Raw genomic sequence first — 54,659 nt, 5'->3', positions numbered from 1 at the left:
CCGGGGCTATCGGTGCGGGGATTGGAGTGGCTTCCGCTGGTGTTGGAGCGAGCCTAGCTGCCTTGGCGGCCCGCCACCCGCGCCTGTCGGGTGGGGGAAACGCTGGTATGGCGGGCCTTGCCGCGAAACCGGGGTGGCTCCTCGACCATCCGGACCGGCCGAAATTGCCGTTCCGTCAATAATAGGTATCGCTCAAACTGAGAGCTTCCAGCGTGGGCGCCAAGTTTCCTGCGCTGGACACCGTGTCCGATGGTCGCAATCGGCGGGGCCGTGGCGGTTTCCAGGCCCCGACGCAGCGGTCACTGTGCCGGAAGCACTTTCGCGGTCTGCTGGCCCAGCCCGGCGATGCCCAGGGTGATGGTCTCGCCGCCCGACAGGAAACGCGGCGGCTTGAAGCCCATCCCCACGCCCGGCGGCGTCCCGGTCGAAATCACGTCGCCCGCCTGCAGGCTCATGAAGCGGCTGCAATAGGATACCAGGTGTGGCACGTCGAAGATGAGGGTCGAGGTGCTGCCCGCCTGCATCCGCTCGCCATCCACGTCCAGCCACATGTCCAGCGCGTTCACGTCGCCGACCTCGTCGCGGGTGACCAGCCACGGTCCGATGGGGCCGAAGGTATCGCAACCCTTGCCCTTGTCCCAGCTGCCGCCCAGTTCGAGCTGGTATTCCCGCTCGGACACGTCGTTGATGACGCAAAAGCCCGCCACGTGATCCATGGCGTCCGCCTTGTCGATATAGGCGCCCGGCTTGCCGATCACGACGCCCAGCTCGACCTCCCAGTCGGTCTTGGTCGATCCCCTGGGGATCTGGATGGGGTCGTCCGGCCCCTGGATGGCCGAGGTCCACTTGTTGAAAATGATGGGCTCGGCCGGGATCGGCATGCCGGCTTCCTCGGCGTGGTCGGCGTAGTTCAGGCCGATGCAGATGAACTTGCCGATGCCGCCCACGCAGGGGCCAAGGCGCAGACCTTCCTGCGGCGTGCCGTCGACCAGCGGCAGGTCGGACGGATCCAGTGCGGCCAGCCTGGCCAGGCCTTCGGGGTGCAGGGTTTCGCCCGCGATATCGGGGACCACGCCGCTCAGGTCACGCACGCGGCCGTCGGCGTCGAGTAGGCCCGGTTTCTCGGCGCCGGGCGCGCCATGGCGGAGCAGTTTCATGCTGTCCTCGCAGGTTGCAGGTCAAAGGGGCGGCGCGGGCAGGGCGCCCGCGCACGCGGCTGGGTGTGGGGCAGGGGTTCAGGCGGCCTTGCCGTCACCGCCCAGGCCCGAGATCGCCTGGATCAGGCTGTCCTCGGTCACCTCGTCCGAGGTGAAGGTCCGCATGATGCGGCCGGAATACATGGCCACGATCCGGTCCGAGACGTGCAGCACCTCGGGCATTTCCGAGCTGATGACCATGACGGCATAGCCCTTGGCCGCGAGGCCGCGCAGCAGCTTGTGGATCTCGGACTTGCTTCCGACATCAATGCCGCGCGTGGGCTCGTCCACGATCAGCAGGCTGGGATGCATGGACAGCCACTTGCCGATGACGATCTTCTGCTGGTTGCCGCCCGACAGGTTTCCGACCCGGGCCCGCCAGCCCGGCGTGCGGATGTCCAGCTGGTCGCGATACTGGTCGAAGATGGCGACCTCGGCGCCCTCGGCCACGAAGGGACCGGCGGTCAAATCGTCCACCTGGGGCAGGGTCATGTTGTCCCGGCAGTTCATGCCCAGGACCAGGCCCTGGCCCTTGCGGTCCTCGGGGACCAGGCTGATGCCGCGGGCGATGGCGTCGACGGGCGAGTTCAGCCGGACCTCTTCGCCGTCGAGCAGGATCTGCCCGGCCGAGGGATCGCGCAGACCGAACAGCGTCTCGGCAATCTCGGTCCGGCCCGCGCCGACCAGCCCGTAGAAGCCCACGACCTCGCCACGGCGCACCTCGAAGCTGATATCGGTGTAGAGCTTGCCGCAGCTGAGGCCCCGCACCTCGAGCGCGACGTCGCCCAGTTCGTGGTGCAACGCGTTGCGCGTCAGGTCCAGCTTGCGGCCGATCATCATCTGGGTGACGCGTTCCTCGTCGGTCTCGGGCGTGGCGACCGTGCCCTGGTACTGGCCGTCGCGCAGGACGCTGATCCGGTCGGTGATCTTGAAGATCTCTTCCATCCGGTGGCTGATATAGATGATGCCCACGCCGTCGGCCTTGAGGTCGCTGATGACGTCGAACAGCACCACCTTCTCGGCGTCGGTCAGCGACGCGGTGGGCTCGTCGAAGATCACGGCCTTGGCGTCGACGGTCAGGGCGCGGGCGATCTCGACCATCTGCTGGTTGGCAATCGACAAATCGCCCACCCGGGTCAGGGCGTCGAAGCCCACCCGCAGCTTCTTCAGGATCGCGTTGGTCTTTTCGGCCAGGGTCTTCCAGTCGACCCGGCCGAAGCTTTTTCGCGGCAGCTCGCCCAGGTAGATGTTCTCGGCCACTGTCAGCTCTTCGGCCAGGCTCAGCTCCTGGTGAATGAAGACGATGCCCTTGGCCTTGGCTTCCAGCGGGCCGGACATGACGACCTGCTCGTCGCCCATGTAGATCGCCCCGCCATCGGGCTGGTGGATGCCGCCCAGCACCTTCATCAGGGTGGATTTCCCAGCGCCGTTCTCGCCCATGAGGGCGTGGACCTCGCCGGGCATCACGGCGAAGGAGACGCCGTCGAGCGCCCGAACGCCGGGGAACGTCTTGACGATGCCGTCGAGCCGCAGGATCGGTTTCGTATCGGTCATACCTTCAAGGCCTCCTTGCCCTTCACGTTCAGCTGACGGTCGAGGAACAGCACGGCGATCAGGATCAGGCCGATCACGAGGTTCACCGTGGACGTATCGGCGCCGATATGGCCCAGCCCCTTGCGCAGAAGCTGTATGGCGATGACACCGCCGAAGGTGCCGATGACGCTGCCCGCGCCGCCGGTGATCTTGGTGCCGCCCAGCACGACGGCGGTGATGACCCACAACTCGTAGAGCTGGCCGTCATTGGGGTTCACCGACCCCGATTCCGAGTAGAAGACGACCGCCGACAGGGCCGCCAGGAAGCCGATGATCGCGAAATTGATCATCATGTGCGGCCCGACGCGGATGCCCGCGTTCACCGCCGCTTCGCGGTTGTCGCCGATGGCATAGGCGTTGCGGCCGTGGACGGTCTTGGTCATCAGGAACCACATGGCCCCCGTGGCGGCCAGCAGGAACCACGACGCGGTGGCGATGCCCAGGAACTCGGCCTCGGCGAAGTCCACGAGGGTCCAGTTCAGGTGGCTGGTCGGGTTCTCGCCGTTGAACATGAAGACGATGCCGCGATAGCCCAGCATGGACCCGAGCGTGACGATGAAAGCGTCGACGCCGGTCTTCCAGACCAGCAGACCGTTCAGCGCGCCCAGCAGGGTGCCGACGATCAGCGCGAACAGCCACGCGAAGGGGATGGCCCAGTCGCCCATGGCGGCCATGAACGGCCATGTCATGCTGTCGAGCAGGATGATCGCGGCGATGGCGAAGGTGGCCCCGACGCTCAGGTCGATATTGCCGTTCACCATCACGATGGTCATGCCCATCGCGATGATACCGATTGGAGCCGACTGCTTGAGCAGCAGCAGCATGTTCTCCCAGTCCATGAAGGCCGTGTCGCTGAGCGACATGAACTCTCCCGCGACCGAGAAGAAGATCAGCTCGAGCACGATGAAGCCCCAGATCGCGCCGTTCTTCAGCGCCTTGGACAGTGCACCAGGTTGCATGGTCTTGCTCCTTCCTCAGGCGATGGGCGACCAGAGCCGGCCACGCTTGGCGGCAATGTCGAGCCAGACGGCCAGGATGATGATCACCCAGGTCACGACATATTGGACGTAGAATTGCAGGCCGAGCAGCAGCAGCCCGTTCTGGATGAAGCCCAGGATCAGCACCCCGATCACGGTCTTGAAGATCGTGCCCGAGCCGCCCATCAGGGACGCGCCGCCCAGGATCACGGCGGCCAGCACCTCGAGCTCGAGGCCCTGTCCCACGGTGTTCTGCGATCCCAGGCTGCGGCTGGCCTGGATCAATCCGGCGGTGGCGACGCAGAAGGCCGACAGGATGTAGCACATGAAGACCGTGCGCGCGCGCCGGATGCCCGAGAAGGTCGCGGCCGTGCCATTGCCGCCCACGGCATAGACCTTGCGGCCGAAGGGCGTGCGCGACAGCATCAGCCCCAGCACCGCGGCCAGCAGGGCAAAGATCAGGATCGGCACCGGGATGCCCAGGGCAGTGCCCTGTCCGAAGACGCTGAACCAGGTGCCTTCCTTGTCGGCGATGTCCATGTTCTGGCCGCCCGAATAGGTCAGCGTCAGACCATGGATCGCCGAGAGCATCCCCAACGTGACGATCAGTGAATTCAGCCTGAGATACCCGACAAGTATCCCGATGAAGGCCCCGAGGCACAGCGTCATCGCGAACATCGCCGGGATGGCCAGGAACGGCCCGATCTTGTCGTGCAGATCCAGCACCACGATGGTCGAGAAGCTCATCATCGAGCCGACCGACAGGTCCAGGTTGCCCGAGATCACCACGAAGGTGACGCCGAGCGCCATGACCCCCTGTTTGGCCGAGGCGGGCACCACCGAGAAGACGTTGTCGACGGTGAGGAACTTGTTGTTGGCCAGTGTGAAGGCCACGATGAACACGGCAAAGGCGATCAGGATGCCCTGTTTCGCCAGAACGCTGCCGATCTTCTGCTTGGAAAGTGTCGCCATAGCTCCTCCTCGGGCGCTGGGCCGTCCGGCCCGCGATCCGTCCGCTGAAATCAAACCAGGGTCATGCCACCGTCGATCATGACGATCTGGCCGGTCATGTAGTCGCTGTCCCTCGAGGCCAGGAAGGTCGTGGTGCCGGTGATGTCGTCCGGCTTGGCCACGCGGCCCTTCAGGATCTCGGCCGAGAACTCTTCCATCGCCTGGCCGGGGCGTTGTGATGCGCCGATTTCCAGAAGGTCGCGGTCGACCTCTTCCCACATCTCGGTGGCCACCACGCCGGGGGCGAAGCCGGTGACGGGGATGGCGTGCTCGGCCAGCCCGCGCGCGCCCGACTGGGTCAGCGACACGACGGCCCATTTCGACGCGCAGTAGGGGGCCACGTTGTCGAAGCCCTGCCGCGACGCGATCGAGGCGGTGTTGATGATCTTGCCGGCGATGCCGTCGGGGCCCTTGCCCTGCGCGATCATCTGGCGCGCGGCTTCCTGCATGCCGATCATGCAGCCCAGGCCATTGACGCCCATGATGAAATTCCAGTTGTCGTCGGTCACGTCGAGGAAGTTCATGGGCTTGTTGACGCCCGCGTTGTTGAACTTCACGTCCAGCCGCCCGAATGTTTCGACCGTGTGGGCGATCATGGCGCGCACCGCCTCGCGGTCGGTCACGTCCACCCTGGCGGAGGTCACGGCGTCGGCATGGGCGTTCCGGGCACTGCACTCGGCCACTTCGGCCGCCTGGTCGCCGTTGATGTCTGCGAAACAGACCTTGGCACCCTCGGCCAGCAGCGCTTCGCCGATGGCGCGTCCGATACCGCGTGCGGCACCGGTCACGATGCATACCCGTCCTTCGACGCGTCCCATGTCTCCCCCCGGGTTCGTCTTCTACCGTAATCTGAAAGGTGCGGGGCGCGCGTACCGCAGTCACGCGCGCCCCGCCGTCGGGAGGAGTCTTAGAAGACGGGCTTCGAGAACTCGTCCATGTTGTCCTGGGTGATCTTCGGCGTGTCGAAGTAGTTCAGGAAGGGCACTTCCTCGCCGTTCAGGATGTCGATGGCCGTCTGCAGCGCGGCTTCCGCGTCATCGACCGGCGACTGGTAGATCGAGCCCCAGTAATCGCCCGCCGCCATGGCCTCGTAACCCACGGCGAAGTTGGTGGCGCCGACGAAGATGATCCCGTCGCGGCCCGCGGCCTTGGCGGCGTTCAGGGCGCCCACGCCCATGTTGTCGTCGCCGGCATAGACGCCGTCGATGTCGTCATACTTGACCAGGAAGGCTTCCATGACCTGCTGCGACTTCTCGCGGTTCCAGTCGCCGGGCTGGGTCTCGACCAGCGTGACGTCCGGGCAGACCTCGGGCAGACGATCCTCGAAGCCCTTGGCGCGCTCGATGGCGGTGGTGTAGCCGGGCTGGCCGCTGATCTGGACGACGCGGGCCTCGCCCTCGATGCCCTCTTCCTTGAACTTGTCGCACATGATCTCGGCCGAGCGTGCGCCCTGGGTGATGTTGTCGGGGCCCGAGAAGCTGGCCACGAAGTCGAAGCCCTGCTCGGCGATGTTCGAGTTGGTGACGATCACCGGGATATCGGCCTGCGCGGCCTTGCGCACCGCGGGGATCACGGCTTCGCCGTTGGTGGGCCAGATGATGATCGCGTCGACGTCCTGCTGGATCAGGTCTTCCATCTGGGCGATCTGGCGGGCCACGTCGCCGCCGGCGTCCAGGACGACCGTTTCGACGTTCTCGTTCTCTTCGGCGGCGGCGATGAAGGCCTGCTCGTAGGTGGTCTGGTAGCTGTCGACGCCCACGTTGTTCTGCGTGATGCCGATGCGCATGGTGCCGCCATGCTCGCCCGCGAAGGCGGCGCCGGCCAGCATCGCGGTGGCCGCAGTGGTGGCGGCGAAGGTGCTGCGAAGGTTCATGTTCGTTCCTCCCGAAACGTAAGATATGTTGGTTCAATTCCTCTTAGCGGGCCGGTTCGTCCCACCCGCCATCATTCGAACCACCGAATGATCGTGATCAATATGAGAGATCGGTTCCCACCCGAATGCCGGAAAGATGTCCAATGTGGATAAAATATTATCCGGAATGGATTAATTGCGCGTATGATCGCCCTTCCAGGTTGGACAATTTCAAGAGGTGCGAACGTGAAGCGCGACAAAATGTCCAGATTGAGGGGTGTTTTGCCAGCGGCGTCACGCCGCGGGGAGGAAGGCACGTCTGCAATGAATTCGATGGTTGGGCATAGGCAGGACGAGGTCGCGCCACGCGCGGCGCCCGACGATGCCTTGTCCATTCTGACGTTTCTCGAGGAATTCAGCGACGAGATCGAAGACGGCTTCGACATGGTCACGCCCGAGCCGCATTTTCGCATGGCGCTGCACCTGCTGCGCGGCCATTTCGAAGCGCGGGTGGTCACGCCCACCTCGGTCATCGGCGCCAGCCGCGTGCCCTACGCCACGGCGAACCGGCGGCTGAAGGACATGATCGCGGCGGGCCTGATCGAGCAGCGTCCGCGCACCGCCACCGGCAAGAGCTTTTCCATGCATCCCAGCGACCGGCTCCTGTCGCAATGGATGCAGATGTCGGGCCGCGTGCGCCGGCTGTGTGAACAGCAGTTCGGTCGGGGCGGGCAGGGCGCCGAGTCGAAGGATTACTTCTTCGGCGGCAGCTACAGCGCCGCCCGCTCGATCCCGCCGCTGCCGGTGCGGACCGACCCGCTGAAGCTGGCGTCGGGCCTGCGGGTCCTGGTGCATGGCGATCCGACCTTCATGGTGATGGTCAATCTCAAGCGCCAGTTCGAGCAGGCCATCGGCGTCCCGATAAAACAGCGCGCCTTCTCGATCGACCGGCTGCGGGCCGAGGCGCTGCGCAACGCCGCACGTCCCACCAGCCGCTATGACATCATCGCGGTCGACCTGCCGTGGATGGGTGAATTCGCCGAGGCGGGCGTGCTGATGCCGCTGGAGCGGGCCTTCGACATCGCGCGGCTGGACCCGGCCGATTTCCACACCGCCGGCTGGAGCGCGACGCACTGGGGCGGCACCGCCTACGGCGTGCCCGCGCAGACCACGCCCGAGCTTCTGTTCTATCGGCGGGACCTTTTCGCCGAGGCCGGGCTGCGCCCGCCCGAGACGACGGACGACCTGCTCGACGCCGCGCGGACGCTGCACCAACCCCAGCGAGGGCGGTACGGCATCGCGTGGAACGCGGCGCGGGGCACGGCCCTGGGGCACACGGTGCTGATGACCATGGCCGATTTCGGCCAGCCCGTCGTCTCGATGCCCGAGATCGCGGGCGGCTTCGACACCGCGTCGCTGGCGCGGCACGACTACCGCGCCACCATCGACACGCCGGCCGGCCTGGCCGCGGCCGAGTTCCTGATGCAGCTGCTGGACTACTCGCCGCCCGACATCCTGTCGATGTCCTGGTACGAGCGGATCCGCCCCTACGCGGCGGGGCGTGCGGCGATGGCCTATGGCTATACCCTGCTTGCTCCGTATTTCGAGAACGATCCGAGCTCACCCGCGCACGGCCAGACCGGCTACCTTCCGCATCCGCCGGTGCGGGGCGGGCGGCCCATCGCCCATGTGGGCGGCTACGCCCTGGGCATCCCTGCCAACCTGCCGCGGGAACGGATCGCCGCCGCGGCCGAGGCGCTGTGCGTCTTCACCTCGCCCGAGGCGCAGAAGCTGTACGTCCAGAATGGCAGCCGCACCAACCCCCGCTACACCGTCGCGGCCGACCCCGAGGTGCGCCGCCTTTCCACCATCTTCGAGGCGGTGGACGAGATGTCCTGGCGCGACGAGCTGCAATTCTGGCCGCGCCCGCCGGTCCCCGAGATCTCCGGCATCTTCCAGATCTGCGGCGAGGAATTCCACGACATGCTGCGCGGGGTGCAATCGCCGCGCGCCGCCCTGCGCGCGGCCCAGGCCCGCGCGGACGACTTGCTGAAACGCTGAACAACGACTCATCGAGGAGGAGACACCATGGACCCCAACCGCCTGAAAGGTAAGAACATCCTGATCACCGGCGCTGCCCGCGGCATGGGTGCCGCAAACGCCGAAAGCTTTGCCGCGCAGGGCGCGAACGTCACGCTGGGCGACCTGGACGAGGCCGAAGCGCAAAAGGTTGCCGAGCGGATCAACAGCGCCGGCAATGGAAAGGCGATCGCGGTGAAGATGGACGTCACAAAGCGCGCGGACAACGCCGCCGCCGTTAAGGCCACGGTCGACGCCTTCGGCTCGATCAACGTGGGCCTCTTCAATGCCGGCCTGAACAAGCCGCGCTTCTTCATGGACATCGACGAGGACAATTGGGACCTCATCATGAACGTGAACACCAAGGCCATGTGGCTTGGCATGCAGGAAACCGCCAAGCAGATGATCGCGCAGGGGCCCATGGAGGATCACCCCTACAAGCTGATCAACGTGGGCAGCATCGCGTCGCGCAAGCCGCTGGTGGACGTGACCGTGTACTGCACGTCGAAATACGGCTGTCTCGCGCTGACCGAATGCGGCGCGCTGGGACTGGCCGAGCACAACATCACCGTAAATGGTTATGCCCCCGGCGTCGTCGTTACGCCGCTGTGGGAGCAGCTGGACAAGGACCTGGTCGAGATCGGCTTCAAGGAGCGCGCGGGCCAGGCCTATGACGACATCGTCGAGAACAACCTGGTCATCAAGCGCGTGTCCTATCCCAAGGATATCGTCGGAATGGCCTCGTTCCTGGCCAGCGACGACAGCGACTACATGACCGGGCAGATGATCTCGGTCGATGGCGGCTGGGTCACGAAGTAACGCCGCACCCCCGCCGATCCCCCACCACAAATCATGGGCGCCGCTGCCATGCGCGCCCGGAAGGAGAACACCATGTCACGCGCCCTGATGCCCAACTTGCTGACGCCGCAGGATCTCGAGCCGAACTGGCGCTGGGAGGGCAAGCTGCCCGCCTCGGGTCACATGTCGGTGGATTTCGAACGCCGAATCGACCACGACCGCCTGCGCCGCTATCGCCTGGCCCGCACGCGCCAGTCGCTCAAGAACTCGAACGCGGGCTCGCTGCTGCTGTTCGACGTGAACAACATCCGCTACGTCAGCGCCACCAAGATCGGCGAATGGGAACGGGACAAGATGTGCCGCTTCTGCCTGCTGACCGGCGACGACTCGCCCTATGTCTGGGACTTCGGCTCGGCCGCGGTGCACCACCAGAAATACTCGGACTGGCTGGAACCCGACCACTGCCTTGCGGGCGTCGTCGGCATGCGCGGCACCATCCCGCCCGAGTTCGGGCTCATGCGCAAATACGCCAAGATGATCGCCCAGCTCATCAAGGACGCGGGCATGGCGAACATGCCGGTGGGCGTCGACTATGCCGAAACGGCGATGTTCCACGCTTTGAAGGAAGAGGGGATCAACGTGGTCGACGGCCAGCAGATCATGCTTGCCGCGCGCGAGATCAAGAACTGGGACGAGATCCAGCTGTTGACGCAGGCCGCCTCGATGGTCGATGGCGTGTACCACATGATCTACGAAGAACTGAAACCCGGCGTGCGCGAGAACGACATCGTCGCATTGTCGAACAAGATGCTCTACGAGATGGGCTCCGACGATGTCGAGGCCATCAATGCCATCTCGGGCGAGCGGTGCAATCCGCACCCCCACAACTTCACCGACCGGTATTTCCGCCCCGGTGACCAGGCGTTCTTCGACATCCTGCAATCCTACCAGGGCTATCGGACCTGCTATTACCGGACCTTCAACATCGGCCGCGCCACCCCGGCGCAGAACGATGCCTACGTGAAGGCGCGGGAATGGATCGATGCCTCGATCGCGATGATCAAGCCGGGCGTGTCCACCGACAAGGTGGCCGAGGTCTGGCCCACGGCCGAGTCGCTGGGTTTCCCCAACGAGGACGCGGCCTTCGGCCTGCAATTCGGGCACGGCCTGGGGCTGGCGCTGCACGAGCGGCCGATCATCAGCCGGGCGGTGTCCATGGATCACCCCATGGAGATCCAGACCGGCATGGTCTTCGCGCTTGAAACCTATTGCCCGGCCGCCGACGGATATTCCGCCGCGCGCATCGAGGAAGAGGTCGTGGTGACCGAGGATGGATGCGAAGTGATCAGCCTGTTCCCGGCCGAGGAACTGCCCATTGCAAACAGGTACTGACCTATGACCAACCCCTTCGATCTGACCGGGCGAAAAGCACTTGTGACCGGCGGGGCGACCGGCATCGGCGAGGGCATTGCCCTCGGCCTTGCCGCCGCCGGCGCCGACGTGGCGCTGACCTATCGCAGCCACGAACCGGACGAGACGCTCGACAGGATCCGGGCGCACGGGGTGAAGGCCGCCGCCGTGCGCGCCGATTTCGCCGGCATGGACCAGGCGCAGGCGGACGAGGTCGTATCCTTCGCCGCCGACGCGCTGGGCGGGCTGGATATCCTGGTGAACAACGCGGGCATCATCCACCGCGAGGCATCGACCGACATGCCGTTCGAAGACTGGCGGCGGGTGCTGTCGGTGAACCTCGATTCCGTCTGGCTGCTGTGCCAGGCGGCGGGGCGTCACATGGTGGCGCAGGGATCTGGCAAGATCGTCAACGTGGCCTCGGTGCTCAGCTCGCAGGGCGGGCTGTTCGTGCCGGGCTACGCGTCCAGCAAACACGCGGTGGTCGGGCTGACCCGGGCGCTGTGCAACGAATGGGCGGGGAAGGGCGTGAACGTGAACGCCATCGCGCCCGGTTATACCGCCACCGACAACACCCAGGCCCTGCGCGACGACCCGGACCGCTCGAAGGCGCTGCTCGACCGGATCCCGGCGGGCCGCTTCGCCGAGCCGTCCGAGATCGCCGGGGCCGCCGTCTTCCTGGCCTCGGACGCCGCCGCCTACTGCCATGGCAGCGTCGTGACGGTGGATGGCGGCTGGCTGGCCCGCTGAAGGAGCTATTCGATGGATCAGACACTGACAGGCAAGACCGCTCTGGTCACGGCGGCGGGGGCGGGCATCGGCCGCGCCTCGGCCGAAGCGCTGGCCGCGCGCGGGGCGAGCGTCATCGCCACCGATATCGACGGTGCCGCGGTCGAGGACCTGGCCGCCACCTCGGACCGGATCACCGCCCGCAAGCTGGACGTGATGGATGCCGACGCGGTCGCCGCGCTGGTGGCCGAGATCGCGCCGGTGCACGTGCTGGTGAACTGCGCGGGCTGGGTGCATACCGGCAGCATCCTCGACTGTGACGAGGACGCTTGGGACCGGTCCTTCGCACTGAACGCCAAGGCCACCTATCGCATCACCCGCGCCGTTCTGCCGGGAATGCTCGAGGCGGGGCAGGGCTCGATCGTCAACATCGCCTCGGTGGTGTCGTCGCTGAAGGGCGCGCCGACGCGCTTCGCCTACGGGTCGTCCAAGGCCGCGATCATCGGCATGACCAAGTCCATCGCCGCCGATTTCGTCAAGCAGGGCATCCGCTGCAACGCGATCTGCCCCGGCACGGTCGAAAGCCCGTCGCTGCAACAGCGGCTGGCCGATACCGGCGATTACGAGAAGGCGCACCGGGATTTCACCGCGCGCCAGCCCATGGGCCGGCTGGGCCAGCCCGACGAGATCGCCGAGATGGTGTGCTATCTCGCCGGCGACATGTCGGCCTTCACCACCGGGCAGGCCTTCGCCATCGACGGCGGGTGGTCCATCTGATGCGACTGGACCGGGCCGCCTCGATCGACGACCTGCGTGCCATGGCCAAGCGCCGGATCCCGCGTTTCGCCTTCGACCTCGTGGATGGCGGGGCCGAGTCCGAGCGGAACATGCGGCGCAACGCGGAAGCCTTCGAAGAGATCGAGCTGACGCCGCGCTACATGACCGACGTGGGCCGGATCGACACGCGCGCCAGGGTGCTGGGGCAGGATTTCGACCTGCCGTTCGGGATGGCGCCCATCGGGATGTTGAACGCCTTCTGGCCCGAGGCCGACGTGACGCTCGCGCGGCTGTGCAAGCGGGCGAACATGCCCTACGTCGCCAGTTCCGCCGCCTCGACCACGCTGGAGCGTCTGGCCGAGGCCGCGGACGGCAACGGCTGGTTCCAGCTTTACGTCTCGGCCGACCAGGGCGTGACCGACGGTCTGGTCGATCGGGCCGAGGCGGCCGGCTACCCGGTGATGATGGTCACGGCAGACGTGCCCGCCGCGGGCAAGCGCGACCGGGATATTCGCAACCAGCTGGCCGTGCCGTTCAAGTTCACGCCCGAAGTCATGGTGCAGCTGGCCATGAACCCGCGCTGGTCGCTGGAAAGCGCGGCGCATGGCAAGCCCAACATCGCCAATTACGCGGACCTGCTGAAGGCGGCCACATCCTATGCCGACGTTCAGAAAACGCTGATCACCCCCAGTTTCGACTGGGAGGACCTGAAGCGTCTGCGCGCGCGGTGGAAGGGCAAGCTGCTGGTGAAGGGCATCCTGCACGCCGAAGACGCCGCGAAATGCGCTGAGCTGGGCTGCGACGGCGTCGTGGTGTCGAACCACGGCGGGCGGCAGGTGGCCTTTGGTCCGCCCACGATCGAGGCGCTTCCGGCCATCGCGGACCGGGTGGCCGGTCGCATGGCAGTGCTGGTCGACAGCGGGATACGCCGCGGCGCCGACCTGCTGCGCGCCAAGGCGCTGGGCGCCGACTTCTGCCTCACGGGACGGGCGCTGGCCTTCGGCGTGGGCGCAGGCGGGGCCAAGGGCGCCGAGCGGGCGCTGGATATCCTGCGGCTGGAGCTTGAACGCGCGCTGGGACAGCTGGGTGCCGGGTCCTTCGACGCGGTTGGCCCCGAGGCGCTGTCGCGCCCGCGCTGAGACCGTTTCTCCGCTGAAAAAGAAAAGGGCCGGTGGCGTGGTGCCACCGGCCCTTGTTCCTGTCTGTCCGACGCCTCAGGCAGCCGAGGCCGTGTCGGCCAGGCGGCGCAGCACGTAGTGCAGCACGCCGCCGTTCTTGACGTAGTCGATCTCGATCGCGGTATCGATGCGCGACTTCAGCGTGATCTCCTTCGTCGACCCGTCGGCATAGGTGATGGTGCAGGGCACCTCGGCCTGCGGCTTGAAGTCGTCCTCGAGACCGTGGATCGCGAAGGTCTCGTCGCCGGTCAGCTCCAGGCTCTTGCGGTCGTCGCCGCCCGTGAACTCGAAGGGCAGGACACCCATGCCAACCAGGTTCGAACGGTGGATCCGCTCGTAGCTGGACGCGATCACGGCCTTCACGCCCAGAAGCGCGGTGCCCTTGGCGGCCCAGTCGCGGCTGGAGCCGGCGCCGTATTGCTCACCCGCGACCACGACCAGCGGCGTGCCTTGCTCCTGATACTTCATCGCGGCGTCGTAGATCGACATCTGCTCGCCATCGGGGCCCTTGGTGAAGCCGCCTTCCACGCCGTCCAGCATCTCGTTGCGGATGCGGATGTTGGCGAAGGTGCCGCGCATCATCACCTCGTGGTTGCCGCGGCGCGACCCGTACGAGTTGAACTCGCGCGGCTGCACCTGGCGTTCGGTCAGGTACTCACCCGCGGGCGAGGTTTCCTTGAACGACCCGGCGGGGCTGATGTGGTCGGTGGTGACCATGTCGCCGAGCAGCGCCAGCATCCGCGCGCCGTCGATGTTGCTGATCGTGCCGGCCTCGGTGTCCATGCCCTGGAAATAGGGCGGGTTCTGGACATAGGTCGACGCGGCCGGCCAGTTGTAGGTCTCGCTGTCGGTGGTCTCGACTTCGCGCCACTTCTCGTCGCCCTTGAAGACGTCGGCGTATTTCTCCTGGAACATCTCGCGCGTGACGGTCTTCTCGACCAGCTCGGCGATCTCCTGCTGCGAGGGCCACAGGTCCTTGAGGTAGACGTCGTTGCCGTCCTTGTCCTGGCCCAGCGGCTCGCGCGTGATGTCCACGTTCATGTCACCGACCAGGGCGTAGGCCACGACCAGCGGCGGCGACGCCAGGTAGTTGGCGCGCACGTCGGGGCTGATCCGGCCCTCGAAGTTGCGGTTGCCCGACAGGACCGAGCAGGCGATCAGGTCGTTCTCGGCGATGGCCTTCGACAGCTCGTCGGCGATGGGGCCCGAGTTGCCGATGCAGGTGGTGCAGCCATAGCCCACAAGGTTGAACCCGATGGCGTCCAGGTCTTCCTGCAGGCCCGTCTGCTCGAGGTAGGACGACACGACCTGGCTGCCCGGCGCGAGCGAGGTCTTGACCCAGGGCTGACGGTCCAGCCCCAGTTCGCGCGCCTTGCGGGCGACGAGACCGGCGCCGATCATCACGTAGGGGTTCGACGTGTTGGTGCAGGACGTGATCGAGGCGATCACGATCGAGCCGTCGTGCAGCTCGAACGTCTTCTCCTCGCCGTCGATGTCCTTCATCGTGACGTGCGCGCGCTTGTGCTTGCCGGTGTTGCCGGGGATCTCTTTCGGCGCCGGCTGGCCGCCCTCGGCTTCCCACCGGACCTCGGCGCGCTTCTGGCCTTCGCCGTTCTTGCGTTGGCCGTCGATATAGGCGTGGAAATCCGTCGCGGCCTTGTCGAGATCGATATGCTGCTGCGGGTGCTTCGGCCCCGAGATGGCGGGCTTCACCGTGGACATGTCCAGCTCGAGCGTGTCGGTGAAGACCGGCTCGGCGCCCGGGGTGCGCCACAGTCCCTGCTCCTTGGCGTAGGCTTCGACCAGCTTGATGGTCTCGGCATCGCGGCCCGTCTGGGTCAGGTAGCGCAGGGTTTCGTCGTCGATGGGGAAGAAGGCGCAGGTGCCGCCGAACTCGGGTGACATGTTGCCGATGGTCGCGCGGTCGGCCAGCGGAACGTTGTCCAGACCGTCACCGTAGAATTCGACGAATTTCTGCACCACGCCCTTTTCGCGCAGCATCTCGCAGACCTTCAGCACGAGATCGGTGGCGGTGGTGCCCTCGGGCATGGCGCCGGTCAGCTTGAAGCCCACGACCTCGGGGATCAGCATCGAAACGGGCTGGCCCAGCATGGCGGCCTCGGCCTCGATGCCGCCCACGCCCCAGCCCAGGACGGCCGCGCCGTTGACCATGGTGGTGTGGCTGTCGGTGCCCACCAGCGTGTCGGGATAGGCCACCATTTCACCGTTCTGATCCTTGTCGGACCACACGGTCTTGGCCAGGTACTCCAGGTTCACCTGGTGACAGATGCCGGTGCCGGGCGGCACGACGCGGAAGTTCTCGAACGCCTTCTGGCCCCATTTCAGGAACTGGTAGCGCTCGATATTGCGCTCGTACTCGCGGTCCACGTTCATCTGGAAGGCGCGCGGGTTGCCGAACTCGTCGATCATGACCGAGTGGTCGATGACCAGGTCCACGGGGTTCAGCGGGTTGATCTTCTGCGCGTCGCCGCCGAGGCTGACGATGCCGTCGCGCATGGCGGCCAGGTCGACCACGGCAGGCACGCCGGTGAAGTCCTGCATCAGGACGCGGGCGGGGCGGTACGCGATTTCGCGGTTGGTCTTGCCGCCGTTCTCGGCCCAGTCGGCGAAGGCCTTGATGTCGTCGGTGGTGACGGTGTTGCCGTCCTCGAAGCGCAGCAGGTTCTCAAGCAGCACCTTCAGCGACACCGGCAGGCGAGAGAAATCGCCAAGCCCCGCCTGCGAGGCCGCGTCGATGGAATAATAGGCATAGGAACTGCCGCCGACTTCGAGCGTCTTGCGGGTTTTATTGGTGTCCTGTCCAACCTCGATGGGCATGGCGGTCTCCTTGAAAAGGGAAAGGGATCAACTGACATTTGTGTCGCGATTGATCCAACGTAATAGGGCTGGTGGGGGCGGCTGTCAATGTCGGTATGCATATGTATGCAAACCGCATGTTTCGGCCTGTCGCAATTCCTTGATTGGCTTTGGGACCTTCGTCTCTATAGGAGGATCAGGGCAACGACGAGAGGACGACGCATGCTTCGATGGATCCGTGGACTGGCGCTGGCGGCCTGTTTTGCGCCCATGGTCGCGGAGGCGGAGGAACAGCCCGTCGTCATCGAACTCTACACCTCGCAGGGCTGCTCGGCCTGCCCCCCTGCGGACGAGCTGATGGGCCGGCTGGCCCGGATGGAGGGCGTGCTGCCTCTGGCGCTGCACGTGGACTACTGGGACTACATCGGCTGGAAGGACAGGTTCGCGCAGCCGGGCTTCACCAAGCGGCAGAAGGGGTACGCCCGCGCCGCCGCACAGCGCACGATCTATACGCCGCAGATGATCGTGGGCGGCGTCGATCACGTGGTGGGCAACCGCCCCGTCCAAGTGATGGAGTTGATCGACAAGCATCGTGACCGCGCCGATCCGGTCGCGCTGACCGTCCTGCGCGATGGCGACAGCCTGACCATCCAGGCGCCCGCTGCCGGGGCGTTCGAGCGGCCCGCGCTTGTGCAGGTGGTCGAGTACACGCCAGCCGAAACGGTCGCGATCGAGCGTGGCGAGAATGCCGGCCACACCTTCGAATACCATAACATCGTCAAGACCTGGCGCACGGTGGGCGAATGGACGGGCGAGGCGCCGCTGGACCTGACCACCACCGCCACGCCGCCCGCCGCCATCATCCTGCAACGGCAGGGCCCGGGCGAGATCGTCGCCGCCGCCCGCGTGGACTGAGAGCGGCGCCCGCGCGCAACGTCAGCTTTCGGTCGGGACGGCGCGCTTGCGCTCGGGCTTCCAGCGGCGATGGATCCAGAACCACTGGTCCATGTGCCGCCGCACCCAGCCTTCCAGGTTGTCGTTGATCGCCTGCGTCATCTCGACCGGGTCGCCCGGCGGGATCGGCGCCTCGAGATGGATATCGAAGTTCAGCCCGTCGGGCCGCCGGATCCCGTAGCAGGGGATCACCAGGGCGTCGAACTTCACCGCCCAGTCACAGGCCGACACGGCGGTGGGCGCGGGCTGGCCGAAGAAGGTCACGTCGGCGCCCCTCATGGAATAGACGTCGGTCAGGATGCCGATGATGCCGCCGTCGGCCAGGTGACGCACGAAGCCGGTGATGCCCTTGCGATCCGCCGGAAACAGCGGCGCGCCGATCTGAGTCAGGGCGCGGACGTAGTGGTCGTTGAAGGCCGCGTTCTTCATCGGGCGATACAGGGCGCCCAGGCCGTGGCCTTCGTGGAACAGGGTCGCGCGCAGGCTGTCGAAATTGCCCAGGTGCGCCGTGACCAGCACCACCGGGCGGCCCCCGGCGCGGGCGGCCAGGAACGGCTCCAGCCCCGGGCCGGCCAGGGGCGTGCCGCGCACGTGATCCTTGAACTCGGCGCCCGAGTAGATCTCGATCAATGTGCGGCCCACGTTGTTCGCCACCGCCCGTTCCAGCCGTTTCACCTCGGCGGCGGGCATGTCGGGGCAGACCAGCGCCAGGTTCTTGCGGATGCGCTTGCGCCAGCCCACGGCGGGGCCGATCACGTGGGCGCAGATCCAGCCCATGGTGCGCACCCGCGTGCGATAGGGCAACGCCAGGACGACCCCCAGCAGCCCACGGATCACAAGGTTCTGGATCTTGTGGACGGGGCTGGGCGGTTTCGTGGCAGACACCTTCGGGCGCTTTCGCAAGGAACGGATCGCCTTCGACATACGCGGCGCGCAGCCCGATCACAACGGGGCGCGCTACTCCTCGTCCTCGGCGATCAGCTTGATCTCGCCGGCATCGACCGCCTCGCGGATGGCCGAGACGACGGCGGTTTCGGCGCGCTCGACCTCGGCGGGGGCGATCTTGCCCAACTCGCCCGCCTCGTCGCGCATGGTGTCGGCCAGGCGCTGGGACATGTTGGCCAGCAGGTAGTCCACCGTCGCCTGCGTCTTCTCGGTCGCGCCGGCGATGGCCAGGATCAGGATGTCCTGGTCCACGCCCTTGACCACCACCGGCACATCGCGCGCGGCCACGCGATCGGGGATGTTCTCGAAGGTGAAGATCGCCTTGCGCACCTGGCTGCCCAGTTCGGCATCCTCGGCGTCGAGTCCTTCCAGGACCTCTTCGCGGGTGACCGAGGTCGACACGTTCAGGATCGCCCCCAGCCGTTCCACCGCCGCGGCGGGGAAGGCGCGGGGCGGTTCGGCCTTCAGCTCGGCGGCCAGCGCCACGCCGATGCGGCGCACGGTCGAGGGCGCGATATCGGCGGTCTCCGAGACCGCCAGGGTCAGCCGCCGGGCCAGGGCGCCGGGCAGTTTCGACAGAAGGTCGGCCGCCTTGGCGACCTTCAGCTTCGACAGGATCACCGCCCCGATCTCGGGGCTTTCGCGTTGCAGCAGCGGCATGATCTTCTCGGGCGGGAACTCGGCGATGGTCTCCCACGGGTCGTCGGTCCAGATGGCGCCGGACTGCTTGCGCAGCCGTGCGGCGATCTCGGGGCTGATCGCGCCTTCGAGGATGCCCAGGGCGCCTTCCAGCCCGCCGGGAAAGCTGAGCCCGATCGAATCGAGCTCGGAGGCGAATTCCTCAACCACGTCGCGCAGGGTGGCGCGGTCGACGAAACGCATCTGCGTCATCTGGGTGGTCAGCTCGGCCTGCAACGGCTCGGGCAGCTCGCTCAGCGGCAGGGTCGCGCCCTCGGCCAGCAGCAGGCGCACAACGATGGCCGCCTTCTGGCGGCGGGTCAGGGTGCGCGGGTCGATCATGCCGGGGATCCGGCGGGGCAGGCCGGGGTCTGGAGGTTCGGGCCTGAGCGCGATCTGTCCGTCCATGGCGGGCTCCGGTGGCTGGGCTGTCACGACGGGCACCCTAGGCCACCGGGATAAACGGAACGGTAACGACGGGCCGGTCAGTATCCTGCGCGGGGTCCGTTGCCCAAGGCGCTGCGCAGCAGGAACTCGGGCCAGCTGGCGCGGCCGCCCCGGCGCCGGATCTCGGTCAGTTGGGCGCGGGCCGCCTCGATGTCCCCGAGCGCGATGAACGCGCGGCCCAGGTGGGCGCGTGCCAGCAAGTCATCGGGCGACGCGGACACGGTGTCGGACAGGATCGCCTGCGCTGCCTCGGCGTCGCCTTCCTCGATCAGGGCAACCGCCTTCGCAAGATGTGCGGGCGTGTCCCGCGCCGCGGCGCCTGGCGTGGCGGCGCACAGCAAAAAGCCCGCCACGAGAACCGCGGCGGGCCATTTCAATGCCATCCCGTGCGCAACGCGCGGACGGGTTGTCAGCTCGAAACCGGGACGCAGCTTTGCGATTCGCTGTCGTAGACCGTGCCGGCGGCGCAGGTCATCGAGACCTGTTTCGACCAGTTGCATTCGGCCGCCGCCAGTCCGGGGGCGATGGCCAGAACGGCCGTGGTCAGGGCAATCTTGAGGGTCATGATCAAGCTCCGATCCTGTCTGTTGCGATAGGAACCAAGGTATCATGACCCGACGTAAAGTCACCGCCGGAAGCCGCCTTTGCCTGCGACAGATCGGAACAGGTCAGGTTTCGCCGAAAACGCGGGCAAAAATCGTGTCCACATGCTTGGTATGATAGTCCATGTCGAACTTCTCGTTGATGCCGTCCTCGCCCAGGGCGGCGACGACGTCGTCATCGGCCAGCAGCAGCTCGCGGAAGTCGAGCCGGTCTTCCCAGACCTTCAGCGCGTTGCGTTGCACCATGGAATAGGCGTCCTCGCGGCTGACGCCCGCCTGGGTCAGGGCCAGGAGCACCCGTTGCGACATCACGAGGCCGGGAAACTTGTTCATGTTTTCCAGCATGTTGTCGGGGAAGATCAGCATCTTGTCGACGACGCCCGCCAGGCGGTTCAGCGCGAAATCCAGCGTCACGGTGGCGTCGGGCCCGATGCCCCGCTCGACCGAGGAGTGCGAGATGTCGCGCTCGTGCCAGAGCGTCACGTTCTCCATCGCGGGAATCACGGTCATGCGGACCAGCCGGGCGAGGCCCGTGAGGTTTTCCGTCAGGACGGGGTTCTTCTTGTGCGGCATGGCCGAGCTGCCCTTCTGCCCCAGCGAGAAGAACTCGGCCCCTTCCAGCACCTCGGTCCGTTGCATGTGCCGGATCTCGACCGCGATGTTCTCGATGGACGAGGCGATGACGCCCAGCGTGGCGAAGAACATGGCGTGCCGGTCGCGCGGGATGACCTGCGTGCTGATCGGCTCGGGCGTCAGGCCCAGCTTGGCGCAGACATGCTCTTCCACGCGGGGGTCGATATTGGCAAAGGTGCCGACCGCGCCGCTGATGGCGCCGGTGGCGACCTCGGCCCGCGCGGCCTGAAGGCGCGCGCGGTTGCGGTCCATCTCGGCGTAGAAACGGGCGAAGGTCAGGCCCATGGTCGTGGGTTCGGCGTGGATGCCGTGGCTGCGGCCCACGCGCACGGTCATCTTGTGCTCCATCGCGCGTTTTTTCAGCGCGGCCAGCAGCTTGTCCAGGTCCGCCAGCAGCAGGTCGGCGGCGCGCACGAGCTGGACGTTGAAGCAGGTATCCAGAACGTCCGAGCTGGTCATGCCCTGGTGGACGAAGCGGGCCTCCTCGCTGCCCACGTGCTCGGCCAGGTGGGTCAGGAAGGCGATGACGTCGTGCTTGGTGACGGCCTCGATCTCGTCGATGCGGGCCACGTCGAATTCCACGTCGTTGGCCTTCCAGACGGCCTCGGCGTTCTCGCGCGGGATGACGCCCAGGTCGGCCATGGCGTCGCAGGCATGCGCCTCGATCTCGTACCAGATGCGGAACTTGGTGGCGGGCTCCCAGATGTCGGTCATCTCGGGGCGGGCGTAACGGGGGATCATGGGCGGCACCTGCGGGTCAGCGACAATTGCCGGGCTGATACGCCGCCGGGCGGGGCCGGGCAAGGTGTGGGTGCCTCGCGGGATGCTGCAAATGCGAAAGGCGCAACCGGTGGCTGCGCCTTTCAGAGGGTCGAGGCTGTCGAGGGATCAGTGTCCATAGACGGCCCGGTGCGCGATGGCGTCGGTGTCGCGTGCGTTCAGGTCGAGGTCGATCTGGGTCTGCAGGGGCAGGGCGCGCAGGGCGTCGCGGGTGCGGGCGTATTGGGCGCGCTGTTCGATGGTTTTGCGGATCTGTTCGATCAGGGTCATGTGTCTGTCCTTCGTCGGTGCGTTTCGGGTCGTGGCCTCATCGGCTACACCCCGGATATGGGGAACTGTTAGCGCACCACAATCGCCGTTGCGGCAAGTCCGCTATGCGATGGGTGCAAGGCAATAATTGTTCCGAAACAATTAACTACGGTGTGTCCCTTGGATCAGTGTTGCGCGCCGGTCGGACCATAGACGGCCTGGCGGGCGATGGTCTTGGCGTCGCCGTGGTAGATGTCGAGATCCAGGGCGGTGTCGATGGGCAGGGCGCGCAAGGCGCGCAGGGTGCGGCGGTATTCGGCCCGGCGTCGGGCGCGCAGCCGCAGGTCGTTGAAGATCGTCATGGCGGGGTCTCGTTGGTTGCCGTGGAACCGCCACGCATCCCGCGCGGCGGACACCCCCAAGGTGCAACCGGATAAGCCTGCTGCCTAGCGGTCGTTCCTGCAATGCTGCGTTGCAGAAAACGCAACGCGAGGCTGGCTATTTCCCGCCGCGGTCGCGGTCGCTCAGACGCTCCTCGATGGCCGCCAGCCGGGCCAGCACCTCGTCACGATAAGTGCCCGTGGCCTCGTTCGTCTCCTCGTGGTGGGCGTCCTGCATCGAGTTCACGATCAGGCCCACCAAGAGGTTCACCACGGCGAAGGTGGTGACCATGATGAACGTGACGAAGAACAGCCAGGCGTAAGGATAGACCTCCATCACCGGGCGCACGATGCCCATGGACCACGATTCCAGCGTCATGATCTGGAACAGCGTGTAGCCCGACCGCCCCAGCGTGCCGAACCAGTCGGGGAAGGCGTCGCCGAAGAGCTTGGTCGCCATGACCGCGCCGATATAGAAAATCATGCCCATCAGCACGAAGACCGACCCCATGCCGGGCAGGGCGTTCACCAATCCTTCGACCACGCGCCTCAGCGACGGGGCCACCGAGACCACGCGCAGCAGCCGCAGGATCCGCAGCGCGCGCAGCACGGTCAGCCCCTGCGCGGCCGGCACCATCGAGATGCCGACGATGACGAAGTCGAAGATGTTCCAGCCGCGCCGGAAGAAGTCGAGCCCGCGGGCATAAAGCTTCAGCCCGATCTCGATCACGAAGACGGTCAGGCACGCGGTGTCGAGCGCGACGATCAGCGGCCCGGCCTCGGCCATGACCGCGTCCGAGGTTTCCAGCCCGAGCACGATGGCGTTGAACAGGATCACGCCCAGCACGGTGTTCTGAACCGCGGTGCGGTCGAGGAACCGGCCCACGCGGGCGCGCATCGGGGACGGGGCGGTGGTGTTGTTCCGGTCTGTCATGGGCAGGGATATCGGCTGCCCGCGCGACAAGGGCAAGACGTCGCGGACCGGCGATTTGCACGACGCGGGCCGCGCGCGGTGTCTACTCGGCGACCAGCTCGAAGGCCGCGTCGCCGCTCGCCCGCATCTCGCGCGTCAGGAAGGCGCGGAAGGCCGCGATCATCGGTTCGTCCGCGCGGTGGCTCTGGCAGATGAACGAATAGATGACGAAGGGCATGGTCACGGTGTCGAACAGGCGCACCAATCGCCCCGCCTTGATCGTGTCGCGCACCATCATGTCGTAGCCGAGACTGACGCCCAGCCCCTGCTCGACGCCCGAGGTGGCCAGCTCGCAATTCGGAAAGGCGGGACCGCGGGGCAGGCGCGGCGCGGCGACACCGGCGGCCGCGAACCATTCGTCCCACTGGTCCATCGTCTCGTCGTGCATCAACGTGACGTTGCACAGATCCTCGGGGCGGTTCAGCGGATTGGCGGCCAGGAACGAGGGCGAGGCCACCGGGTACCGCCCGGATCGCATGAGCGGGACCACGTCGGCGTCCGGGACCGTCGGTTCGGTCCATCCGATCACCACGTCGGCGTCATTGCTGGCGAAGTCGGTCGAGGGCGCGCCGGTCGACACGCGCAGCCGAACGGCCTCCGGGTGCTCGAACCGGTCGAGACGGGGCACCAGCCAACGTGCCGCGAAACCGGGCGTGCACAGGACGCGCAGCGTGCGGTCCGCGCGGGTCAGGATCGACGCCGTGTCGGCCTCGAGCCGGTCGAGCAGCGTGGTCATCCGGCGCGCGTAACCGCGCCCCGTGAGGGTCAGGTGCGTTTGGTTGGCGCGCCGTTCGAACAGCTTCGTGTCCAGGAAGTCTTCCAGCGCGCGGATCTGGTGGCTGATCGCCGAGGGCGAGAGGCACAGCTCGTCCGCGGCCTTGGCGAAGGACAGGTGTCGCGCCGCGGCCTCGAACGCGCGGATCGCGGCGAAGGGGGGCAGCCTACGTCCCATGGCAGGCGCGTCCTGGGGGGATGAATTTTCCGCATGCCGGCATGAGAAACCGTCTTTTGCAGCTTCAATGGCACGCAGCCTAGCATCGATCGCAGGAAATTTAAAATCGAGACGCCCAGGAGGTTGCCATGCCGGCCCTTGACCGCACCCGTTGTCGTGCCCTGATCCTTGTCCTTTCGCTGATGCTGCCGCTGGCCTCGGCCGGCGCCGCGCCGAACCTGCGCTTCGATCCCGACCCGGCATGGCGGCACGCCGAGGACCTTTCGGCCCTGCGCGAAACGCTGGAAGCCTGGCTCGATACCCATAGCGACCTGCCGCGCAACCCCGATCCGTTGTCGATTTCGCTCGTCGCATCGGGCGCGGCGCAGGCCCTGCACGGTCCGGCCGTCCGGGGCCACGGCAAGCTTCGCGGTCTTTACGACGAGGATCGCGGCCGTGTGCTTCTGGTCGCGCCCTGGCGGCAGGACAGGACGCTGGATGCCAGCGTTCTGCTGCACGAACTGGTGCACCACCGTCAGGCCGGGGCGCATTTCTATTGTCCCGAGGCCGCAGAGCTTGCCGCCTACAGGCTCCAGGACCAGTGGTTGCGGGGAAGGGGGCTGGAAGCGCCGGTCAACTGGATCGCGGTGGTGATCCAGGCGGGCTGCACACCGCGTGACATCCATCCGGACTGACGCGATCGCCCCGAAGGGACAACGCGCGCCGTCCATGGGATCGGCGCGCGTCGGTTGTTGGTCTCAGAGCTTGCCCATGGCCACGGCGGTGTCGGCCATGCGGTTCGAGAAGCCCCACTCGTTGTCGTACCAGGTCAGGATGCGGCACATGGTGCCCTCCATCACCTTGGTCTGGTCCATGTGGAAGACCGACGAATGCGGGTCGTGGTTGAAGTCGCCCGAGACAAGCATCTCGTCCGTGTAGCCCAGGATGCCCTTCATCGGGCCGTCGGCGGCCTTGCGGATCGCGTCGTTGATCTCTTCGACCGTCGTGTCGCGGTCGGCCTCGAAGACCAGGTCGACGACCGACACGTTGGGCGTCGGCACCCGGATCGCCACACCGTCGAGCTTGCCGTTCAGCTCGGGCAGCACAAGGCCCACGGCCTTCGCGGCACCGGTCGAGGTGGGGATCATGTTCAGCGCCGCGGCCCGCGCGCGGTACAGGTCCTTGTGCATGGTATCCAGCGTCGGCTGGTCGCCTGTATAGCTGTGGATCGTGGTCATGAAGCCGCGCTTGATGCCGATGGTGTCGTTCAGCACCTTGGCCACGGGCGACAGGCAGTTGGTGGTGCAGCTCGCGTTCGAGATCACCTTGTCCTCGGACGTCAGCGTGCCCTCGTTCACGCCGTAGACGATGGTCTTGTTCGCGTTCGAGCACGGGGCCGAGACCAGCACGCGGTCCGAGCCGTTCTCGAGGTGCCAAGCGGCCTTCTCGGCGCTGGTGAAGATGCCGGTGCATTCCAGCGCGATGTCGACGCCGTCCCAGGGCAGGGCCTTGGGGTCGCGCTCGGCCGTGACGGTCATCTTGCCGCGGCCCACGTCGATCCAGTCGTCGCCGGTGGTCACCTCGGCCGGGAAGCGGCCGTGCACGCTGTCATAGCGCAGCAGATGGGCGTTGGTCTCGACGGGCCCGAGGTCGTTGATATGGGTGACCTCGATATCGGTGCGGCCCGATTCGATGATGCCGCGCAGCACGTTGCGCCCGATGCGGCCGAAGCCGTTGATGCCGACCTTGACTGTCATGTCGTCTCTCCATCTGGTTGCGACCCGCGTGGGCGGGGCCGATTGCCATGTTTTGAAAGCCATCCGCGCCCCGAGGTCAACCGCCGCCTTAGCGCCAGAAGGCCAGCCAACCGATAAGACCGGCCAGCTCGCGCGCCACGAAGAGCGTGCCGGCGCCGTCGCCAAGGACCCGGTCCAGCACGAAAAGCGTGACGATCAGGCTGGCCAGCAGGATGGCGATGGTGTTGGTCATGGGCGTGGGTCCCGGCGGCGTGTTCGGCGCCAGAATGCACGGGGCGGGACCGGAGGACCAGAGATGTTGCAGCGCGTTCTGATGACCGTGGGCCGGGCTCTGCTGGCGGTGCTGTTCGCGGCGGGCGCGGCGCAGAAGCTGGCGGCGCCCGAGCTGGTGCAGGACCTGCTGGCGGGGCGCGGCTGGCCCGTGTGGCTGGTCTGGCCCGCGGCCGCGTTCAACGCGGCGGGTGCGCTGGCACTGGTCGCGGGCTGGTGGCTGGGGCCGGTGGCGCTGTCGCTGGCGGGGTATTGCATGGTGACGAGCCTGTTTCACTTCGTGCCCGGGGATGGCTGGCAGATGAGCATCTTCGTCAAGAACTGGGCCGTGGCGGGCGGGCTCCTGGTGCTGGCGGGCGCGGCGTGGGGGCCGCGCGGGTAGGGGCCCATCCCAGGTCATCCCGGATGATCCGCCCGAGATTATCTTGGGATAATCTCCTGCGAATTATCCTGGATAATTCGGGCGCGGGAGGCGGCGCGGCTTGCTCAATGCGCCCGCGCCAGGGGGCGGTCCGTCCGCAGCGGGGCATGGCCCAGCAGCGTCGCGGCGCCCAGCCGGTCGCTGCGGGGGGGCGCGGTCCGCGCCCGCTGCCGGTCCAGCCGCCAGCCCGCGCCGTCCCCGTCGAAATCGGGGGTCATCTGCCAGCGCGTCTCGACCCCCGGCGCGCCGCCATCGGGTGTCATCAGCAGGCCCAGGGGCGCAGCGGCGCCGTCCTTGCTGCCGGTCTCGGCCGCCAGGTGCAGCCGGCGCACCGCCGTCAGGCCGGGCGGCCCCGGCAGGTCGGCGACCACCGTGGGGGCGGCGCCGCTGCGCAGGGATTCCTCCATCACCCACAGCAGGTCGCGGTCGTGATCGGCCCGCACGTGCAGCAGCCGCGCGGGGTCGAGCCAGGGGGCGAAGCCGCAGGGATTGGGCTGCACCGTCACGTGGCCCGGCGCGATCCACAGCACCGGCCCCGTGGCCCGCGCCGCGATGGCCAGCGCCAGCATGCGCCGCGAGATCCCGCAAAGCTCGTGCACCCGGCCGGCCGCCAGCCGCAGATCGCCCGCGATCGCCAGCCCCGGCGCCGCGTCGGGGCGATGGGGGCCACGGGTCAGCAGGGTCGCGGGCAGGGCGGTCATGGCGGGGCTCCGGTTTGCTCCCTTTATGTTCTATTCCGCGCGTGCCTCTTGTCAATCGCCGTGGGGCGGGTAGGTCTGTGCGAAACGCCGCAACGGGAAGGGACGGGACATGGATCGCACGACGCTGGGCCGCACGGGGATCGAGGTATCGGGCTGGTGCCTGGGCAGCATGACCTGGGGGCGGCAGACCGATGCGGCCGGCGGTCACGCCCAGATCGATCGCGCCCTCGACGCCGGAATCGACTTCATCGACACCGCCGAGATGTACCCGGTGAACCCCGTCCTGGCCGAAACCGTCGGCGACACCGAGACGATCATCGGCGACTGGATCGCCAAAACCGGCCGCCGCGACGATATCGTGCTGGCCACGAAATGCGCCGGGCCGTCGCAGATGGTGCGCGACGGCGCCTTGATCACCGCCGAGACCCTGCGCGGCGCGCTGGAGGACTCGCTGAGGCGGCTGCGGACGGACCATGTCGATCTCTACCAGCTGCACTGGCCCAACCGCGGGTCGTTCCATTTCCGCCAGATCTGGGGTTTCGACCCGACCGGGCAGGACACCGCCCGGATGCAGGACCACGTGGACGAGGTCATGGGCACGCTGGCCGCGCTGGTGGCCGAGGGCAAGATCCGGTCCTTCGGCCTGTCGAACGACAGCACCTGGGGCACGATGAAATGGCTCGACGCCGCCGCGCGGCTGGACGGGCCGCGCGTGGCGACCATGCAGAACGAGTACTCGCTCATGTGCCGCCAGTACGACAGCGACCTGGCCGAGATGAGCCACCACGAGGACGTGACGCTGCTGGCCTTCTCGCCGCTGGCCGCGGGCCTGCTGACCGGCAAGTACCAGGGCGGGCAGGTGCCCGAGGGCTCGCGCATGGCGTTGAACGGCGACCTCGGCGGGCGCAAGACCGACCGCGCTTTCGAGGCGGTCGCGGCCTACGAGGCCCTGGCCGCCCGCCACGGCGTCGACCCGGTGCACATGGCCATGGCCTGGACCCGGGCGCGCCCGTGGAACACGATCCCGATCTTCGGGGCCACCGACATGGCGCAGCTCGACCATATCATCGCCGGGCAGGACGTGACGCTGTCGGACGAGCTGATGGACGAGATCGACGCCACCCACCGGGCCCACCCGATGCCCTACTGACTTGAAGCGGCGGCGCAAATCGGGCCATCTGCGCGCAGAACCGAAAGGCGCGCGATGCCCCATCTTCTGATCTACGGTGACAGCAACAGCTTCGGCACCCAGCCGCGCGAGGCGTGGGGCGAGCTGCCCCGTCTGGGCGACGACGAACGATGGCCGGGCGTTCTGGCCGCCGCGCTGGGACCGGACTGGAAGGTGACGCCCGAGGCGCTGCCCGGCCGCACGATCTGCAGCGATGATCCCACCGCCGGGCCATGGCGCAACGGGCTGGGCGTGCTGCCCGCCGTGCTGGGCTCGCACCTTCCCGTCGACATCGTGGCGGTGATGCTGGGCACCAACGACCTGAAGGCCATGTTCGGCTTCACCGGGTTCGAGGTGTCCGAATGCGCCCGCCGCCTGCTGGCCGAGATCCCGCGCCACGTGCCGGGTGCGCGCCGGCTCTGGATCGCGCCGCCGGTGCCTTACGCGGCGGGACTTTACGGTGAGCTCTACCGCGGCGCCGAAACCCGCGGGGCGAGCTTGCCCGAGCACCTTGCCCGCGTGGCGGGCGAGGAGGGCGCGGCCTTCTTCGACGCGGGCGGCGTCATCGCCTGCGACCCCGCCGACGGCGTCCATTTCCGCGCGCCCGCCCACGCCGCGCTGGGCCGTGCGCTGGTCCCGGTGATCCGGGGGCTGGCATGAGGGCGCTGGTCCTCGCCCTCGCGGCGCTGCTCGCCCTGTCGGGATGCCTCGAAACACTCGACCCCGGCGTGGACACCGATACCCCGACGCTGACGGTGCGGCCCGCGCCCGAGGATCTGGAATTGCCCGACCCGCCTCCGGCGGTAGCCGAACCGGCGGGGCCGTCGGCCGAAACCGCCGCCGAAGCGGACGCCGCCCCGACCGAACCGCTGGCGGCGCCCCGCACCGTGCGCGTGCAGTCCCTGGATGGCGCGGCGGAAGAAGGGGCGGCGACGCCCGAAAGAACGCCCGCGCGCACCCCGTCGCCCGCCGAGCGGGCCTGCAACGACGATGGCGGGCGCTGGGCCCGCGCCGGCGAGTCGGGCTTCATCTGCTACCGCACCCCGCGCGACGCCAACAAGAGCTGCACCCGCGAGAGCGATTGCCTGGGCGCCTGCCTCGCCCGGTCGCGGACCTGCGCGCCGATCACGCCGCTTTTGGGTTGCCACGAGATCCTCACCGACAGCGGCACAAGGGCCACCGAATGCAAAGACGTCTGGTCGCCGCGCTGGCGCTGGTCCTCGCCGCCTGCTCGACCGAGGCGCCGCTGTTTCCCGCCGAGGTGTACCGCGACACCACTGTTTCCATGGGGTCGATCGCGTCGTTCAAGCCCGACCGCTACGCCGGGCGCTGGTACGAGATCGCGTCCTACCCGGTGCCGTTCCAGGACGGCTGCCGCCAGACGCAGGCGGTCTACACGCCCCGCAACGACAACGGCTTCAACGTGCGCAATTCCTGCCTCGACGCGGACGGTGACCTGCGCAGCATCGAGGGGACGGCCAGGCCCGCCGGTCCCGGACGGCTGGAAGTGCGGTTCGACAGCGTTCCGTTCCTGAGTGCGCCCTACTGGGTGCTGTGGGTCGACGAAGGCTATCGCACGGCTGTGGTTGGCGTGCCGTCGGGGCGCGCCGGCTGGATCCTGAACCGCGAGCCCACGATCCCGCCGGACCGGCTCGAGGCCGCGCGCCGGATCCTGTCGTTCAACGGCTATGACCTCTCGCGCCTGCGGATGACGCCCCAGGCCGCACCGTGAGCCCGCGGGCCGCCATTCTAGGCACCTGTCCGCGCTCGGCGGGCTGGGCGGCGCGGCTGCTGATCCGGGGATGGGACGTGGCGGTGCCCGAAGACTTGCACGGACCCGATTTCGACGCGGTGCTGGTACGCGCGCGGCTGGCCTTGCCCGGGCTCTACGACCGGGCTTTGCCGCCCGAGGGGCGGCTGACGGGGCTCGATGCCATGGACGCTGCCACCGGTGCGGTCGTGATCGTGGGCAGCTTCGATCCTGCGGCGCTGAATTCGGTCGAAGGGCCGGGAACGCCGCCAGTCCTGCACGACGCGAACGGCGCGCCGCGGCGCCTGGGCACCGTCGGGATCGAAGCCCATGACCCCGTCTACCTGTGGCCCTCGGTCACGATCACGCCGACCGATGCGGCCGCCCGCGACATTGCCGCGACCGTGCTGACCGAAATGGGCATGGTCCCGGACGGCCCGCCGCCACAGCCCGGCGGCGATGCGGCGCTGGTCGGCATCCTCCGCGCGTTGCGCCACGCGGATTGCGGGCTGGGGGCACATCTGAAGACGGACGAGATGCGCTGGCCCATACTCGCACCGGACTGGAGCCGCCCGGTCGAGACGGCGCGGCGGGCGGTGCCGCTCGACTGGACGGATTTCAACGGCCACATGACCGAGTCGCGCTACCTGCTGGCCTTCGCCGACGCGACCGAGCGGCTGATGGACGACCTGGGCTGCACGCCGGACTACATCGCGTCCGGCGGCTCGTTCTTCACCGCCGAGACTCATATCCGCCACCTGTCCGAGATCCTGGCGGGCGAGGTTTTCCACATAACCACCCACGCCCTGCAGAGCGCGGGGGCCAAACTGCACCTGTTCCACCAGATGTGGCGCGGCGAGACATTGCTGGCCACGGGCGAGCATTTCCTGCTGCACGTCGACCTGGAAACCCGCAGGCCCGGCCCGCCGAAGGACACGGTGGCCGAGCGCATGGCGCTGCTGGGGGCCGGCCACGCGGCGCTTGCGGTGCCGACGGGCGCCGGGCGCTTCGTGGGGCAACGCCCGTGACCCGGATCTGACGGCATACGAATGGAGCCCTGGATCATCGCGACGCTGGTGGCCGCCGCGGCGCAGACCGCGCGCTTCGCGCTGCAACGGCACCTGAAGCGCACGGGCCTGTCGGTCGCCGGTGCCACCTTCTCGCGCTTCGTCTTCTCGGCCCCGCTGGTGGCGCTGGGCGTCGTGACCGGCGCATGGCTGGCCCGGGTGCCCCTCCCGGTTCCGCCGCCCAACTTCTGGGCCTTCGCGCTGCCCGGCGGGATCGCGCAGATCCTGGCGACCGCCTGTGTCATCGCCATGTTCTCGCTCCGGAATTTCGCGGTCGGCATCGCCTTCAAGAAATCCGAGGCGGTCCTGACCGGCGTGGTGGGCATCGTCGTGCTGGGCGAGACCCTGAGCCTCGGCGCCTGGATCGCCATCGGCATCGGCGTTCTGGCCTTGCTGCTGCTCAGCCAGGAGCACGCGCGAGGCTGGTCGTGGCGCGCGCTTCTCAGCCGCGCCACCGCGCTGGGTCTCGGGTCCGGCCTGCTCTTCAGCTTCTCGGCCGTGCTCTATCGCGGTGCCACGCTGCAGATCCCCGAGCTTCCGGTCCTGCTGCGCGCGGGGCTGACACTGGCCTGCGTCACCGCGTGGCAGACCTGCGTGCTGGGGGCCTGGCTGGCCTTTCGCGAGCGGGGCGAGCTGACACGCGTGGCCCGGCACTGGCGGGTGGCGGCGCTGGTGGGCGTCACGTCGCTGGTGGGCTCCTACGGCTGGTTCACGGCCTTCGCGCTGCAATCGGCCGCGCTGGTCAAGGCGCTGGGCCAGGTCGAGGTCATCCTGAGCATCCTGGTCACCACGCTGGTGCTGGGCGAACGGATGCGCGCGCGCGAGGGATGGGCCATCGCCGGTCTGACGGCGTCGATCCTGCTGCTGATCTGGGTGGGCTAGTCGCGACGCGCGTCGGCGATGGCGATGTCTTCCATGTGCCCGTGGAAAAACGGCAACCTGGGCGGCGGCGAAAGGTCGGGTAGGCGTCCCGCGACCTCGGCCAGCGCGACCTGGGTGATGAAGGGAAGGTCCGCCTGCCGGGCCTGCGACAGCGGGATCCAGCGCAGGTGGCTCAGCTCGTCGGTGGCGTGGCTGAAATCGTCGGGATCGCCCGCCAGCCTGTCGGCATTCACGGTGAAGAACCGCGCGTCGAAGCGGCGCGGTCGGCCCGGTGGCGTGATGGCGCGGAAAACATAGGTCAGGCCCGCCGCGTCGGGCCGGTGCCCGGTGGCCGCAAAACGCCGCCAATCGGCGGGGGCGTCGTCCCAGACGGCACGATGCCCCAGGACCTGACCGGTCTCTTCCCACAGTTCCCGGATGGCCGCTGCGACAAGCGTTCCGGGCGGTGGCAGGTCAGGCCCGCTGAGACGCGCCTTGCAGCGGTCGTCCAGGCGCCCCCCGATGGCAATCCGCCCGTCGCCCGGATCGACCCGGCCGCCGGGAAAGACCACCTTGCCCGGCAGGAACACGGCCGATTTGCCGCGCTGGCCCATCAGGACGCTCGGGGTGTCGTCCGGGTCCCGCACCACGATCACCGTCGCCGCGTCGCGGATCGGGACCGATGGGCTCAAAACCCGTGCATCCGCCTGGCCCACTGAAAGCCCACCACCATGCCCTTGATCCGCGGCAGCAGGTAGAGCGACAGCGCCACGCAGCCCACGCAGAACACGGCTGCCAGCACGATGGGGTCGGGACGGAAGCGCACGAATCCCCAGTGCAGCAGCGGCGCCATCAGGTGACCGACCACCAGGATGGTGACGTAGGCGGGGGCGTCGTCGGCGCGGGCGTAGCTCAGGTCCTCGCCGCAGACCGAGCATTGGCTGTTGAGCTTGAGGTAGCCCTTCAGGATCGGGCCCGATCCGCAATTGGGGCATCGACGTCGGAATCCGCGCAGCAGCGCAGGCTTCAGGCTGCGTTCGGTCTGGGTGCTGGCGATGGTGTCGTCGAACATGGCATACCTCGGGCTCGTGCCGAGCGGTGTAACCTGATGAGGCGCCCGGCGGTAGGGGCCGCGTCGATCTTGCGGCGCCATGTCACGCCCGCCGGAGGGGCCTCAGCCCACCCTGTTGCGCGGCGTGATAAGTGGCACCACGCGGCCGGTCATGCCGCCCGCCGCGGGCCAGGTCGCATCGGCAAGCGCGACCCGGTTTCGCCCCGCGGCCTTGGCCGCGTAGAGCGCCCGGTCTGCCCGCTCCAGCAAAGCGTCCGGGGCCTCGCGGCCGCAGGCGACGCCGATGGACAAGGTGACCTGGATCCGCGATCCCCCCGGCAGCGTCATGGGGGCGCCGCAGATGGCGACGCGCAGCCGCTCGGCGGCGATCCGCGCCTCCTCGATCGAGCAGTCGGGCAGCGCCACGAGGAATTCCTCGCCCCCGTAGCGGGCCAGCAGGTCGCCCTCGCGCACGTTGTCCTGAAGCCGCCGCGCGATCTGGCGCAGAACTTGGTCGCCAGCCGCGTGGCCGTGGGTGTCGTTGACGGTCTTGAACAGGTCTACGTCCATGAGAATCTGGCCATAGCCGCGATCCTGGGAATGGGGCTGCTTGGCGAGATTCGACAGATAGCGCATCCCGTAGCGGCGGTTGAACAGCCCGGTCAGCGGGTCGTGGGCGGCCATCATCAGGTTGGCGTCCACGCTGTCGCGCAGCGCGTCGGTCTGCCGCTTGATCCGGATGTGGCGCAGAATCCGCAAGTTCAGTTCCTCGGGGGACGCGTCGGAGCGGATGACGCCGTTCACCCCCTGGTCGAGCGCCCGGGCCGCGAAGGCACGGTCGCCGGGTTCGTACTGCGCCGCGATGGACGCGCGGCGCGCCCCCCGCCGTGAGCGCAGCTCGGCGATCAGGGTCAGGGTCGACTCGCTGTCGATGGCGGGACAGAGCAGGAAGACCTCGGGCGCGCGCTCGGCCTCTTCCGAGGCGCTGATCGCGTCCGTCGGCGTCATCAGCGTGACCTCGTCCACGCTGCGCCGACGCAGGGCGCGGGCCATGGCGGTGCGGTGCTGGCTGTCGCCGCCGACGATGGCCAGCCGCGCGGGACGGGTGAACGCGCCAGGATCCTCGGAGAAGCCGAACTGCGCCGCGGTATCGATCCGGCGACGCAGTTCCGCCCGGGTTTCGTGGCACCGCAGGAGCGATCGCAGGTGGGTCAGCAACCATCCCCGGTCGATCGGGCGGAGCAGCACCGTGCTGGCACCGCCCCCCAGCACCGCGAGCCGCGCGGCCGTGGTATCCTCGTCGATGATCGCCAGGACCGGCGGCGCCACATCCTTGCCCAGCGCGGCGGTCGCGACGCAGAAATTGTCGATCGTGAGATCCGGCAGGCATCCGTTGATGATGACCGCGTCGGGCATGTCGCCGCGCAGGTTCCGGATGCCCTCCTGCCCGGTGGCCACCGCGCGCACCTCGTAATGGGCGGCGACAAGCGCCGCCTTGAGGGCGATCCTGTGGGTTGCCGTCGGTTCGACGATCAAAATGCGGCGCGGCACTCGGCGCCCTCCTTGCTAGACAAACCCGATCATCGGGTCCAAGCATCGTTAGGAGAGGTTAACAAAGCCTTTCGATTTTTAAGAGTCCGTGAATTGCAGCAAAACTTCGCCGATGCCGAAAATGCAGCACAGGTCCTCGCGCTCGACGCGCTGGGCTGGATCGCCGGCGAGGGCGAGCTGCTGGATGTCTTCACCGGATCGACCGGGATCGGGCGCGACGCGCTGACCGAGGCCATCGAGGACCCCGAGATGCTGGGCGCGGTGCTTGATTTCCTGATGATGGACGACGCGTGGATCGTGGCGTTCTGCGACGCGCGCGGGCTGCCCTACGACGCGCCGGCCCGCGCCCGCGCGGCGCTGCCCGGGGGCGCGCAGGTCCACTGGACCTGACCGGACTGGCGGGTGCGGCGAAACACCCTACCGGGCCGCCCCTGCGAACACAGCCTTAACGATTTGGCGCTACACCCGGTCCGGGGGACTGGGGACGTATGTGCACGGGTTGATTGTCAGATCGGTTCAGAGCTTCGTGACCGATGTCTACGGGGCGGCGCAGTGGCAGCGCGTGGCGGTGCGTGCCGATCTGCCCACCTCGGATGTCGAGGCCATGATGCGTTATGCCGACGACGTGTTCGCGCGGACGGTCTCGGCCGCGGCCAGCGTTTTGGACAAGCCCGTGGACGGCCTGCTCGAGGATCTGGGGACATACCTCGTCTCCCATCGGTCCATGGGACGGATCCGGCGCCTGTTGCGGTTCGGGGGCGCGGATTTCGTCGAATTCATCGAGTCGCTGGACGACCTTGTGGGCCGCGCGCATCTGGCGATGCCGGACCTCGGACTGCCCGCGATCCAGGTCAGGGCGGTCGGGCCGGGGCTTTACACCGTGTCCTGCGCGTGGGCGGCGATGGACTTGACTGCACTGCTCATCGGCGCGCTGCGGGCCATGGCCGACGATTACGGCGCGCTGGCCATGGTCGATGCCGCGCCCGCCTCCGACGGGGCGGGCGTGCGGGTCACGCTTCTCTCCAGCGCCTTCACCCCGGGGCGTTCTTTCGAATTGCGGCGGGCAAGACCATGACGGGGCAGGCCGCGATCCTGGCCGAGCGCGCAGCCTTCGACGCCCTTCTGCCGATGCACGCACGCCTGGCCGAGGACGGGACCATACTGCATGTCGGCCCCGGCCTCGCACGGCTCGCGGGCGCGCGGCAATTGCTGGGCCAGCGCGTCACCCGCGCGTTCCGGGTCACGCGGCCCGATGGCGTGGCCTCCATGGCCGATATGATGACCCTGCGCGGACGGGCCATGCGGTTGGAGTTCGCCCGGGGCCGGCCGGTTCGGCTGAAGGGGATGCTGGTGCCGTTCGACCGGCTTCGCGGCAGCATGCTGAGCCTGTCGCTGGCCCTGTCGGATCTGCCCGACCTGGGCGGCGCGCCCCTGACGGCGCGGGACTTCGCGCCGACCGATCCCACCGTGGACATGCTGTACCTGATCGAGGCCAACGCCGCCGCACAGGCCGAATCGCGGCGCCTGATCGCCCGGCTCGACGGGGCCAAGTCGACGGCCGAGCGGCAGGCGTTCACCGATACCCTGACGGGCCCTGGCAACCGCCGTGCGTTGGACCGCGTGCTGGCGCGCTTGCTGGGCGAAGGGGTGGGCTTCAGCGTGATCCAGCTGGATCTCGACCGTTTCAAGCAGGTCAATGACCGGCACGGCCACGCGGCGGGGGATGCGGTACTGTGCCACGTGGCCCACGGGCTGCGCAGAGCCGTGCGCGCGGTCGATACCGTGGTGCGGACCGGCGGCGACGAATTCGTCGTGGTCGCGTCGGGGCTGACCGAACCGCACGCGGTGACCCTGATGGCCGAGCGCATCCTGTCGGAAATCGCCCAACCGCTGCCGGACGGCGACGCAGATCGGGTCGTCTCCGCCAGCGTGGGCTGCGCCATCTCGTCCCGATACGCCCGGCCCGACGCGGCGCGGCTGCTGGCCGCCGCGGACGCAGCCGCCTATGCCGCGAAGCGGGCGGGCGGGGGCCTTTTCCGCCTGCATCCCGGGGATGGGCGTGGTGCCGGCCCGGACCGCCGTGATCGCGCGCGGCGGGGGCGCGACGACGTCGCCTGAGCCCACCGCGCGCGGGGTCGAACGGTTACGACGCGCCGTCGATCTGCGCCGCCATGATCGCGATGGCCTGCTGGTACACCGTCGCCGCGTTCCATTCCTGGATCACGCGGAAATTCGGCTGACCCTGCTGGTAGCCTTGCCCGGGGCGCCAGCCCTTTTGCCGCAGAAAATTCGCGGTCGAGGCCAGGGCGTCCGTGATGTTCGTGAGGTCCACGCGCCCGTCACCGTTGGCGTCCACCCCGTAGCGCAGGGCATTACCGGGCAGGAACTGCGTGTGTCCCAGCTCGCCGTGCTTGGCGCCGCGGGTGTTGGCCGAGATCGCGCCGCGGTCCACCAGCCTGAGCGCGGCCAGCGCGTGCGGCGTGAAGAAATCCGAGCGGCGGCAGTCATAGGCAAGGGTCGAGATCGAGGCGACCACGTTGCTGTCGCCCATGAAGCGGCCGAACCCGGTCTCCATCCCGTGGATGGCGATGATCACGCCGGCCGGCACGCCGTATTGACGCTCAAGCGCGCCGTAGAATCCGGGGTTCTGGGCCAGACGCTGGCGGCCCTGGCGCACGATGGTCGACGCACCGCGGACTTCCATGAACCGGTCCAGTGAGTAGCGGAAGCTTTTCTGGTTGCGGTCGGCATTGATGGTCGACTGCGCGTAGGACGTCGATGCCAGCGCCTGAAGCCCGCGTTGCCCGACACCGGCGGCGGCGGCCTCTTGCGCGAATTGCTGTTTCCAGGCGCCGTAGCCGCCCGCGCTGTTGCCGCATTGCGCGGCCAGTGCGGGCACGGCGCCCGCGGCCAGGACGGCGCAGGCCGCCGCGATCCGTTTGAATGACTGCATCGGAAATCTCCCTGATCTGTTCAGTCAGGCTAGGGCCTTGCAAGCGCCCCGCCAAGGGTTTGTGGGTGAACGCGGATGCGCTAGTTGGGGTCCCATGAAACACATTGCCGTCATCGGTGCGGGCATGGCCGGTCTGGCCGCCGCGCACGACCTTTCCGGGGCGGGGCTGACCGTCACCCTCTTCGACAAGAGCCGGGGCACCGGCGGGCGCCTGGCCACCCGGCGCAGCGAGGTCGGCGCCTTCGACCACGGGGCACCCCTGGCGCAGGGCGATGACTCCGCGTTCCACGAGGCCATGGCCGGCCTTGGCGATGCCGCAATGGCCGTGGATGACGGCTGGCGCGGACGCCCGGGAATGAGCGGTCTTCTGAAGCCCTGGGCCGCGGGTTTGACCCGGCACGCGGGCACCCGGATCGCGCGCCTCGACGACAGGCCCGCGGGCGTGCGGCTGACCGACACCGACGGCGCCGACTGGGGGCCGTTCGACGCGGTGGTGGTGGCCATCCCTGCGCCGCAGGCGGCCGAGCTTCTGCGCAGCGATGCGCTGTCCGAGGTGCGCATGGTGCCGGTCTGGACCGTCATGGCCGCGTGGGACGCCCCGTTGACGGCGGTCCCCGATCCCGCGCCGGCCCCGTTCGATGCCATCCTGCCGCAGGACCGCGCGGGCGCCGTCGTGGCCCACGCGAAATCCGACTGGTCCGCCGAGCGGCTGGAGACGTCCAAACCCGACATGGCGCCGGTCCTGGGCAAGGAACTGGCCGCCGCGCTGGGCCGGGACGCACCGGCGCACGCGGTGGCGCATCTCTGGCGCTACGGCCGGGTGGAGCGGGCGCTGGGCCAGCCGTTCCTGCGCGTCTCGCCGCGGGTGCTGGCGGGCGGGGACTGGGCGCTGGGGCCGCTGGCGGGAGACGCCTGGGCCAGCGGGCGCGCCATGGCCGCCACCCTTGAGGCGGAGGTCCGACCGTGAAGCCTTTCGCGCCAGACGCGCTGTCGGACCTGATCCAGGCGCAATTCGACACGGTGATCGACGTGCGCTCGCCCTTGGAATTCGCCGAGGACCATGTGCCCGGCGCCATCAACCTGCCGGTTCTCGACGATGACGAACGGGCGCGCGTGGGCACCATCTACAAGCAGCAAAGCCCGTTCCTGGCGCGCAAGATCGGCGCCGCGCTGGTCGCCAAGAACGCCGCCGCGCATATCGAGGGGCCATTGGCGGGCCACGATGGCGGCTGGCAGCCGCTGGTCTATTGCTGGCGCGGGGGGCAGCGGTCGAACAGTTTCGCCGCGGTCCTGTCCCAGATCGGCTGGCGCGTCCGCGTTCTGGACGGGGGCTACCGCACGTACCGGAACCTGGTGAAGACGCGGCTTTACGACCAGCCGTTCCCGGCGCGGGTGGTGCTGCTGGACGGGTTCACCGGCACGGCCAAGACCGAGCTTCTGCACCTTGCCGCGCGGCGCGGCGTGCAGATCCTGGATCTCGAGGGGCTGGCCAACCATCGCGGGTCGGTCTTCGGCGCCATGGGTGGGCAGCCCAGCCAGAAAGGGTTCGAAACAGCGCTGGCCGCGCAGGTGCAGGCGCTGGACCCGGCGCGCCCGGTGCTGGTCGAGGCCGAAAGCAGCAAGGTCGGCCGGATCATCGTTCCTCCGGCGCTCTGGGCGGCGATGCAGGACGACGCGCCGCGCATCCGGATCGAGGCGCCGGTCGCCGCGCGGGCGGCTTATCTCGAACGTGCCTACGATGACATTGCGCGTGACGCCGACAGGGTCGAGGACATCCTGGAAAGCCTCGTCGCCCTTCAGGGCCGTGACCGGATCGATGCGTGGCGGGCGCTGGCCGTCGAAGGGCAGACCAATGCGCTGGCGGCCGAGTTGATGGTCCACCACTACGATCCGCGCTACGCCAAGCAGGCCGCCGGGGCGCAGGCGACGCACACGCTGTCGACCGACAGGCTGGACGCGCAGGGGCGGGAGGATCTGGCGGACCGCATCGCCGAAGCCATGGACAGGCTGGCGTCAGGCAACCCGGATTGAGGGCGATCCTTCCGCCAATTCTCCAATGATATTGGCGGTATATCCCGCACCCTTGAGATTCGACATGAAGTCTGGTGCGTCGGCGTCCGCCACGGCGGCGAGCAGGCCGCCCGCGGTTTGGGGATCGTAGAGAAGCTCGCAACGCGGATCGTCCGGGGCCTCGACCCGATCCGCCACCTGACGGTTCGCGGCGTGCAGGGTCGACCGGGTGCCCGACTGCACCAGCTCCAGCGCGCCGGGCAGGATCGGCAGCGCGTCGAGGTCCAGGCGGGCGGCCACGCCGCTGGCCTCCAGCATGCCCAAAAGATGCCCGGCCAGCCCGAAGCCCGTGACGTCGGTCATCGCGTGGGCGCCGCGCAGCAGCCGCGCGGCCTCGATCTGCGGGGCCGCCATGGCGCGCAGCGTGTCGGCCACCACCGGCCCGGGCGCATCACCGGCCATGGCCGCCGCCATGACCGCTCCGGTGCCCAGCGGTTTGGTCAGGATCAGCCTGTCGCCGGGCCGCGCGCCCGCCAGGGTCAAGGGGGCCGCTTCCAGCAGGCCCGTCACCGCGAACCCGATGGCAAGCTCCGCCCCCGTGGCCGAATGCCCGCCGACGATTCTGGCCCCGGCGGCGGCGAAGGCGGCCTGCGCGGGGGCCATGACTTCGCGCAATGTCCGCGCCTCGAGCGTCGGCGTCGCCCGCGGCAGGGTCAGGATCGGCAAGGCGGTCTGCGGCGCCGCGCCCATGGCCAGGCAATCGCCCAGCGCGTGGTGGGCGGCGATATGGGCCATGAGGGCCGGGTCGTCCGTCACGCTGCGCAGCTGGTCCACGGTGATCGCCTGCCGCGTCTCGCCCATGCGCAGGATCGCGGCATCGTCGCCCGCGCCCGTCTCGACATCGTCGCGGGGATGCACCGGAAGCTGGGCCAGCGCGTGCGACAGGGTCGACTGCGCGACCTTCGCCGCGCAACCGCCGCAGGGCGCCTGTTCGGTCAGGACGCGCAGGCCGGTGGCGGCCTCCTTCGGCGGGCGCGGTGGCGTCATTTCGGGCAGGTCCGACAGCTTGTTCATGAACTTGCGGTCGATATGGTCCTTCCAGCGCCAGAGCCAGCGACCGCTCAGCCGCAGCCCCGCCTTGTCCGCCACCGCCGCCTTGCCGCCGGTCGAGATCAGCTTGAGGTAGTCGCGCTGCGGATCGTAGCGGCGCGTCGTCCCGGCCCCGAGCGCCGCGCGCAGGTTCCGCGTCAGCACCGGCGCCTGCCGCACCGCGAAGACACCTGCCTTGGGGCGGGGCGCGTGGGTCATGTGGGCGCAGTCACCTGCGGCGAAGATCGCCGGGTCGGTCACGCTGCGCAGACGGGCGTCGACGGCGATGAACCCGTCCGTCAGCTCCAGCCCGGTGCCGCGCAGCCAGTCATAGGGTCGCGCCCCGGCCGCGCCGGTCACGAACCGCGCCGGGATCTCGCGCCCGTCCTCCAATACCACGCCCTCGGCCGTGACCTGCGCCGCCCCGGCCTGTTCGATCAGGGTCACGTTGCGCGCGGCCATGGCGTCCAGCAGCGCGCGCCGGGCCCCTTCGCCGATCCCGTCCAGCGCCTTGCCCCGGTCGATCACGGTGACGGCCGCGCCGCCGCAGCCGAAGGACATGGCCATGGCCAGCTCAACCCCGCCGACACCGCCGCCGATCACGGCCTTGGGCGCGGCGCGGTCCGGCCCGTCGCGATGGGCCGCCCATCGCGCGGCGAAGCGGCCGAGCGGCTTGGCCGGCACCCCGTGCGTCTCGAAGCCGGGCAGGGCGGGCATGTCGGAATGGATGCCGATATCGACCGAGGCCACGTCGTAGCCGATGCGCCGGGGGCCCAGGATCGCGTCGTCGATGGCAATCTCGCCCAGGCCCCGGTCGATGCCGGTGGCGTGCCCGAGGATCAGCCGCGCGCCCGCGAACCGTGCCAGCCGGACCAGGTCGATCTCGAGCGTGTCGCGGTCGTAATGACCCGCCACGAAGCCCGGCAGCATCCCCGTGTAGGGCGCGGTGGGGCCGGGATTGATCAGCGTGAGCCGTGCGCCCGGCAGCGGGTCCATCCCCCATTTCCGCAAGACCAGCGCATGGGCGTGCCCGCCGCCGATCAGGACGAGGTCGCGGGTGGCGGGCCATTGGGGATGCATCGGGTCGCTCCGTCGGGGTCGCGGTTTCCTAGCAAGGGCCGCGTCAGGGGGCCAGCCACGTTCCGGCGAAGCCGTCGTCGCGGGAATAGAGCGCGCGGCGATGCTCCGGGCCCAGGTAGACGGCGTCGAGCGATTGCAGATGGCCGATGAGCCGCGTGTGCCGGTCGCGCGCCGGGGTCTTGTCGTAGGCGTCCGGCGCGTCGATCCCGGTACCGGTCGCGGGCGTGCCGCCATAGTTCATCCGGGCGCCTTCGCCCAGTTGCTCCCACGCTTCGGCATCGCCGGTGACCATCTCGACCCGGACGCGCGCACGCAGTTGCAGGTTGGATCTCGGGTCCCAGAACAGAAGCGTGGCGCGCGGATCGGCGACCAGTTCCGCCACCTTGGCCGAGGCCGCGTCGGTGTGGACTTCAAGCGTGTGCCGCGACGGGCTGGCCGAGCGCAGGACCACGATCCGCGCTTCGGCGCCGCCGTCACGCCCCGCCGTGGCGAAGGCTGGTCGGTGCAGCGGTGACTTCGCATCCGCCGCGCCCCGATGCAGCTTCTGCCACGCGAAATCCCATAGCTTTTCCAGGTCGTTGGCCCAGTCATCCATATCCGGTCATCTCCAGGTAGCCGATGCCGCCGTGGCTGCCGGTGACGATCACCGGCCCCTCCCAGTAGCCGAAGCCCAGATCCATAAAGGCGTCCGGATTGATCGCCGCCACGGTGATGTCCACCCCGCGACCCGGCAGGCGGACGGCCCAGCGGGTGGGCACCTCGCGGCCCGCGACATCGCTGGTCTCGAGCGGTTCGGCCGCGAAGGCGCCGTCGGGGAAAGGCGTGGTTCGGCCGTCGGCGGTGATCCAGGTGGCGGCGGTGAAATCCTCGGCCCCGCGCAGCCGGAAACCCATCATCTTGTCGCCGCTGTCGAAATGGAGCGAGAACCAGTCCCACCCGCTCTGGTCCTCGGACAGGGGTTGCGAGGACCATTCGCGGTCGAGCCAGGCGCGGCCCGTCACCTCGACCTCGCCACCGGGCAGCATCAGTCGGCCCGACACACGGTAGAAGGGTTGGGAATAGTAATAGCTCGCCTGTCCCGCGGCGGACTTCACCGAGTAGCCTTCGTCGCCCTGGAAGACGAACGGGCCGTCGGCATCGAGTTGCAGGTCGTAGGCGAAATCGGCGCCCGCCGCCCGCATGGTGACGTGGCCCAGGGTGGGGCCCGCAAGCGACCAGTCGTCGATGAAGGCCTCGAACGGTTCGACGCTGACGCCGGCCTGTCCGGTGCCGCCACGGCCCAGCCGCTCGGCCGCGAAATGCGCGTCGGGTGTCGTCAGGCCCGCGTGGCCCATCCAGGCCTGCCGGCTGGCCCAGCCGTCATCGCCGCCAGACGGTGCGAGGGCGGATCGGAACAGCGTCCACTGCACGCCATAGGGGGTGCCGTCGCGGCCTTCGAGGTTGGCGGTGATGTACCACCACTCGATGCGGTAATCGGGGTGGGGTCCGTGGTCCTCGGGAAAGCGGAAGGTCTTGCCGGGCGTGGGCCGCGCGAAGCCGTCGGAGGCCGTGCCGAGGCCGGCGAAGCCCTGGGCCGTGGCCCTCGTAGCAAGGGCCGACAGCGTCGTGCCCAACAGGGCGCGTCGGGTCATCCTAGCGTTCATGGGCGAAGACCTTCAGCAGCTCGTTGGGGGGCGTCCGGGCCAGCTTTATCGCCGGCAGCAGGCTCGCCAGCCCGGCGGCCAGCAGCGACAGCACCCCCAGCCAGACCCAGTCGCGGGGGAACAGCTCCATGGGCAGCCGCCAGCCGAACGCCTCGACATTGATGACCGACAGCAGCACCCAGGCCAGCACAAGCCCCACGGGGACCGCGACCACGAAGGTCAGCGCGGCCAGCAGCAGCGCGCGCAACAGCTCGAGCCGGGCGAGGCGGCGGCGCGTGAGGCCCAGTGCCCAGACCGGGGCCAACTGCGGCTGGCGCATGGTGGCGAGCGTCAGCAAGGACGTCAGGATCGCCAGCGCCGCCACCGACAGGGTCAGCACGTTCAGCGCGGCCGTGACGGTGAAGGTGCGTTCGAAGACGTCGAGCGAGAATTGCTTGATCGACGCCTGGTCGGTGACGTTGGCGCCGGACAGGCCGAATTCATCGATCAGCGCCGTGCGCAGCGCCTCGGGCCGATCCGTGCGCAGGCCGAAACGCAGGCGCGGGGCCTCGGGGAACAGCGCGTCGAACCGGTCGAGGCCAACCATGGCCTGCCCCAGCGGGTTGCCGTAATCGCTGTAGACGCCGGCCACAGGCGCATCGGCCCAGCCCGGCACGTCCAGCGTCGCGCCGGGCCAGAGACCTTCGCGCCGGGCCAGCTGCTCGTTCACCAGCACGGCCTCGCCGGCGGCGACGCGGTCCCAGACGGCGGCGTCCGCCTCGATCAGGGGCCAGTTGTCGCGATAGGTCGCGTGATCGGCCACGCCGAAGACCTCGGCGGGCGCGCCGGCCAGCTGGGCCTCGCTGCTGCGGATCGGCAGCACCGCGTCAGCGCGCGTGGCCAGCCAGGCGCGCAGGTCTTCGGCTTGCGCCTCGCTCTCGGCGGTCAGGTACAGCTCGGACGCCAGGCGCTGATCCAGCCAGCCGGTGAAGGTCGTGCGGAAGCTGCTGACCATTGTGCCCACGCCGATATTCGCCGCCAGCGCCAGCAGCAGCGCCATCAGCGCCAGCGACAGGCCGGGAAGCTGCTGGCGCGTGTCGGCCCAGAACCACTCCGACAGCGGCCCCGTCGCGCCGCGCCCGAACAGGCCCAACACCGAATGCAGGACGATGGGCAGCGCCAGCGCCGCGCCCACCAGAAGCGCGCCCAGCAGTGTGAAGCCCACCACCAGCCCGCCGCCGGTCACGCCGAGCACCAGGGCGAGGATCAGCAGTGCGACCGCGGCCACCGCTTGCAGGCGCATCGCCCGGTCCGACGCGCGCGCCCAGGCGCGGGGCTGCGCCGGGGCCAGCAGCGGCAGATGCGCCACCTTCCACAGCGATCCGGCGGCCGCAGCGGCCGTGCCCAGCGTAGCGATGGCCAGTCCGCTCAGCCACCAGGCCGGGCGCAGGGACAGGGTCCCGTCGACGCTGGCGCCGTAGAGCCCGCGCAGCGTTGCGGCCACGTCGGGCAGCAGCAGGGACGCCACCAGATAGCCCAACGCCACCCCGATCAGCCCCGCGACCAGCGCGAGCACAAGAAGCTCGGCGGTCAGCAGGGCCAGCAGCGTCCGCGCGGGCATCCCCAGCGCGCGCAGGGTGCGAAAGACCCCGCGCCGCTGCTCGAAGGCCAGGCCGATGGCGCCGCGCACGATGAAAAGACCCACGGCGAAGCTCAGCAGCCCGAACGCGGTGAGGTTCAGGTGAAACGAGTCCGTGAGCCGCGCGATGTCGTTGCCGCCGCCCGCGCTGCGCCGCGCGAGCGCGGGTGCGACCTCGTCCAGCGGAGGCGCGGTCAGCGACGGCGGCCCGGTCACGACCAGCCTGTCGATCTGCCCCTCGCGGCCCAGGAGCGTCTGCGCGATGCCGATATCGGCATAGGCGACGCCGGGCGGGATGCCTTCGGCCGTCTGGCGCGGCGGCAGGTCGTCCGCGTTCGACAGACGCTCCTGCGTGCCCGGCGCGACCAGAAGCAGCCCGGGCGGCGTCAGGAACGCCATGTTCACGTCGCCCGGTTCGCTCGTATCCGTTACCGGCAGGTCGCCCGACGGCAGGGTGAAGCCGTCGATGCCGATGACGCGCAGCGGTCCGCTCGGCGAGGGCACGCGCCCCTCGATCAGGGGCGAGACCTGCCAGCCCGCGCGGCGCAACGTGACGAAGACGGCCTGGTCGATGGCCCCCCCGTCGCGGGCGACCAGCGTATCGCGGTCGGGCCCGGCCAGCGCGCGCGCGGCCCGGTCATAGCTCGCCCGCGCCTCGGCGTTGATGGCCTGCACCCCGGACCAGAGCGCCGTGGCCGTCGCCAGGCCCAGCATCAGCGTCACCAGCTGAAAGGGCCGCCGGATCCAGTGCGACAGCAGCGCGGTCAGCCCGGCGCGGATCATCCGTCGATCCGCCCATGGCGCAGGTGCAACTGGCGCTGCATGTGGCCCGCCAGCGACTGCGAGTGGGTCACGGTCAGCAGGGACGCGCCGGTTTCCTCGACCAGCGCCAGCATCAGCTCGAGCACGCGGGCGCCGCTGTCCTCGTCCAGGTTGCCGGTGGGCTCGTCCGCCAGCACCAGCGACGGCTTCGCCGCCAGGGTTCGGCCGATGGCGACGCGCTGCTGCTGGCCACCCGACAGCTGTTCGGGATATTTCTTCAGGTGATCGGTCAGTCCCAGCCGCGTGGCCAGCCGGTCCGCCCAGTCGCGGTCGTGCTTGCCCGCAAGCCGCGCCTGGAACGCGATGTTGGCGGCCACGTCCAGCGACGGGATCAGGTTGAACTGCTGGAAGACCACGCCGATCCGGTCCCGGCGCAGGGCCGCGCGGCCCGCATCGTCCAGCGCGGTGATGTCGGTGCCATCCAGCGTGATCGTCCCGCTGTCCGCGTGGTCCAGACCGCCGATCAGGTGCAGAAGCGTGGATTTGCCCGAGCCGCTGTCACCCGTCAGCGCCATGGTCTGCCCGGCCTCCAGCCGCAGGTCCACGCCGCGCAGGACGGCCACCGGGCCGTCGGCGCCATCGAAGGACTTGTGCAGGTCTTTGACGATTAACAACGGATTATCCCGCGCTTGGGTGCTCGGTCACGCACCTAGGGGCAGGGTTCCGCGCGACCAGTGGGTGCGTCAATCCACCGGCAGGCCCGAGGGCACGGATTCGGGCTTGCCGAAGCGGAACGTCTCGGCCGTGGGGCTGGTCAGGGCGTGCAGGAACGCCTCGAGATCGGCGAGGTCGAGAGCGCCCAGCGGCAGCGGCGCAAGGTCCACCCGGGCCCTGTGGCGCGCGGCCTCGAGCCGGTCTGCGCTGGCGGCGAAGTCGCCCGCGGCCAGCCACGGCGCGTGCGGCAGGCGGGCCATGTCGGGTGTCCAGGCGTCCAACGCGCCCAGCGGATCGGCGTGATGCCGCAGGATGCCGCGCAGGGTCGGGTAGGCGCCGTTATGCCCGTAGGGCGCGGTAAGGGCCACGTTGCGCAGCATGGGCGTGCGGAAGCGATAGGCGTCCTCCAGCCGGTCGGACTTGCCCATCCGGCCCACGTCGCGCGGATAGGGGTCGAAGCGCCGGGTGCGACCCGGACCGATCTGCGGCAGGGCCAGCGCGTGGAAGTCCTGATCGCTCATCAGCGGGCCGGCGTGGCAGGCATCGCAGCCGGCCTCGCCATAGAAGAGCTCCATCCCGCGCCGCTGCTGGGGGCCGAGCGCGTTCGGCTCGCCCTTCAGCAAACGGTCGAACGGCGTGTCGAAGCGGCGGAACTCCAGGTCGATATAGGCGCCCAGCGCGTTGCCGATCTCGACGATGCTGACCTGCTCGGGCCGGTCGATGTGGTCGAAGGCCCGCACGAACATCTCGCCGTAGTCCGGGATGGTGCGCACGCGCTTGGCCAGGATCGGCCACGCCGCGTCGATCCGGTCGTGCACCGCGCCCGCGATCTCGTTTTCCGACGGGTTGCCGGCCATCTCGAACTGCGCGGTCATGGGAAACAACGCCTGCGCGGCCAGCGGCGTGGCAAGGCCCTGCGGCAGCCATTCCTCGGCCGGGGTGTCGAAGCCGTTGCCGTAGATCGGCGAAGTCTTCAGCCGCCCGTCATGGAACAGCAGCCGGATGTCGCGCGCGCCCAGGTTCCAGAGCGCGGGCGCGTTGCGCGGAATGCGCTTGGCGATGCGGTCCGATCCTTCGCCGGGGGTCCGCTCCGGCCCCACGCCGGTGCCGCCCTCGCCAATGCCCAGGCTCAGCCCGTCGCCCGTCGCGTGGTCCAGCGCGTGACACGTCGCGCACGAGATGTTGCGGTTGCCCGACAGGATCTTGTCGTGGAAAAGAAGCTGACCGATCCGCGCCTGATCCTCGTCCACCGCGCGGAAATCGGCGTCGGACAGGGGCGGGGGCAGGGGGCCGGCATGAAGCGGCAGCGCGATCAAGAAAGGGGCGGCAAAACGGTACATGCCGCCATTCTGGCAATTGTGCTGGCGCTGCCAAGTCCCGTCGCGGCGAACCCGGTGGAAAATGCCCGCGATGCCATGGAGGCCGGGGACTTCACCGACGCGATGGAGCTGCTGCGCGGACCCGCGCGCTCGGGCAATGCCGACGCGGAAGAGCTGATCGGCATCCTCTACGCCATGGGGCTGGGGGTGGAGCGGGACGACCGCCGCGCCTTCGAGTGGTACCTGCGCAGCGCCATGAAAGGCCACCCGGGCGCGCAGTCGGGCATCGGATGGTACTACGAGGTCGGCCGGGGCATGCCCGCGCCGGACCTGGTGCGCGCCTACATGTGGTACACGCTGTCGGCCATCGGCGGCGATCCGGACGCGGCGATCTCGCTGGAAGAGGTGGTGAAGAAGATGGACCAGGCGCAGATCGACGCCGCGCTGGAACTGGTCGAGGACTACAAGGTCTGGATGTACCCGTTCCGCTAGATGCCAGATTCAGCGTCTGGAAATTTCACGGAACCGTCTCAGAACGGATGCGCGCGGCCGTCATAGGTCTCGAACCGGCCCGTCGTCGCGACCGACAGCGCATCGAAGCGGTCGATCAGCCCCTTGGCCGAGGTCTCGGGCGAGATGGCCGCGCCCGACCCGCCCATGTCGGTCTGCACCCAGCCGGGATGATAGATGCCCACGGCGATGCCGTCGGATTGCAGGTCCATGGCAAGGTTGCGGCCCAGATTGACCATCGCCGCCTTGCTGGAGCGATAGATATAGCTGCCGCCCGACGCGTTTTCCGAGCTGCCCAGCTGGCTGGAGATCAGCGCGATCTTGCCCTTCGCGGCGCGCAGGTTGGGAAGCAGCGCCTGCACGCAAAGGAAGGCGCCGGTCACGTTGATGGCGAACATCCGCGCCCACATGTCCGGCGGGAACCCGTCGCCGAGCGTCTCGCCCCGGTCCTCGAACACGCCGGCGTTGCACACCAGCAGGTCGAGCGGTCGGTCGCCCAGTTCGGACGCAAGCCGGCCGACCGAGGACGGGTCGGCCACGTCGAGCGGGAGATGGTCCTTTGCGTCGCGCGCCGTGCGCGTCACGTCATCGCCGCGGGCGGTCATCCGGTCCGCCATGGCGGCACCGATGCCGCGGTTCGCGCCGGTGATCAGGACATGCATGGCGGACCTCAGTTGGTCTTGGATTTCGGGATGAATGGCAGGGGCGCGATGGGCACGCCGTCCTCGACCAGCGCGCGCGCCTCTTTCAGCTCGGCCTGGCCATAGATGGGCTGATGCGGCGCCGCGCCCTCGTGCATGGCGCGGGCCTGGCGGGCGAAATCGCGGCCCACATCTTTCGCCTCGGCCTCGATCTTGCGGCGCAGGCGGGCCAGCGGATGGGTGTCGTCCGTGGCCTTCGGCGGCGGTGTGTCGGCCGCCGCGACCGGCGCGCCCCCCGACCGCACGCGGGGCGCCATGAGCGCCTTTTTCACATCGGCACTGCCGCAGTCGGGGCAGGTCACGCGCCCCGATTGCGCCAGCCGGTCGAAGGCCGCGTTCGACGCGAACCAGCTTTCGAAATCGTGTCCGTCGGCGCAGGAAAGCGAAAAGCGTATCATCTTGAAACCCAAAAGCTACACGCTGTTAGGTAGGCGCTGCGCGGCTTCCCGCCAATGCGGTTGATCGTCAAATCCTCAGGGCCTTCGGGTCGAAGGTTGCCAGCATGCGGGCGAGCTCGGGCTCCTGCACCAGGCGGGCGGCCTTCTTGGGGCTTTCCCACCGGCGGCTTCGCGCGGCTTTCTCAGGCCAGTCCTTCAGCACCTTCTTCACCTTCAGCGGGAACACGGCCACGACGCAGGGCAGGTCGTCGCCATCCATCTCCTTGGTATAGGTGAAGATTCCCAGGCACTGGGGGCTCGCGACACCTTCGACGCCGGCCTCCTCGAAGGCTTCGGTCGCGGCGGCGTCGGACGGGGTGGCGCCGTCCTGTGGCCAACCCTTCGGGATGACCCAGCGGCGGGTCCGACGGGTCGTGATCAGAAGGATCTGCAGCTTGCCATTGCGCACGCGGTAAGGCAGCGCGCCGAATTGCGTGCGCACATCGCGTTTGCCTGCGGGCGACAATCTCATTGGGCGTGCCACAGGGTCGCTCAGATCCATATCGGGCCTCCGGAAGCGGGCGTTCTTACCCCTTGTTGTTGATCCTATAACATAAATTACCTTTTCACCGCGCGTCAAATCGCCTGCGCCGCGGGGTATGCGACAATTCGGGCCATGTGATTGAATTGCCGTCCGCACAAGGTATCTGTCTCGCATGGAAAAGATAAACGTCTGGTTAATCCTGCTGGTTTCCGCCGTGTGGATCGGTGTGCCGGCAGGTGCGGCGCCCGACGGGTGGCGGTTTCAGCTGTTGGAGGGCGACACGCTCTCGCTGGCCGATCGCGAGGGGCCCGTTCTGGTGGTCAACACCGCGTCGCTCTGCGCGTTCACGCCGCAATACGAGGGCCTTCAAGCGCTGCACGATCGTTACGGCGCCAAGGTCCTTCTGGTTCTTGCCGTCCCCTCTGACGATTTCCGGCAGGAGCTGTCCTCCGACGAAGAGGTGAAGGAATTCTGCTCGGTCAATTTCGACCTCACCCTGCCCATCGCCACGATCACGCCCGTCCGCGGGCCCGCGGCGCATCCGTTCTTCGCCGACATGGCCCGCGACGAAGGCGCCGCGCCGCGCTGGAATTTCACCAAGTACCTGGTGCGCGACGGCGAACTGATCGGACACTGGCCGTCTTCGGTGCGGCCGGACAGCCGGGCGATCACGCGCGCCATCGACGCCGCGCTGCCGTGACACTGCGCTTCATCGGCTCCGAGATCTACCGGGGGTCGAGTTACGGTCCGAACCACCCCCTGCGGGTGCCGCGCGTGTCGACCGTGATCGACCTGTCCCGCGCGATGGGCTGGCTGCCGCCCGATGTCTACATCCCGTCGCCGCGCGCCAAGCCCGCCTCCCTCGCGACATGGCACGACCCCGACTATCTCGCGGTATTGCAACGGGCCGAGCGGGACGGCCACGTCACCGAGGCCGAGCGCGCGCGCCATGCCCTGGGGACCCTGTCGAACCCTATCTACCCCGAGGTTTTCCGCCGCCCGGCCACGGCGGCCGGCGGTTCGATCATGGCGACCGGTTTGCTGCGCGACGGCGGCGTGGTCTACAACCCCGGCGGCGGAACCCACCACGGTCTGCCCGACCGGGCCAACGGGTTTTGCTACCTCAACGACCCCTGCCTCGCCATCGTCGCGTTCCGGCGCTGGGGCTTCCGCCGTATCGCCTACGTGGATATCGACGCGCACCATTGCGACGGGGTGGTGCACGGCTTCGGCGACGACCCGGATGTGCTGATCGTGTCGACCCACGAGGAACGGCGCTGGCCGTTCACGGGCGCGGTGGAGGATCGCGGCGCGGGCAACGTGTGGAACCTGCCGTTGCCGCGCGGGGCGCGTGACGGCGACATGGCGGCGGCGCGGGACAAATTGATCCTGCCGCTGGTCGAGGGGTTCCGCGCCGACGCGGTGATCCTGCAATGCGGGGCCGACGCGGTGGCCGAGGATCCGCTGTCGCGGTTGGCGCTGTCGAACAACGCGCATTGGGCCATCGTCGCGGCCCTGCGCGACCTGTCGCCGCGCCTGCTCGTGCTGGGGGGCGGCGGCTACAACCCCTGGTCGGTGGGGCGATTGTGGACGGGTGTCTGGGCGACCCTGTCGCGACAGGAGATTCCCGCGCGACTGCCCGAGGCGGCCGAAAACGTCCTGCGCGGGTTGGAGTTTACCGGCAACCGGCTGGGCAAGAACCCGCCGGATCACTGGTTCACGACATTGCGGGATTCGCCGCGCAACGGGCCGGTTTCAGAGGTTGTCGCGGCGCGCTTGCGCCAGTTGGCGGATAGGGCCCGCGCCTCGGTCTAGGCGCGGGCAGAAGTCCGGTCAGAACAGGTCGGGAAACCTTTCCTGCATCTCGAGCGTCGCGTGGTGACGGTCGGCAACGGGGATCTCGGTGCTCGTGAAGGCAAGGGCGGCGGTGGCCGCAAGGCTCAAGCCCAGCACTGCGCCGAGAAAGGCGGTATTGAGACGGGTATTCATCTTCGCGCTCCTCGATCGGCGTGTTTGCGTTCTTATGACCCATATACGCAGCCGACGCAGGGGAAGTTTCGCGCGTTTCCGCACAGGGGTTCACATACCGATGACATGAGCGAGAGCGATGGTGGGACCGCGCTCCGCCGTTCGGCGCGACGGGGTCCCTGGCCTGTCCGCCGTCGCGGGCCATTCCGGGGCGCGGCTTCGGCTCGGGCGCGTGCGATCTTGGGCGTTCAAGCGGGGATGCGGCCGAGCGGGCCGTGGAACCGGGACCACCCCGGACGCGATCCGGAGCGGAGGCAACTGTCCTGCCGCCCCGATCGCCGCTGCCCCGGGCGTCGACAGGGCTCGGTGGGCTTCGGTGAGCGACGTGTGAACCTACGGCAGGTCCGGTCGGATCGCCCGGGGATTGCCGCGGCTTGCGATCAGAACGCGTCCCAGCCATCGAGGCTTTCCGCCAGGTTTCCGTTCGACGCCGGCGGCGCGGGAATCTGTTGCCGGGCCGGCGAGTGAGCTCGTGCGGCAGCCGGCTCGGACAGGCCGATGACCTCTTGGCCCACACGGAACCGCGCGGTGGAACCTTTCAGCCCCTCGGCTTCCTTCGAGAGCAGGGCGCCCGTGCCGCGCACCTCCTCGAACGAGGCGGCCTGCTTCTGGGTGTTCGTGTCGATCCTGGACACGGCGCTGTTGATTTCGCCGATGCCGTTCACCTGTTCCGACATGGCGACCGCGATCTGGTCGATCCGTTGCGAGACCTCGGTGACGCTTTGCGAGATTTTCGCGAGGGATTCTTGCGAGTTGTTCACCTTGTCGACGCCCTCGGCGACTGCCTGGTCGCTGCGCGCGATGACCTCGTCGATTTCGCGGGCCGCATCGCCCGCCCGCTGGGCCAGTTGACGGACCTCGGAGGCGACGACCGAGAAGCCGCGGCCGGCCTCGCCCGCGCGGGCGGCCTCGACGCCGGCATTCAGGGCCAGCAGGTTGATCTGGAACGAGATCTCGTTGATCACCGTGACGACCTTCGCGATCTCCTTCGATGCGTCGGAAATGCGGGCCATGGCGGAGGCGGCGTCGGCGGCGACGATGCTGCCGGAATGGGCCATGTCCTTGGCCGAGCTGGCATTCTTGTTCGCGTCCGCGGCGTTGTCGCTGACCTGCTTGATGCTGGCCGTCAGCTCTTCTATGGCGGCGGACGATTCCTCGAGCGAGGCCGCGTTCTGCGCGGCCTGGCGGGACAGCGCGTCCGAGGTGTCGCGCAGTTCGTTCGACGAGGTGGACATGTGCGCCGCGCTGCCCGAGATCTCGCCGATGAGCTGCTTGAGCGAGGCGATCATTCCGTTCACATTGGTCTGAAGGGTCCCGAAGTCGCCCCGGAAATCGCCCGTCATCTCGGTGCGCAGGTCACCCGCGGCCACCTGGTCGAGCACGCGGCCGGTTTCGCGCAGCCCGCTCTCCACCGATTCCAGCAGATCGTTCAGCTTTTCCTTCAGGCCATTGAGCGTCTGGTCCTCGAAATTCTTGGTGACCCGCGACGAGAAATTCCCGTTGATCGCGCTGTGGACGAGGCCGCCGAACTCGATATCGAGCTCCTGCATCATCCGGTCTCGCGCTTCGCGGGCGCGCTCATCGGCGGCCTGCGCCTCTCGCGCCTTGGCGAGGGCGGCCTCGGCCTCGGCCTGGGAGGCGTTGGCAGCGTCCTTCGAGCTTTCGGCCTGGGCGCGGGCCACCTTCGCTTCGGCGATCGCGTCCTGCGATGCTTGCAGGCTCGCCTCGAGTTCGGTCGTCTTTTCGCGCATGCGCCGGTCGTTCCGCTGCAGATGCAGGACGGTCCAGGTGAGCGCGGCGGCCTCGATCAGGACGACCACGGCGTGGAACAGCGTGCGCGAAACGCTTTGCCCGACCGAGCCCGAGGGGAAAACCAGGCTGGGCATCAGAAACGACAGCGAAAGGTGGTGCACGGCGATGATCAGCGTCGCGACGAGTACCGCGCTGATGCTGCGCAGGCTGATCAGGCAGGCGAGCAGCGCGAAGAACAGCATGTGGCTGTCGATCTGCCACGGATGGCCCTGCAGGCCATTGGTCAGCGAGATGGCCTGGCCGATGAGCGCCGTCGCCGCACCGACCGGCGCCAGCGGCGGCCGCAACACCGACATGGCCGCGCCGAACAGGATGAAAACAAGCGCGATCGCCCCGGTCGAAAGGATGGGGCCGCCGACAATGCCGGTGGCCAGCAGAAGACACGGAAACAGCGCGCCCGCGAGCGAGAAGGTGAGAAGGACAGGGGATGAAAAGATGCGCATGATCATGCTCAATCCTCGAAAACAGCCGGGTCCGCGGTCATTTGAACCCGCAAATTTCAGCCAGGATACTGGCGGGGAGCACAAGGTAGCCGTCCCGGGTCAACCTTCTGTGCTGGTCGGGTGATGCGACGACAAGCCGGCCGAGCGGCCACCGGGTCAGGCCGAATTCACGCACACCGTGCGGCGTCCGCCCGGCAGGCGCGTCCACCCCTGCACCGAAATCGACGAGGAGGTAGAGACCCGCGGGGTCCGGCACCCCCGCCTTCGCCGAAACGGAGGCGACGGGACCGGCCCCAATGGCCAGCACGAAGGCGCCGATGATCCAGAACGTGTTTTGCATCGTCCGACGGCATCGCACTGAAACGTTGAAAGTTGCTTAGGCTCAGGACTCATAGCCAGTAGATGACGATAGCGGCGAGAGCGATGGCTGAGAGGAAGACTTTTGGGCACCGGTCGTATCGCGTTGCAAC

The 54,659-nt window shown here is 68.6% G+C and carries 58 protein-coding genes and 1 pseudogene (1 of these 59 running past the window's edge); 23 read left to right on the top strand and 36 right to left on the bottom strand.

Features of this window, described 5'->3' with window-relative positions; all coding sequences use genetic code 11:
- Positions 1-57, top strand: partial view of a cytochrome P450 gene (locus tag BUB76_RS15445; RefSeq protein ID WP_073129719.1) — the final stretch only. 1,167 nt of this gene lie to the left of the window's left edge; only the last 57 of its 1,224 coding nucleotides appear in the window; the start codon falls outside the window, past its left edge; its stop codon occupies positions 55-57.
- A gap of 242 nt (positions 58-299) precedes the next feature.
- Here the strand turns inward: BUB76_RS15445 and BUB76_RS15440 are convergent, their stop codons facing one another.
- From BUB76_RS15440 to BUB76_RS15415, 6 genes are all read right to left on the bottom strand, one after another.
- Positions 300-1,157 (bottom strand): fumarylacetoacetate hydrolase family protein, encoded by an 858-nt coding sequence (locus tag BUB76_RS15440; RefSeq protein ID WP_073129716.1) that lies wholly within the window; start codon positions 1,155-1,157, stop codon positions 300-302.
- A 78-nt stretch (positions 1,158-1,235) separates the two neighbouring features.
- Complete coding sequence (locus BUB76_RS15435; RefSeq protein WP_073129714.1) at positions 1,236-2,750, bottom strand: sugar ABC transporter ATP-binding protein; 1,515 nt, start codon at positions 2,748-2,750, stop codon at positions 1,236-1,238.
- Positions 2,747-3,748 (bottom strand): ABC transporter permease, encoded by a 1,002-nt coding sequence (locus tag BUB76_RS15430; protein WP_073129712.1) that lies wholly within the window; start codon positions 3,746-3,748, stop codon positions 2,747-2,749. Before BUB76_RS15430 ends, BUB76_RS15435 begins: the two co-directional genes overlap by 4 nt.
- 15 nt (positions 3,749-3,763) lie before the next feature.
- A complete protein-coding gene (locus BUB76_RS15425) occupies positions 3,764-4,738 on the bottom strand; it encodes an ABC transporter permease (protein ID WP_073129710.1) in 975 nt (324 codons plus the stop codon).
- 50 nt (positions 4,739-4,788) lie between these two features.
- Positions 4,789-5,595: an SDR family NAD(P)-dependent oxidoreductase gene (locus tag BUB76_RS15420; RefSeq protein WP_073129708.1), complete on the bottom strand. Its 807-nt coding sequence runs from the start codon at positions 5,593-5,595 to the stop codon at positions 4,789-4,791.
- 89 nt (positions 5,596-5,684) lie between these two features.
- The gene (locus BUB76_RS15415; protein WP_073129705.1) at positions 5,685-6,650 is read right to left on the bottom strand and encodes a sugar ABC transporter substrate-binding protein; all 966 of its coding nucleotides are present in this window, start codon (positions 6,648-6,650) and stop codon (positions 5,685-5,687) included.
- Positions 6,651-6,953: 303 nt separating this feature from the next.
- On the opposite strand from BUB76_RS15415, the gene BUB76_RS15410 reads away from it, so the two are divergent.
- The 6 genes from BUB76_RS15410 to BUB76_RS15385 all read left to right on the top strand — a co-directional run bounded on the left by BUB76_RS15410 (position 6,954) and on the right by BUB76_RS15385 (position 13,561).
- Positions 6,954-8,690 carry an ABC transporter substrate-binding protein gene (locus BUB76_RS15410; protein WP_073129703.1) on the top strand — a complete coding sequence of 579 codons (1,737 nt, stop codon included), beginning with the start codon at positions 6,954-6,956 and terminating at the stop codon, positions 8,688-8,690.
- A gap of 27 nt (positions 8,691-8,717) precedes the next feature.
- A complete protein-coding gene (locus BUB76_RS15405) occupies positions 8,718-9,527 on the top strand; it encodes an SDR family NAD(P)-dependent oxidoreductase (RefSeq protein WP_073129701.1) in 810 nt (269 codons plus the stop codon).
- 72 nt (positions 9,528-9,599) lie between these two features.
- A complete protein-coding gene (locus BUB76_RS15400) occupies positions 9,600-10,898 on the top strand; it encodes a M24 family metallopeptidase (protein ID WP_073129698.1) in 1,299 nt (432 codons plus the stop codon).
- Between the two features lie 3 nt (positions 10,899-10,901).
- The gene (locus BUB76_RS15395) at positions 10,902-11,666 is read left to right on the top strand and encodes a glucose 1-dehydrogenase (RefSeq protein ID WP_073129695.1); all 765 of its coding nucleotides are present in this window, start codon (positions 10,902-10,904) and stop codon (positions 11,664-11,666) included.
- A gap of 12 nt (positions 11,667-11,678) precedes the next feature.
- On the top strand, positions 11,679-12,422 hold the full coding sequence (locus BUB76_RS15390; protein WP_073129693.1) for an SDR family oxidoreductase: 744 nt from the start codon (positions 11,679-11,681) through the stop codon (positions 12,420-12,422).
- Complete coding sequence (locus tag BUB76_RS15385) at positions 12,410-13,561, top strand: alpha-hydroxy acid oxidase (RefSeq protein ID WP_073129690.1); 1,152 nt, start codon at positions 12,410-12,412, stop codon at positions 13,559-13,561. Before BUB76_RS15390 ends, BUB76_RS15385 begins: the two co-directional genes overlap by 13 nt.
- A gap of 75 nt (positions 13,562-13,636) precedes the next feature.
- Here BUB76_RS15385 and acnA read toward each other — a convergent pair whose 3' ends face one another.
- A complete protein-coding gene (acnA, locus tag BUB76_RS15380; protein ID WP_073129688.1) occupies positions 13,637-16,438 on the bottom strand; it encodes an aconitate hydratase AcnA in 2,802 nt (933 codons plus the stop codon).
- A 201-nt stretch (positions 16,439-16,639) separates the two neighbouring features.
- Between acnA and BUB76_RS15375 the strand changes: the two genes are divergently transcribed.
- Complete coding sequence (locus tag BUB76_RS15375; RefSeq protein ID WP_139250896.1) at positions 16,640-17,332, top strand: DUF1223 domain-containing protein; 693 nt, start codon at positions 16,640-16,642, stop codon at positions 17,330-17,332.
- A gap of 21 nt (positions 17,333-17,353) precedes the next feature.
- Here BUB76_RS15375 and BUB76_RS15370 read toward each other — a convergent pair whose 3' ends face one another.
- The 9 genes from BUB76_RS15370 to BUB76_RS15345 all read right to left on the bottom strand — a co-directional run bounded on the left by BUB76_RS15370 (position 17,354) and on the right by BUB76_RS15345 (position 24,010).
- The gene (locus BUB76_RS15370) at positions 17,354-18,256 is read right to left on the bottom strand and encodes a lysophospholipid acyltransferase family protein (protein WP_236737936.1); all 903 of its coding nucleotides are present in this window, start codon (positions 18,254-18,256) and stop codon (positions 17,354-17,356) included.
- Between the two features lie 72 nt (positions 18,257-18,328).
- Positions 18,329-19,402, bottom strand: a complete 1,074-nt coding sequence (locus tag BUB76_RS15365; RefSeq protein WP_236737056.1) for a flagellar motor switch protein FliG — start codon at positions 19,400-19,402, stop codon at positions 18,329-18,331.
- A gap of 77 nt (positions 19,403-19,479) precedes the next feature.
- Positions 19,480-19,824 (bottom strand): tetratricopeptide repeat protein, encoded by a 345-nt coding sequence (locus BUB76_RS17430; RefSeq protein ID WP_073129686.1) that lies wholly within the window; start codon positions 19,822-19,824, stop codon positions 19,480-19,482.
- 26 nt (positions 19,825-19,850) lie between these two features.
- Entirely contained in the window at positions 19,851-20,006 is a 156-nt protein-coding gene (locus BUB76_RS17725) for a carbohydrate-binding module family 14 protein (protein WP_139250894.1), read from the bottom strand.
- A 103-nt stretch (positions 20,007-20,109) separates the two neighbouring features.
- Complete coding sequence (gene purB / locus BUB76_RS15355) at positions 20,110-21,417, bottom strand: adenylosuccinate lyase (RefSeq protein WP_073129684.1); 1,308 nt, start codon at positions 21,415-21,417, stop codon at positions 20,110-20,112.
- A gap of 147 nt (positions 21,418-21,564) precedes the next feature.
- Entirely contained in the window at positions 21,565-21,726 is a 162-nt protein-coding gene (locus BUB76_RS18015) for a hypothetical protein (RefSeq protein WP_175481737.1), read from the bottom strand.
- A gap of 164 nt (positions 21,727-21,890) precedes the next feature.
- Positions 21,891-22,067, bottom strand: a complete 177-nt coding sequence (locus BUB76_RS18010) for a hypothetical protein (protein ID WP_175481736.1) — start codon at positions 22,065-22,067, stop codon at positions 21,891-21,893.
- Positions 22,068-22,203: 136 nt separating this feature from the next.
- Entirely contained in the window at positions 22,204-23,019 is an 816-nt protein-coding gene (locus tag BUB76_RS15350; protein WP_236737935.1) for an ion transporter, read from the bottom strand.
- An 82-nt stretch (positions 23,020-23,101) separates the two neighbouring features.
- Complete coding sequence (locus BUB76_RS15345; RefSeq protein WP_073129680.1) at positions 23,102-24,010, bottom strand: LysR substrate-binding domain-containing protein; 909 nt, start codon at positions 24,008-24,010, stop codon at positions 23,102-23,104.
- A gap of 128 nt (positions 24,011-24,138) precedes the next feature.
- Here BUB76_RS15345 and BUB76_RS15340 point away from each other — a divergent pair, with 128 nt between their 5' ends.
- Complete coding sequence (locus BUB76_RS15340; RefSeq protein WP_073129678.1) at positions 24,139-24,684, top strand: DUF6647 family protein; 546 nt, start codon at positions 24,139-24,141, stop codon at positions 24,682-24,684.
- A gap of 63 nt (positions 24,685-24,747) precedes the next feature.
- On the opposite strand, the gene gap is transcribed toward BUB76_RS15340, so the two are convergent.
- Positions 24,748-25,746 carry a type I glyceraldehyde-3-phosphate dehydrogenase gene (gene gap, locus BUB76_RS15335; RefSeq protein WP_073129677.1) on the bottom strand — a complete coding sequence of 333 codons (999 nt, stop codon included), beginning with the start codon at positions 25,744-25,746 and terminating at the stop codon, positions 24,748-24,750.
- An 88-nt stretch (positions 25,747-25,834) separates the two neighbouring features.
- Positions 25,835-25,978, bottom strand: a complete 144-nt coding sequence (locus BUB76_RS15330) for a glyceraldehyde-3-phosphate dehydrogenase (RefSeq protein ID WP_073129676.1) — start codon at positions 25,976-25,978, stop codon at positions 25,835-25,837.
- A 63-nt stretch (positions 25,979-26,041) separates the two neighbouring features.
- Between BUB76_RS15330 and BUB76_RS15325 the strand changes: the two genes are divergently transcribed.
- On the top strand, positions 26,042-26,398 hold the full coding sequence (locus BUB76_RS15325; RefSeq protein ID WP_073129675.1) for a DoxX family membrane protein: 357 nt from the start codon (positions 26,042-26,044) through the stop codon (positions 26,396-26,398).
- 104 nt (positions 26,399-26,502) lie between these two features.
- Here BUB76_RS15325 and BUB76_RS15320 read toward each other — a convergent pair whose 3' ends face one another.
- The gene (locus tag BUB76_RS15320) at positions 26,503-27,138 is read right to left on the bottom strand and encodes an ImuA family protein (RefSeq protein ID WP_073129674.1); all 636 of its coding nucleotides are present in this window, start codon (positions 27,136-27,138) and stop codon (positions 26,503-26,505) included.
- 109 nt (positions 27,139-27,247) lie between these two features.
- Here BUB76_RS15320 and BUB76_RS15315 point away from each other — a divergent pair, with 109 nt between their 5' ends.
- From BUB76_RS15315 to BUB76_RS15295, 5 genes are all read left to right on the top strand, one after another.
- On the top strand, positions 27,248-28,288 hold the full coding sequence (locus BUB76_RS15315) for an aldo/keto reductase (RefSeq protein ID WP_073129673.1): 1,041 nt from the start codon (positions 27,248-27,250) through the stop codon (positions 28,286-28,288).
- 54 nt (positions 28,289-28,342) lie between these two features.
- Positions 28,343-28,966, top strand: a complete 624-nt coding sequence (locus BUB76_RS15310) for a GDSL-type esterase/lipase family protein (protein WP_073129672.1) — start codon at positions 28,343-28,345, stop codon at positions 28,964-28,966.
- A gap of 523 nt (positions 28,967-29,489) precedes the next feature.
- Positions 29,490-30,038: a lipocalin family protein gene (locus BUB76_RS15305; RefSeq protein WP_073129671.1), complete on the top strand. Its 549-nt coding sequence runs from the start codon at positions 29,490-29,492 to the stop codon at positions 30,036-30,038.
- Positions 30,035-31,084, top strand: a complete 1,050-nt coding sequence (locus BUB76_RS15300; RefSeq protein WP_073129670.1) for a thioesterase family protein — start codon at positions 30,035-30,037, stop codon at positions 31,082-31,084. The genes BUB76_RS15305 and BUB76_RS15300 overlap by 4 nt, the downstream gene beginning before the upstream one ends.
- Positions 31,085-31,105: 21 nt before the next feature.
- Positions 31,106-32,005 carry a DMT family transporter gene (locus BUB76_RS15295; RefSeq protein ID WP_073129669.1) on the top strand — a complete coding sequence of 300 codons (900 nt, stop codon included), beginning with the start codon at positions 31,106-31,108 and terminating at the stop codon, positions 32,003-32,005.
- Here the strand turns inward: BUB76_RS15295 and BUB76_RS15290 are convergent.
- The 3 genes from BUB76_RS15290 to BUB76_RS15280 form a co-directional block, all read right to left on the bottom strand.
- The gene (locus BUB76_RS15290) at positions 32,002-32,676 is read right to left on the bottom strand and encodes an NUDIX hydrolase (RefSeq protein WP_073129668.1); all 675 of its coding nucleotides are present in this window, start codon (positions 32,674-32,676) and stop codon (positions 32,002-32,004) included. The two genes, BUB76_RS15295 and BUB76_RS15290, sit on opposite strands and share 4 nt — an antisense overlap.
- Positions 32,673-33,056 (bottom strand): DUF983 domain-containing protein, encoded by a 384-nt coding sequence (locus BUB76_RS15285; RefSeq protein ID WP_073129667.1) that lies wholly within the window; start codon positions 33,054-33,056, stop codon positions 32,673-32,675. The genes BUB76_RS15290 and BUB76_RS15285 overlap by 4 nt, the downstream gene beginning before the upstream one ends.
- A gap of 102 nt (positions 33,057-33,158) precedes the next feature.
- Entirely contained in the window at positions 33,159-34,586 is a 1,428-nt protein-coding gene (locus BUB76_RS15280) for a diguanylate cyclase (protein WP_073129666.1), read from the bottom strand.
- Between the two features lie 93 nt (positions 34,587-34,679).
- Here BUB76_RS15280 and BUB76_RS18205 point away from each other — a divergent pair, with 93 nt between their 5' ends.
- From BUB76_RS18205 to BUB76_RS15265, 3 genes are all read left to right on the top strand, one after another.
- Entirely contained in the window at positions 34,680-34,976 is a 297-nt protein-coding gene (locus BUB76_RS18205; protein ID WP_073129665.1) for a DUF3572 domain-containing protein, read from the top strand.
- A gap of 100 nt (positions 34,977-35,076) precedes the next feature.
- Positions 35,077-35,661 (top strand): heme NO-binding domain-containing protein, encoded by a 585-nt coding sequence (locus BUB76_RS15270; RefSeq protein WP_073129664.1) that lies wholly within the window; start codon positions 35,077-35,079, stop codon positions 35,659-35,661.
- Positions 35,658-36,704 carry a GGDEF domain-containing protein gene (locus tag BUB76_RS15265; RefSeq protein ID WP_073129663.1) on the top strand — a complete coding sequence of 349 codons (1,047 nt, stop codon included), beginning with the start codon at positions 35,658-35,660 and terminating at the stop codon, positions 36,702-36,704. Before BUB76_RS15270 ends, BUB76_RS15265 begins: the two co-directional genes overlap by 4 nt.
- Positions 36,705-36,729: 25 nt before the next feature.
- On the opposite strand, the gene BUB76_RS15260 is transcribed toward BUB76_RS15265, so the two are convergent.
- Positions 36,730-37,539, bottom strand: coding sequence for a lytic murein transglycosylase (locus BUB76_RS15260; RefSeq protein WP_073129662.1), 810 nt, complete (start codon positions 37,537-37,539; stop codon positions 36,730-36,732).
- Between the two features lie 94 nt (positions 37,540-37,633).
- On the opposite strand from BUB76_RS15260, the gene BUB76_RS15255 reads away from it, so the two are divergent.
- Together BUB76_RS15255 and mnmH are read left to right on the top strand one after the other, a co-directional pair.
- Positions 37,634-38,506 carry an NAD(P)/FAD-dependent oxidoreductase gene (locus BUB76_RS15255; protein WP_073129661.1) on the top strand — a complete coding sequence of 291 codons (873 nt, stop codon included), beginning with the start codon at positions 37,634-37,636 and terminating at the stop codon, positions 38,504-38,506.
- Positions 38,503-39,570: a tRNA 2-selenouridine(34) synthase MnmH gene (gene mnmH, locus BUB76_RS15250; protein WP_073129660.1), complete on the top strand. Its 1,068-nt coding sequence runs from the start codon at positions 38,503-38,505 to the stop codon at positions 39,568-39,570. Before BUB76_RS15255 ends, mnmH begins: the two co-directional genes overlap by 4 nt.
- Here the strand turns inward: mnmH and BUB76_RS15245 are convergent.
- From BUB76_RS15245 to BUB76_RS15220, 6 genes are all read right to left on the bottom strand, one after another.
- Positions 39,553-41,718: a selenide, water dikinase SelD gene (locus BUB76_RS15245; protein WP_073129659.1), complete on the bottom strand. Its 2,166-nt coding sequence runs from the start codon at positions 41,716-41,718 to the stop codon at positions 39,553-39,555. The genes mnmH and BUB76_RS15245 overlap by 18 nt on opposite strands.
- 43 nt (positions 41,719-41,761) lie before the next feature.
- A complete protein-coding gene (locus BUB76_RS15240) occupies positions 41,762-42,313 on the bottom strand; it encodes a pyridoxamine 5'-phosphate oxidase family protein (protein WP_073129658.1) in 552 nt (183 codons plus the stop codon).
- On the bottom strand, positions 42,306-43,349 hold the full coding sequence (locus tag BUB76_RS15235) for a lipocalin-like domain-containing protein (protein ID WP_073129657.1): 1,044 nt from the start codon (positions 43,347-43,349) through the stop codon (positions 42,306-42,308). Before BUB76_RS15235 ends, BUB76_RS15240 begins: the two co-directional genes overlap by 8 nt.
- 1 nt (position 43,350) lies before the next feature.
- Positions 43,351-45,762: an FtsX-like permease family protein gene (locus BUB76_RS15230; RefSeq protein ID WP_073129656.1), complete on the bottom strand. Its 2,412-nt coding sequence runs from the start codon at positions 45,760-45,762 to the stop codon at positions 43,351-43,353.
- Positions 45,759-46,415: an ABC transporter ATP-binding protein gene (locus BUB76_RS15225; protein WP_073129655.1), complete on the bottom strand. Its 657-nt coding sequence runs from the start codon at positions 46,413-46,415 to the stop codon at positions 45,759-45,761. The genes BUB76_RS15230 and BUB76_RS15225 overlap by 4 nt, the downstream gene beginning before the upstream one ends.
- Positions 46,416-46,484: 69 nt before the next feature.
- Positions 46,485-47,795, bottom strand: a complete 1,311-nt coding sequence (locus tag BUB76_RS15220) for a cytochrome-c peroxidase (protein ID WP_073129654.1) — start codon at positions 47,793-47,795, stop codon at positions 46,485-46,487.
- Positions 47,796-47,870: 75 nt separating this feature from the next.
- Between BUB76_RS15220 and BUB76_RS15215 the strand changes: the two genes are divergently transcribed.
- Complete coding sequence (locus tag BUB76_RS15215; protein WP_373280061.1) at positions 47,871-48,266, top strand: tetratricopeptide repeat protein; 396 nt, start codon at positions 47,871-47,873, stop codon at positions 48,264-48,266.
- A gap of 38 nt (positions 48,267-48,304) precedes the next feature.
- On the opposite strand, the gene BUB76_RS15210 is transcribed toward BUB76_RS15215, so the two are convergent.
- From BUB76_RS15210 to BUB76_RS15200, 3 genes are all read right to left on the bottom strand, one after another.
- Entirely contained in the window at positions 48,305-48,946 is a 642-nt protein-coding gene (locus tag BUB76_RS15210; RefSeq protein ID WP_073129653.1) for an SDR family oxidoreductase, read from the bottom strand.
- 8 nt (positions 48,947-48,954) lie between these two features.
- Positions 48,955-49,383 (bottom strand): DUF1178 family protein, encoded by a 429-nt coding sequence (locus tag BUB76_RS15205; RefSeq protein WP_073129767.1) that lies wholly within the window; start codon positions 49,381-49,383, stop codon positions 48,955-48,957.
- 67 nt (positions 49,384-49,450) lie between these two features.
- Positions 49,451-49,924 (bottom strand): NUDIX hydrolase, encoded by a 474-nt coding sequence (locus BUB76_RS15200; protein WP_073129652.1) that lies wholly within the window; start codon positions 49,922-49,924, stop codon positions 49,451-49,453.
- 154 nt (positions 49,925-50,078) lie between these two features.
- Between BUB76_RS15200 and BUB76_RS15195 the strand changes: the two genes are divergently transcribed.
- Entirely contained in the window at positions 50,079-50,606 is a 528-nt protein-coding gene (locus BUB76_RS15195; protein ID WP_073129651.1) for a glutathione peroxidase, read from the top strand.
- Positions 50,603-51,721: an acetoin utilization protein AcuC gene (locus BUB76_RS15190; RefSeq protein WP_073129650.1), complete on the top strand. Its 1,119-nt coding sequence runs from the start codon at positions 50,603-50,605 to the stop codon at positions 51,719-51,721. The genes BUB76_RS15195 and BUB76_RS15190 overlap by 4 nt, the downstream gene beginning before the upstream one ends.
- Before the next feature lie 18 nt (positions 51,722-51,739).
- Here the strand turns inward: BUB76_RS15190 and BUB76_RS18005 are convergent, their stop codons facing one another.
- The 4 genes and pseudogenes from BUB76_RS18005 to BUB76_RS17720 all read right to left on the bottom strand — a co-directional run.
- Positions 51,740-51,895, bottom strand: coding sequence for a hypothetical protein (locus BUB76_RS18005; protein ID WP_175550322.1), 156 nt, complete (start codon positions 51,893-51,895; stop codon positions 51,740-51,742).
- Between the two features lie 419 nt (positions 51,896-52,314).
- Positions 52,315-54,195, bottom strand: coding sequence for a methyl-accepting chemotaxis protein (locus tag BUB76_RS15185; protein ID WP_073129649.1), 1,881 nt, complete (start codon positions 54,193-54,195; stop codon positions 52,315-52,317).
- Between the two features lie 31 nt (positions 54,196-54,226).
- Positions 54,227-54,529, bottom strand: coding sequence for a hypothetical protein (locus BUB76_RS15180; RefSeq protein WP_073129648.1), 303 nt, complete (start codon positions 54,527-54,529; stop codon positions 54,227-54,229).
- Between the two features lie 49 nt (positions 54,530-54,578).
- Positions 54,579-54,659: pseudogene (locus BUB76_RS17720) on the bottom strand (IS5/IS1182 family transposase); the annotation flags it as partial.

The sequence above is a fragment of the Palleronia salina genome (genome assembly GCF_900141995.1).
Classification (GTDB): Bacteria; Pseudomonadota; Alphaproteobacteria; order Rhodobacterales; family Rhodobacteraceae; genus Palleronia; species Palleronia salina.
The sequence above is the reverse complement of the archived record's forward strand: the minus strand, read 5'-3'. Positions and strand labels throughout refer to the sequence as shown.

Bases quoted from the DNA above. Each gene is read 5' to 3' on its own strand.
- BUB76_RS15305 (WP_073129671.1), top strand. From the start codon at position 29,490: ATGCAAAGACGTCTGGTCGCCGCGCTGGCGCTGGTCCTCGCCGCCTGC.
- BUB76_RS15230 (WP_073129656.1), bottom strand. From the start codon at position 45,762: ATGATCCGCGCCGGGCTGACCGCGCTGCTGTCGCACTGGATCCGGCGG.
- BUB76_RS18015 (WP_175481737.1), bottom strand. From the start codon at position 21,726: ATGACCCTGATCGAACAGATCCGCAAAACCATCGAACAGCGCGCCCAA.
- BUB76_RS15180 (WP_073129648.1), bottom strand. From the start codon at position 54,529: ATGCAAAACACGTTCTGGATCATCGGCGCCTTCGTGCTGGCCATTGGG.
- BUB76_RS15195 (WP_073129651.1), top strand. From the start codon at position 50,079: ATGGAAAAGATAAACGTCTGGTTAATCCTGCTGGTTTCCGCCGTGTGG.
- BUB76_RS15395 (WP_073129695.1), top strand. From the start codon at position 10,902: ATGACCAACCCCTTCGATCTGACCGGGCGAAAAGCACTTGTGACCGGC.
- purB (WP_073129684.1), bottom strand. From the start codon at position 21,417: ATGATCCCCCGTTACGCCCGCCCCGAGATGACCGACATCTGGGAGCCC.
- BUB76_RS15315 (WP_073129673.1), top strand. From the start codon at position 27,248: ATGGATCGCACGACGCTGGGCCGCACGGGGATCGAGGTATCGGGCTGG.
- BUB76_RS18005 (WP_175550322.1), bottom strand. From the start codon at position 51,895: ATGAATACCCGTCTCAATACCGCCTTTCTCGGCGCAGTGCTGGGCTTG.
- BUB76_RS15410 (WP_073129703.1), top strand. From the start codon at position 6,954: ATGAATTCGATGGTTGGGCATAGGCAGGACGAGGTCGCGCCACGCGCG.
- BUB76_RS15400 (WP_073129698.1), top strand. From the start codon at position 9,600: ATGTCACGCGCCCTGATGCCCAACTTGCTGACGCCGCAGGATCTCGAG.
- BUB76_RS15240 (WP_073129658.1), bottom strand. From the start codon at position 42,313: ATGGATGACTGGGCCAACGACCTGGAAAAGCTATGGGATTTCGCGTGG.
- BUB76_RS15265 (WP_073129663.1), top strand. From the start codon at position 35,658: ATGACGGGGCAGGCCGCGATCCTGGCCGAGCGCGCAGCCTTCGACGCC.
- BUB76_RS15235 (WP_073129657.1), bottom strand. From the start codon at position 43,349: ATGACCCGACGCGCCCTGTTGGGCACGACGCTGTCGGCCCTTGCTACG.
- BUB76_RS15365 (WP_236737056.1), bottom strand. From the start codon at position 19,402: ATGGACGGACAGATCGCGCTCAGGCCCGAACCTCCAGACCCCGGCCTG.
- acnA (WP_073129688.1), bottom strand. From the start codon at position 16,438: ATGCCCATCGAGGTTGGACAGGACACCAATAAAACCCGCAAGACGCTC.
- BUB76_RS15210 (WP_073129653.1), bottom strand. From the start codon at position 48,946: ATGCATGTCCTGATCACCGGCGCGAACCGCGGCATCGGTGCCGCCATG.
- BUB76_RS15310 (WP_073129672.1), top strand. From the start codon at position 28,343: ATGCCCCATCTTCTGATCTACGGTGACAGCAACAGCTTCGGCACCCAG.
- BUB76_RS15200 (WP_073129652.1), bottom strand. From the start codon at position 49,924: ATGGATCTGAGCGACCCTGTGGCACGCCCAATGAGATTGTCGCCCGCA.
- BUB76_RS15325 (WP_073129675.1), top strand. From the start codon at position 26,042: ATGTTGCAGCGCGTTCTGATGACCGTGGGCCGGGCTCTGCTGGCGGTG.
- BUB76_RS18010 (WP_175481736.1), bottom strand. From the start codon at position 22,067: ATGACGATCTTCAACGACCTGCGGCTGCGCGCCCGACGCCGGGCCGAA.
- BUB76_RS15415 (WP_073129705.1), bottom strand. From the start codon at position 6,650: ATGAACCTTCGCAGCACCTTCGCCGCCACCACTGCGGCCACCGCGATG.
- BUB76_RS15345 (WP_073129680.1), bottom strand. From the start codon at position 24,010: ATGGGACGTAGGCTGCCCCCCTTCGCCGCGATCCGCGCGTTCGAGGCC.
- BUB76_RS15435 (WP_073129714.1), bottom strand. From the start codon at position 2,750: ATGACCGATACGAAACCGATCCTGCGGCTCGACGGCATCGTCAAGACG.
- BUB76_RS15185 (WP_073129649.1), bottom strand. From the start codon at position 54,195: ATGATCATGCGCATCTTTTCATCCCCTGTCCTTCTCACCTTCTCGCTC.
- BUB76_RS15340 (WP_073129678.1), top strand. From the start codon at position 24,139: ATGCCGGCCCTTGACCGCACCCGTTGTCGTGCCCTGATCCTTGTCCTT.
- BUB76_RS15295 (WP_073129669.1), top strand. From the start codon at position 31,106: ATGGAGCCCTGGATCATCGCGACGCTGGTGGCCGCCGCGGCGCAGACC.
- gap (WP_073129677.1), bottom strand. From the start codon at position 25,746: ATGACAGTCAAGGTCGGCATCAACGGCTTCGGCCGCATCGGGCGCAAC.
- BUB76_RS15390 (WP_073129693.1), top strand. From the start codon at position 11,679: ATGGATCAGACACTGACAGGCAAGACCGCTCTGGTCACGGCGGCGGGG.
- BUB76_RS15430 (WP_073129712.1), bottom strand. From the start codon at position 3,748: ATGCAACCTGGTGCACTGTCCAAGGCGCTGAAGAACGGCGCGATCTGG.
- BUB76_RS17430 (WP_073129686.1), bottom strand. From the start codon at position 19,824: ATGGCATTGAAATGGCCCGCCGCGGTTCTCGTGGCGGGCTTTTTGCTG.
- BUB76_RS15215 (WP_373280061.1), top strand. From the start codon at position 47,871: ATGGAGGCCGGGGACTTCACCGACGCGATGGAGCTGCTGCGCGGACCC.
- BUB76_RS15285 (WP_073129667.1), bottom strand. From the start codon at position 33,056: ATGTTCGACGACACCATCGCCAGCACCCAGACCGAACGCAGCCTGAAG.
- BUB76_RS15255 (WP_073129661.1), top strand. From the start codon at position 37,634: ATGAAACACATTGCCGTCATCGGTGCGGGCATGGCCGGTCTGGCCGCC.
- BUB76_RS15375 (WP_139250896.1), top strand. From the start codon at position 16,640: ATGCTTCGATGGATCCGTGGACTGGCGCTGGCGGCCTGTTTTGCGCCC.
- BUB76_RS15350 (WP_236737935.1), bottom strand. From the start codon at position 23,019: ATGACAGACCGGAACAACACCACCGCCCCGTCCCCGATGCGCGCCCGC.
- BUB76_RS15320 (WP_073129674.1), bottom strand. From the start codon at position 27,138: ATGACCGCCCTGCCCGCGACCCTGCTGACCCGTGGCCCCCATCGCCCC.
- BUB76_RS15260 (WP_073129662.1), bottom strand. From the start codon at position 37,539: ATGCAGTCATTCAAACGGATCGCGGCGGCCTGCGCCGTCCTGGCCGCG.
- BUB76_RS15245 (WP_073129659.1), bottom strand. From the start codon at position 41,718: ATGCATCCCCAATGGCCCGCCACCCGCGACCTCGTCCTGATCGGCGGC.
- BUB76_RS15405 (WP_073129701.1), top strand. From the start codon at position 8,718: ATGGACCCCAACCGCCTGAAAGGTAAGAACATCCTGATCACCGGCGCT.
- BUB76_RS15425 (WP_073129710.1), bottom strand. From the start codon at position 4,738: ATGGCGACACTTTCCAAGCAGAAGATCGGCAGCGTTCTGGCGAAACAG.
- BUB76_RS15330 (WP_073129676.1), bottom strand. From the start codon at position 25,978: ATGACCAACACCATCGCCATCCTGCTGGCCAGCCTGATCGTCACGCTT.
- BUB76_RS15220 (WP_073129654.1), bottom strand. From the start codon at position 47,795: ATGTACCGTTTTGCCGCCCCTTTCTTGATCGCGCTGCCGCTTCATGCC.
- BUB76_RS15440 (WP_073129716.1), bottom strand. From the start codon at position 1,157: ATGAAACTGCTCCGCCATGGCGCGCCCGGCGCCGAGAAACCGGGCCTA.
- BUB76_RS17725 (WP_139250894.1), bottom strand. From the start codon at position 20,006: ATGACCCTCAAGATTGCCCTGACCACGGCCGTTCTGGCCATCGCCCCC.
- BUB76_RS15205 (WP_073129767.1), bottom strand. From the start codon at position 49,383: ATGATACGCTTTTCGCTTTCCTGCGCCGACGGACACGATTTCGAAAGC.
- BUB76_RS15420 (WP_073129708.1), bottom strand. From the start codon at position 5,595: ATGGGACGCGTCGAAGGACGGGTATGCATCGTGACCGGTGCCGCACGC.